Below are 57671 nucleotides of genomic sequence, written 5' to 3'. Positions count from 1 at the left end.
TGGGCGTCAGCTCCAGCCGGCCGCCGCTGCGCTGCAGATAGCCCTGCCGCTCCAGCTCCCGTTCGATGCGGCGCAGCTCGGCCAGGTCGTCGACGGCCCGGCGGCCCAGCGCCCGGCGGACCGCCTCCTCGTCGATGTCGTCCAGCCGGGCGCCCGGGTAGTCCTGCGCCAGCGCCGCCTCCAGCTCGGCCAGGTCGGCCAGCTCCGCCAGCGCGGCGGTGGCGTCGCCCAGCCCGAGGGGCTCCTCGCCGGTCATCCGCTCCGGCCGGCCCCAGCCCAGATCGGGGCGGCGGGTCCGGAGCGCCTCACCGAGCCGGGCCATCTCCATCGCCAGCCCGGCGTCCTCCATGACCTGCTGCATCAGCGAGGCCAGCTCCTCGCGCTGCTGCGGGCTCAGCGAGGCCAGCAGCCGGTCCATCGCCGCCGCCCGCCGCGCCAGGGAGTCGACCAGCTCCTCCAGGTTCCGCGGGTTCTCGGGGAAGAAATCCCCGTACTCGCGCATGAACTCCGCGAAGTCCTCCGGCGTGTGCTCGCCCCGCTCGTCGGCGGCGAGCATGTCGTTGAGCGCGGCCATCATGTCCTTGACCCGCTGCATCGCCTGCGGGTCCGGATCGGCCAGCGCCTGCCGGATGCCCTGGAACTGGGCGTCCAGCACCTCGCGGCGCAGCAGGTCCTTGAGCTTCTCGAAGGTCGCGCGGGCCGCCTCCGACCGCCAGTCGTAGTCCGACAGCCGCCGGATCGCCTGAGCGGTGTCGCTCGGCAGCGCGTCCAGCTCCGCCTCGCGCAGCCGGGCCTCGTCGCTGGGATCGGGGAACAGCGCGGCGCGCTCCTGCCCGATCGCGGTGTCCAGCAGCGCCCGCGCCTGCTCCAGCGTGCCGTCCAGCCGGCCCCGCTTCTGCAGCTCCCGGCGGCGCTGCCGGACCTGCCGCAGCAGATCCTCCAGGCCGCGGAGGGGCCGCCGGCCGTCCCGCCCGGGCAGCCCGCGGCGCAGCAGCTCGCGCAGCGCCTCGCCGGGACCGGTGCCCTCCAGCACCGACTCGCCCATGGCGTCCAGCGCGGACCGGATGTCGTACGGCGGCTCCAGCGGGTCCGGCCCGCCCTGGTAGCGCCCGTAGCGGTAACGGCTCATGCTGCCCTCCGGTCGCCTGCGGCGCCCCCGGGGACGCCTCGGCTCCCTCCTCGCCCTACAAGCGGTAGGTGGCGGTTCCGCCCTGGCCGTCGGATGCGACGTCCTTGGACAACCGGCGCGTCAGGAACAGGCCCTCCAGCGCGAACTCCACCGCGGCGGCGGCCTGGCCGGGCGACTCGCCGGACATCCCCAGCCGCTGCACGATCTTGCCCAGGCCGGGCACCTGCCCGATCCGGCGCAGCAGCTCGGCGGCCGGGACCAGCTCCCCGGACTCCACGACGGCGCCCTGGTCGAACTTCTCCAGCAGCCCCGACAGGTCGGCGCCGCCCAGCGTGCGGCGGAAGGTCTCGGCGGTGGCCCGGCGCAGGAGGTGCTCCAGCACCTCCTGCTCGCGGCCCTCCTCGCTGACCTCGAACTCGACCTTGCCCATCACCGCCGGCACCACGGCGGGCAGGTCGCACACCCGCGCCACCGCGTCCTGCTCGCCGGTCAGCGCGGCCCGCCGCACCGCGCCCGCCGCGATGGTCTCCGCGCCGGCGATGGCGAACCGGGCCGACACCCCCGACCGGGCGTCGACGGCGTTGGAGTCGCGGACCAGCCGGGTGAACCGGGCCATCACCTCCAGCAGATGGTCGGGCACCTCGGCGTTCAGCTCGGCGACCGCGGCCTCCTGCCGGATCAGCTCCAGCTCGTCCTCCAGCGCCAGCGGGTAGTGGGTGCGGATCTCGGCGCCGAACCGGTCCTTGAGCGGGGTGATGATCCGGCCCCGGTTGGTGTAGTCCTCGGGGTTGGCGCTGGCCACCAGCAGCACGTCCAGCGGCAGCCGCAGCGCATAGCCGCGGATCTGGACGTCCCGCTCCTCCAGCACGTTCAGCAGCGCCACCTGGATCCGCTCGGCCAGGTCGGGCAGCTCGTTGATGGCGAAGATCCCCCGGTTGGTGCGCGGCACCAGCCCGAAGTGCACCGTCTCCGGGTCGCCCAGGGTGCGGCCCTCGGCCACCTTGATCGGGTCCACGTCGCCGATCAGGTCGCCGACGCTGGTGTCCGGGGTGGCCAGCTTCTCGCCGAACCGCTCCTCCCGGTGCCTCCAGGTCACCGGGAGCTCGTCGCCCAGCTCGGCGGCCAGCCGCCGGCAGCGCACGCACACCGGCGCGTACGGGTGGTCGTTGATCTCGCACCCCGCCACCACCGGGGTCCACTCGTCCAGCAGCCCCACCAGGGTGCGGATCAGCCGGGTCTTGCCCTGACCGCGCTCCCCGAGCAGGACCATGTCGTGGCCGGCCAGCAGCGCTCGCTCCACATGCGGCAGCACGGTGTCCTCGAACCCGATCATGCCGGGGAAGCGGGGACGACCGGACCGCAGCAGCTCCAGCAGGTTGTGCCTGATCTCGGCCTTCACCGAACGCTGGACGTGACCGTCGGCGCGCAGCGCGCCGACGGTGGTGTCGGCCGGCGCAGGTTCATTCGTCGTCAAGGACACACGATCGACAGTACGCCGCCGATGGCCGGACTGCACCTGCCCGGACCGAATCCGCGTCCCGGGCCGTGCCTCCCGATGGTTGGGTACCGGACCCGTCGGCGGGGAGAATCGAGGCATGACCCGCATGCAGGGACCGCACGAGGGAGGGGGAGCCGATGGCGCGATTCGGTGATGGCCTGGCTCTCGGACCCGATCTGGTCGGCGCCGCCGAGTCCTCGGTCCGGCAGGCGCTGGCGCCGCTGACCGCTCCCCCCGACCTGGTCTGCGTGTTCGTGGCCGCCGAGGACGTCGGCGCCACGGCGGAGGCCGCCCTGCGGGCCGCGGCGGTGGCCCGGGACGCCGGTGCGCAGGTGGTGGTCGGCTGCAACGGCAGCGGGGTGATCGGCGGCGACCGCGGCGTCGAGGAGGCCAGCGCGGTGAGCGCCTGGGCCGGGTCGCTGCCCGAGGCCCGGCTGGAGGCGTTCCGGCTGGAGACGCTGCGCGCCGAGGATCGCCTGGTGGTGGTCGGGATGCCGGAGGAGCACGACGACGACGTGGTCGGCATGCTGCTGGCCGACCCCTACAGCTTCCCGGTGGACGCGTTCGTCGAGCACTCCTCCGAGGCGCTGCCCGGCCTGCCGCTCGTCGGCGGCCTGGCCGGCGGGCAGGGCGCGGGCCGGACCAGGCTGCTGCTCAACGACGAGGTGTACGACGACGGCGCGGTCGGGGTGGTGCTGGGCGGTCCGGTCACCGCCGCCACCCTGGTCAGCCAGGGGGCCCGGCCGATCGGCCCGGACATGGTGGTGACCAAGGCCGAAGAGAACGTGCTGTATGAGCTGGCCGGCACGCCCGCCCTGGAGAAGCTGGAGCAGATCGTGCTCACCCTCTCCGAGGAGGAGCAGGAGATGGCCGCCCGCGGTCTGCTCATCGGGGTGGCGATGGACGAGTACGCCGAGGAGCACGAGCACGGCGACTTCCTGGTGCGCGGGGTGGTGGGCGCGGACGCCGACACCGGCGCCATCGCGATCGGCGACGTGATCGAGGTGGGACGCACCGTCCGTTTCCAGGTCCGGGACGCCGGCGCCGCCGACGAGGACCTGGCCGAGCTGCTGAACCGCTTCGACCTGTCCCCGGTGGAAGGGGCGCTGCTGTTCTCCTGCAACGGGCGGGGCCGGGCGATGTTCCCCGACTCCGACCACGATGTGAAGCTGCTGCGCCGCACGTTCGGTCCGGCCGGGGTGGGCGGGTTCTTCGCCGCCGGTGAGATCGGCCCGGTCTCCGGCCGCAACCACGTGCACGGCTTCACCGCCTCCATCCTGGCGTTCGGGCCGACGGCCCGGACGTGACCGAGCCGACTCAGGACACAGGCCCGAGACACAGGAGAACACCGTGCCCCACGACGCCCCGCAGGCCGCCGAGCGCGACCCGGCGCGAGGACCCGTGCGAGGATCCGCGCAAGGACCCGCGAGAGAACCGGCGAGAGAGACCGCGCGAGGACCGGCGAGGGAGGCCGAACCGCTCGCGCTGGCGATCGACATCGGGGGGACGAAGCTGGCGGCGGCGCTCGTCGAGCCCGGCGGACGCGTCGCCCACCACGGCCGCACGCGCACGCCCGTCGGGCTGGACGCCGAAGGGCTGTGGCGGAGCCTGCTGGCGCTGCTGGACAAGCTGGTCGCCGACGCGGGCGACCCGCCGCTGGCCGGGGTGGGGGTCGGCTGCGGCGGGCCGATGCGCTGGCCGTCCGGAGAGGTCTCCCCGCTCAACATTCCGGCCTGGCGGGACTTCCCGCTGCGCGACCGGCTCCGCGAGCGCCATCCGGGCCTGCCGGTGCGGGTGCACAACGACGCGATCTGCGTGGCGATCGGCGAGCACTGGCGGGGCGCCGGGCGCGGGCGCGACAACGTGCTGGGCATGGTGGTGTCCACCGGGGTCGGCGGCGGCCTGATCCTGGGCGGCCGTCTGGTCGACGGGGCCAGCGGCAACGCCGGGCACATCGGCCATGTGGTGGTCGACCCGCAGGGACCGCCGTGCAAGTGCGGCGGGCGGGGCTGCCTGGAGGCGATCGCCCGCGGCCCCGGCCTGGTCGCCTGGGCCCAGGAGCAGGGCTGGCGGCCCGGCCGCACCGACGTCACCGGCGTCGAGCTGACCGAGGACGCCCGCCGCGGCCACCCGGTCGCCTCCGCCGCCATGGACCGCGCCGGCCGCGCCCTCGGCGTCGCCATCGCCTCCGCCGCGCATCTGTGCGACCTGGAGGTCGTCTCGATCGGCGGCGGCCTGTCGCAGGCGGGCCCGCTGCTGTTCGACCCGCTGGAGGAGGCGCTGCGCACCCACGCCCGCATGGACTTCGCCCGCCGGGTCCGCGTCGTCCCCGCCGCGCTCGGCCAGACCGCCGGCCTGGTCGGCGCCGCCGCCCTCGTCTTCGCCGCCGACCGCTACTGGAACGCCGATTGAGGGCGGCCCGCGCCCGAGCCGCGGCTCCGCCGAACAGGCGGGGGCTTACACTCGCGGCGTGAGACTCGTCAGCGTCGATGAGGTCCGTGCGGCACGGGAGCTGCTGCGCGGCGTGATCGTGCCGACGCCGCTGCTGCACTCCCGGGTGCTGTCGGAGGCGATCGGCGGTCCGGTCTATCTCAAGTGCGAGAACGTGCAGCGCACCGGGTCGTTCAAGGTGCGCGGGGCGTATGTGCGGATCGCCGGGCTCACCGAGGCGCAACGGGCCACGGGCGTGGTGGCGGCCAGCGCCGGCAACCACGCGCAGGGGGTGGCGCTGGCCGCCTCGCTGCTGGGCTGCAAGGCCACCGTCTTCATGCCGGAGGGCGCCCCGCTGCCCAAGGTCGAGGCGACCCGCTCCTACGGGGCCGAGGTGATCTTCCCCGGGCCGACCGTGGACGAATGCCTGGTCGCCGCCCGGGAGTACGCCGAGGAGCACGGGGCGGTGTTCATCCATCCCTTCGACCACCCGGACGTGGTCGCCGGTCAGGGCACCATCGCGCTGGAGGTCCTGGAGGAGCTGCCCGAGGTCCGCACCATCGTGACCGCGGTGGGCGGCGGCGGGCTGATCTCCGGGGTGGCGGGGGCGGCCAAGGCGCTCAAACCGCAGGTCAAGGTGGTGGGGGTGCAGGCCAAGCGGGCGGCGGCGTTCCCACCCTCGCTGGCGGCGGGCCGGCCGGTGCGGATCGAGCCGCGCCCCACCATGGCCGACGGGATCAGCGTGGGCAGCCCCGGCGAGCTGACCTACACGCTGGTCAGCAAGCTGGTCGACGCGGTGGTCACGGTCACCGAGGAGTCGCTCTCCCAGGCCCTGCTGCTGTGCCTGGAACGGGCCAAACAGGTGGTCGAGCCCGCCGGGGCGGCCGGGGTGGCCGCCTTGCTGGAGCACGCCTACGCGTTCGAGCCGCCGGTGGTGGCGGTGCTGTCCGGCGGCAACATCGATCCGCTGCTGCTGTCGAAGGTGCTGCGGCACGGGCTGACCGGGGCGGGCCGCTACCTGGTGGTGCGGTGCCGCCTCACCGACCGGCCGGGCGCGCTGGTCACGCTGCTCGGCGAGCTGGCCGAGCTGGGCGTGAACGTGCTGGACGTGATGCACGAGCGGATGGCCGCCCGGCTCCACGTGGAGGAGGCCGAGGTGCTGCTGCACCTGGAGACCCGTGGCCCCGACCACTGCCGGGACGTGCTGGCCAGGCTCCGCGACAAGGGCTACACCCTCACGCTGAGCTGAGCGCCGGTCGGGCGCCCCGGGCCGAGGGGACGCCCGACCGGCGGGACGGTCACAGCGCCGGCTTGCCGGTGGTGCCGATCCAGGTGCGCAGCAGCGCCTCCAGCCGCGCCGGATCCCCGTACCGCTTGACGTGGCGGACGAAGTCGGCGGTGGTGACGTTGCCGTCGCGGTTGCGGGCGTACCAGTCGCGGACGAGCGCGAAGAACCTCTCCTCCCCGACCTCCCGGCGCAGCATGTGCAGGGTCATCGCGCCCCGGTCGTAGACCGCCGGGGCGAAGAGGTTGTTGCGTCCGGGGTCGGCGACCTCGACCTGCCACAGCTCGTCGTCGGCGGGCGTGGCGTACAGCCCGTCGAACCTCTCCTGCGCGGTGGCGCCGCCGTGCTGTTCGCCGTGCAGCCACTCGGCGTAGGTGGCGAAGCCCTCGTTCAGCCAGATGTCGCGCCAGTGCCGCGGGGTGACGCTGTCGCCGAACCACTGGTGGGCGATCTCGTGGGCGACCAGTGAGGAACCGGGGTTGATCCCGGGGCGGCCCTTGCGGTCGTACACCGGGCGGCCCTGGGTCTCCAGCGCGTACCCCACCCCGACGGCGTCCACGATGCCGCCGGTCGCGCCGAACGGGTACCTGCCGAACGTGTCGGCCCCCCATTCGGTGATCTCCTCGGTCAGCTCATGGAAGCTCCTGGCCTGCTCGGGGGAGGTGAGGAGGTTCCGGTCGATCGCCGTGACGTTGGGGATCCGGCTCGGGGTGCGCCCGGCGGTGATGTCGTACCTCCCGATGGCGATCATGGCGAGTTCGCTGGCCATCGGCTGCGGCATCCGCCACCGCCAGGTGCTCTGCCCGCCGTGGACGCGGCGGCCGGCGAACTCGCCGTTCGCCAATGCCTGCAGGTCGTTCGGCACGGTCAGCGCGAAGGCGTAGGAGGCCTTGTCGGCGGGGGTGTCGTTCACCGGCGTCCATGTCGCGGCCCCGAACGGCTGGTTGAGCGCCACCGCGCCGTCGTCGGTCGCCACCCATCCGGACACCCCCAGCGCGTCGTCCTCGATGCGCCGGGGGATGCCGGAGTAGGTCACCGTGACCGTGAAGGTCCGGCCCTTGACCAGCCCTCGGCGGGGAGTGATCACCAGTTCCTGCGCCCCGGTCCGCCGGAAGGCGGCGGCGGTGCCGTCGACGGTCACCGAGTGCACGGTGAGGGGACCGAGGAAGTCCAGGTTGAAGCGGGACAGGTGCTGGGTGGCCGTGGCCGTGATCCGGGTCCGGGCGGTGATGCTCCGGTCCTTCCGGTAGGTGAGCGCGATGTCGTAGTGCCGGGCGTCGTATCCGCCGTTGCCCATGTCGGGGAAATAGGGATCCCCGGCGCCGGCGGCGCCGGGGGTGAAGGCCGGGATCGCGTGCGCGGGGGTCGCGGAGAGGACCAGTCCCGCCGCCGCGGTCAGCGCGGCCACGGCCACGGCTCCGGGAGTCGTGTTCACAAGCAGCCTCGCATGGTCGAAGTCGCCATGCGTCCACGCTCCCCGCACGTCAGGGTTTCGCGCAAGGGTGCCTCACCAGCTCTTGGGCTTGCCCTTCTGGTACAGCCAGACCTTGAACAACCGGTCGAGCTGCTTGCCGGACTCCCGTTCGGCCAGCGCGATCAGGTCCTCGGTGCGCGCGTTGCCGTGCCGGTGCAGCTCCGCCCAGGTCCGCATCACCCGGAAGAACGCCTCGTCCCCGATCCGCTGCCGCAGCGCGTGCACGGTCATCGCGCCGCGGATGTAGACCGAGTAGCCGAACATCTCCCGGGCTCCGGGCTTGCCCGGCGGTGGCCGGAAGATCACCGACGTGCCGGGCTGCCGGTAGTAGCGGTTGAAGATCTTCTGCGCGGTGTTCTTGCCCTTGCTGCGGTGCTCCCGCCACAGCCACTCGGTGTAGGTGGCGAAGCCCTCGTTCAGCCAGATGTCCGGCCACCGCGTGAGGCTGACGCTGTTGCCGAACCACTGGTGGGCCATCTCGTGGACGACGAAGTTCATCGCCGGGGCGAACCCGGCGTACACCGGACGCTCCTGGGCCTCCAGGGCGTAGTGCAGCTGCGGGTCGTCGATGATCCCCCCGGCGGTGGGGAAGGGGTAGTGGCCGAGCAGCTCGGTCAGCCAGGTGGTCGCGGTGACGGTGTCACGTTCGAGCTTGGCGGCGTGCTTGGCGTAGGCGGGGTCGACGGCGGTGATCACCGGGATGCCGCCGGCCTGGGATCGCCGCACCTCGAACTTGCCGATGGCGATCATCGCCAGGTAGCTGGCCATCGGCGAGGTGACCTGCCAGACGCGGGTGACGGTCTTGCCGCGCTGGGCGGGCGGCTCCACCGGGGTGCCGTTGGCGAGGGCCTGCAGTCCTTCCGGCACGGTGATCCGGAACGTGTAGGTGGCCTTGTCCAGCGGATGGTCGTTGACCGGCAGCCAGGTGGGGGTGCCGTCCGGCTGGGAGAGGGTGACCGCCCCGTCCTTGGTGGGGATCCACCCGTAGGAGCCCAGCTCGCTGCTGGTGCGGGGATGCGGGCGGCCGGTGTAGCGGACCTCGACGGTGAAGGTCCGGCCGTCCGTCAGCGGCCGGTCCGGGGTGATCACCAGCTCCTGGCCCTTGCGGGAGAAGGCGGCCGGCCGTTCGTTCACCCGGACGCCCACGACCTTGGGGCCCCGGTAGTCGAGTGAGAACGACCCCAGGTCCTGGGTCGCGCGGGCGGTCATCACGCTGGTCGCGGTGATGCTCCGGTCCTCCCGGTAGGTGAGCGTGACGTCGTAGTGCAGGGCGTCGTATCCGCCGTTGCCCGCCTCCGGGAAGTACTCGTCGCCGAGCCCGGCCGATCCCGCCGCGGCGGTCAGCGAACCGAACGGCGACGGCGTCTCGGCGGGCCGGGCGGCCGGCGCCGACGAGCGGGGGGCCGGTGCGGCGGAGTGTGCGCCGGCGTTGTGGTCCGCGGCGTTGCCGCTGCTCGCCGCCAGCGCGAGCGCGGTGGCGGCGGCGGTCACGACGGTGAACCGGAGGGGAGTCCTGCCGGATGGAGCGCGCGTGTTCACGCAGCTCACCCTGCCGGGGCGCGATGATCGTCCTCCCGGTCACCCGCCGTGGCTTTCCCCGCCCCTGACGGGGCGTTCACCTGCGGCAGACCGGACGCTGCCCGCTCCTTTACAGGGCGGGGCGGCCCCGCTTGTACAGCCAGTCCTGGAAGAACCCCTCCAGCCGCTGCCCGGAGACCTCCTCGGCCACCGCGATGAACTGGGCGGTGGTGGCGTTGGAGTGCCGGTACCGCGCCGTCCAGGTCTTGAGGATCTCGAAGAACTTCTGGTCCCCGACCTTGCGGCGCAGCGCGTGCAGCGTCATCGCGCCCCGGGTGTAGACGGCCCCGGAGCTGAACATCTGCTCCGGGCCCGGGTCGCCGGTCGGCACGCCCCACAGGTCGGCGTTGTCCTCCTGCCGGTAGTACCGGTCGAACTGCTGCTGGGGCGTGACGCCGGTGACCCGCTCGGACCAGATCCACTCGGCGTAGGTGGCGAAGCCCTCGTTCAGCCAGATGTCCTTCCAGGAGGCCACGCTGACGCTGTCGCCGAACCACATGTGCGCGAGCTCGTGCGCCACGATGTCGTCGCTGGCGCCGAACGACCCGTACACCGGGCGGGTCTGCGTCTCCAGCGCGAAGCCCACGTGCGCGTTGTCGACCAGCCCGCCGGTCGAGGAGAACGGGTAGGGCCCGAACAGCTTGGCGAACTCCTCGGTGATCTCGGCGTTCTTGGCGTGGAAGGCCTCCAGGTCGGTGCCGACCTGGGGGTCGACGGCGGTGATGTTGGTGATGCCGCTGGGGGTCTTGCCGGTCTTGACGTTGAACCGGCCCACGGTGACGGTCGCCAGGTAGGGCGCCATCGGCTCCTTGACCCGCCAGGTCACCGGGGCCGCCCGGCGGTGCGCGACGGACACCACGCCGCCGTTCCCCCCGTCCGTGCCGACGCCCGGCGTGCCGGGACCGGGCGCGGGGGTCAGGGGGGCGGACGGCTCGCCGTTGGCGATGGCGACCAGGCCCGGGGGGACGGTCACCGTGAACTCGAAGGTGGCCTTGTCGCTGGGGTGGTCGTTGGCCGGGAACCAGGTGTGCGCTCCGCTGGGCTGGCAGGCCACGAACACCCCGTCGGAGGTGCGCACCCATCCGTAGGTGCCCAGCGGGGGCTTGACGGACGGCTTGGGCGTCCCGGCGTACCGCACGGTGACGGTGAACTTCGCGTTCGAGGCCAGCGCCCGCGCCGGAGTGATGATCAGCTCGCTGCCCTGATGCTCCCAGCGCGCGGCGGCGCCGTCCACCGTCACCTGCGAGACCGTCAGCCCGGTCAGGTCCAGGTGGAACTTCTCCAGCCGCTGGACGGCCTTGGCGGTGATCTCGGCGACGCCGGTCAGCTCGGTGGCCTGGCCGGGCTTGATGTCCAGCGTCAGCTTGTAGTGCTGGACGTCGTAGCCGCCGTTGCCGTCGCCCGGCACATACGGGTCGCCCGCGCTGGCCAGCCCCGCCGGGGCGCTGCCGGTGGGCGCGGGCGTACCGGTGGCGTCGGGCCCCGGCCCGCCGTCGTCGAAGGAGATCGCGCACGCCGACAGCGAGGCCGCCATGGCCAGGGCCAGGGCGCCGCGTCCGGCGGCACGGGAGGGTCCGGAGAGAGCGGTGCGGAGTTTGCCGGCCGTCGTCACGGCCCACAGCCTAAACCGCCGGAGCGGTGTCCCGCGGACGCGGCGGCCTCACTCGGCCTTCCGCCGAGGGATCGGTTCAGCGTCCCGCATAGGGGTCGGCGCCGCCGGGGACGATCTTGCGGACCACCGTTCCGGCGACCTTGTCGTGCAGGCACTGCCGCCGTTCGTCCCAGAGGATCCACAATGCGTCCACCAGGCCGATGCACCCGCACAGGCCGCCCAGCACGGTGAAGAACGCCGCCCGCCCGGCCGCCTCCCCCTGGGTGACCGGTCCGCCGTCGGCGGCCCGGACGACCTGGATGCCGAGCACCGTCTTGCCCAGCGTCCGCCCCCATTTGTAGGTCGTCAGCCAGTAGTACAGGAACGCGGCGAGCGCGCCCAGGAGGTTGGCCGCCCACTGTCCGGCCGGGATGAACACCGCGTCCCCGCCGGGCCCCTCCAGCGCCCTGCGGTAGTCCACGAACGGCCAGGTCACCAGGGAGATGACGACGCCCACCAGCAGGAGGTCGAGCAGCGCCGCGCCCAGCCGGGCCCATCGGCTCGCCAGCCCGGCGGTCGGGTCGGGCGGCCCCCAGCCGGGCGGGGGCGGGGGCTGCTGTCCGGGCGGTGGGGACTGGTCCCACGGCGGCCGGTCCTGGGGTCCGGGGCCGCCGGGACCCGGGTCGTGCGGCGGTGGGTTCATACCACCAAGGTGGGCGTTCCCCCACCGCCGCAAACCCCTCCGGCGCGCCATTGAGCCGGGGTTTCGGGAGTGTTGGTCAGAGGTTTGGTCAGAGGTTTCCGCGCCGCGCCTGCTCGCGCTCGATGGCCTCGAACAGCGCCTTGAAGTTGCCCTTGCCGAAGCCCATCGATCCGTGCCGCTCGATCAGCTCGAAGAACACGGTCGGCCGGTCCTGCACGGGCTTGGTGAAGATCTGCAGCAGGTAGCCGTCCTCGTCGCGGTCCACCAGGATGCGGCGCTTTTGCAGCTCCTCGACGGGGACGCGGACCTTGCCGATCCGAGCGCGCAGCTCGGGGTCCTCGTAGTAGGAGTCGGGGGTGTCCAGGAACTCCACCCCGGCCGCCTGCATGGCGTCCACCGCGGCCAGGATGTCGTTGGTGGCCAGCGCGATGTGCTGCACGCCGGGGCCGCCGTAGAACTCCAGGAACTCCTCGATCTGGGACTTGCGCTTGCCCTCGGCCGGCTCGTTGAGGGGGAACTTGACCTTGCGCGTCCCGTCGGCCACCACCTTGGACATCAGCGCCGAGTACTCGGTGGCGATGTCGTCGCCGATGAACTCGGCCATGTCGGTGAAGCCCATGACGCGGTGGTAGAAGTCCACCCACTCGTCCATGCGCTCCACGTTGCCCACGCAGTGGTCGATCGCCTGGAAGAAGCGCTTGGCGGGGGGCTCCACCAGCGGCTCGGCGGGCTGGTACCCGGGCAGGTAGGGGCCGGAGTAGTTGGAGCGGTCGACCAGGGTGTGGCGGGTCTCGCCGTAGGTGGCGATGGCGGCCATCACCACCTTGCCGTGCTCGTCCTCGACCGTGTGCGGGGCCTCCAGGCCGCGCGCACCCTGCGAGACGGCGTACTCGTAGGCGGCCGCGACGTCGGGCACCTCGATGGCCAGGTCCACCACGCCGTCGCCGTGCTCGGCGACGTGACGTCCCAGGTCGGTTCCCGCGCGGACCGGGCCGCGCACCACGAACCGGACCGAGCCCGACTCCAGCACGTGCGCCGCCTCGTCCCGGCAGCCCGTCTCAGGCCCCCGGTACGCCACCCGGCGCATCCCGAAGGCGGTCGAGTAGAAGTGCGCGGCCTGCCTGGCGTTCCCCACGGCGAAGACCACGGCGTCCATGCCCTTGACCGGAAACACGTCACTCATGCGAGAAATGTCTGGCAGACGCTGCAACCTGTGCAATAGTGACTTAGAACACTGGACAATCTGCACAGTGCGCCAGGGGAGACCGCGGGAATTCTGTGCAGTCTGACCACCTGCGAGGGCGGCGATGGCGATCGACGCGTTGGACGGGCGGCTGATCGAGCTGTTCACCGTCGAACCCCGGATCGGGGTGCTGGAAGCGTCGCGACGGCTGGGGGTAGCCCGCGGGACCGTGCAGGCGCGACTGGACCGGTTGTCCCGCGAGGGGGTGATCCGCGGATTCGGGCCCCAGGTCGACCCGGCCGCGCTGGGCTATCCGGTGACCGCGTTCGTCACCCTCCAGATCAGGCAGCCGGGCGGGCACGACCCGGTGGCCGAACGGCTGGCCCGCATCCCCGAGGTGATCGAGGCGCACACCATCACCGGACCGGGGGACATGCTGTGCCGCATCGTCGCGCGCAGCAACGCCGACCTGCAGCGGGTGCTGGACGGAGTGCTGGCGGTGGAGGGGGTGGAGCGCGCGTCCTCGGTGATCTCCCTGGCCACCCAGATCCCCCACCGCACGCTGCCGCTGGTGCACGCCGCCGCGGCGGCCGGGGGACGGCGTCCCCGCGCGGGCGGGTGACCGGGCGGGCGATGCAGACGGCCCGCCGGGGTCGGTGCCGGCGGGCCGGGAAGACCGTGGGATCGAACGTGTGCCGTGCGGGGTGTCAGGCGATCGCGGCGGGAGAGGACCGCCTGACACCGCCTCGGAGTCCGGGGACGTCCCGGAGGCGGATCCCGGAGACAGGCCCCGGAGACGAACGCGTCAGGCTCCGGCGTAGGGGGTGGCGTCCAGGATCTCCACCGTCATGCTGCGCCCGTTGGGCAGCGTGTAGGTGGCCTTCTCGCCGACCTTCTTGCCGTTGATGGCGGCGCCCAGCGGGGACTGGGGAGAGTACACGTCGATGGGGGCGCCGCTTTCCTCGCGGGAGGCCAGCAGGAAGGTGACCTCCTCGTCGTCGTCCTCGAACGCGACGGTGACCGTCATGCCGGGCCCGACCACGCCCTCGGTGCGGGGAGCCTCGCCGACCCTGGAGTTCTCCAGGATGTGCTGAAGCTGGAGGATCCGTCCCTCGATCTTGCCCTGCTCCTCCTTGGCGGCGTGGTAGCCGCCGTTCTCGCGCAGGTCGCCCTCCTCCCGTGCCGCTTCGATCTTCCGCGCGATTTCGATGCGGCCCGGGCCCGACAGATACTCCAGCTCGGCCTTGAGCCGGTCGTACGCCTCCTGGGTGAGCCAGTTGACGTTGTCAGCACGGGTCTCGGTCACGGATGCTCCTCTGTCCACACGTAGCGTTCTTCGGCCCGCCTGCTCACGGACCGACCTTGGCGGGCCGGGCGAAACGTCAAGCCTATCCCGCGTGCGAGAGTAAAGGTTCCCTCCGTCGTTCACCCGCAATCCGCCAGGCGGTCACATCGTGCGACACTCTTTGACCCGCGCGGCGGTGGCGCGCCGGGTCGTCGTCAGCAGGTCGGTGCGGCTCAGCGCGGAGCGGCCCGCCGGGACCACCACCTCGCGCCGGGCGACCACCGCGAAATTCGCGTCGAGGGCGTCCACCACGCACCGCACCGCCCGGTCGGCGGGCTTGGCGACCTGCCAGCGGACCTCGACCGAGGAGTCGTCGATCACCCGGTAGGAGATGGTCTGCTGGTCGATCCCGGGGCTGCGCCCGGCGTTGGCCATGATGATCGCCCAGCCCACGGCGCAGATCGCCACGACGACGCCGATCACCGCGTATCCGAGCGGGCTCCCCTTGCGGCGGTCGGGGGCGGTCGGGCTGGCGCTGGTGCTCATGGCGGGAATCTCCGTGCGGCCGTCAGGTGTTCTCAGGGACAATTGTCATCCGCCGCGGGGGATGACCCGTACCCGAACCCTCGCTGGTCGACGAACAGGGAGACTGCGCAGTGTCCGAGGCACCGATCGGTGGGAGCTCCTGCGACGACGGCCCGCTCCGCCTGATGGCCGTGCACGCCCACCCCGACGACGAGTCGAGCAAGGGCGCGGCGACCATGGCGCGCTACGTCGCCGAAGGCGTCGAGGTGATGGTGGTCACCTGCACCGGCGGAGAGCGCGGCGACATCCTCAACCCGGCGATGGACCGGCCGGAGATCAAGGCGGACATCGCCGCCGTCCGGCAGGAGGAGATGGCCCGGGCCCGCGAGATCCTGGGCGTCCGGCAGGAGTGGCTGGGCTTCGTGGACTCGGGGTTCCCCGAGGGCGACCCGCCGCCCCCGCTGCCGGAGGGGTGCTTCGCGCTGCAGCCGCTGGAGACGGCGGCCGAGCCGCTGGTGCGCATCGTGCGCGAGTTCCGCCCCCACGTGATGCTCACCTACGACGAGCGGGGCGGCTATCCGCACCCGGACCACGTGATGTGCCACCGGGTGTCGGTGGAGGCGTTCGAGGCGGCCGGCGACCCGGACCGCTACGTGGGCACCGGCGATCCCTGGCAGCCGCTCAAGCTCTACTACCACATGACCTTCAACCAGGAGCGGCTCGAGGCGCTGCACGCCGCCATGGAGAAGGCCGGGCTGGAGTCCCCCTACGGCGACTGGCTCAAGCGGTTCGAGGACGCGCCGTCCCCCTGGACGGTGACCACCCGGGTGCCGTGCGCGGACTACTTCGAGATCCGCGACAAGGCGCTGCTGGCGCACGCGACGCAGATCGATCCCAACGGCTTCTGGTTCAAGTGCCCGCTGGACCTGCAGCGCGAGGCCTGGCCCACCGAGGACTACCATTTGGCCAGGTCCCTGGTGGACACCGAACTGCCCGAGGACGACCTGTTCGCGGGCGTCAGGGAGAAGGTATGTCTGTAGCACTGCTGCTCGCCCAGCCGAAGAACGAGCAGTTCCCGCTCAACGATGAGACCGTGAGCCCCGGCTATCTCGGCTTCGCCGTCTTCCTGGCCCTGTGCGTGGCGGTCTACCTGCTGATCCGCTCCATGAACAAGCAGATCGGCAAGATCCAGGTCCCTCGGGAGGCCGACCTGGTGCGGCAGGAGCGCGAGCGGGCCGCGGTCGACGGCGACGAGCAGGACGAGGAGCGGAACGAGGCCCGCGGCGCGGCGAAGGCCGAGAACGCCGGCGGCGCGACCGGGTCGAAGCGGAGCTGATCGTCACCGGGGCGGGCCGGGCGCCGAGCCGGTCCGCCTTTTCCCTCTGCGCCTCCTCCGCGCTTCCTCTGCGCTTTCTTGCGCTTCTTCTCGTGCCTCCTTGTGTGCTCACGCTCCCGGGCCCGCTCGGGGACGCCGGAAAGTGCGCGGGAGGCCGGCGGACCGTTGACCTGACGCCTTGATCGACGGAACATGAGGGCTGCTCGCGTTCCTGGGAGGCGGAATGAGGGTCCGGGGTCTGCTCGCGGCGACGGCGATGGTGCTGGGACTGGTCTCGATCCCCCAGACGACGGCCTCGGCCGCCGTGGTGAAGCGCGGCTGCGACCCGATCGATCCGGCGGCCTGCCTGCTGCCGTTCCCCAACGACTGGCACACCGTGCCGGACTCCTCCACCGACACCGGGCGGCGGGTGGCGTTCCCGGCCTCGGCGATGCCGCGGAACGCGCTCGGCAAGGCCATCGACCCCGCCGAGTGGAACCGCTCGGACGGGTTCTCGCCCGGCTCGCCGTTGCTGACCCGGGTGCCGGGGATCGACCTGGCCCGGACCGGCGCCGCGCCGATCACCGACATCGGCCGGTCGCTGGACCCCGAGTCCCCCATCGTGATCATCGACGCCGCGACCGGCGAGCGGTGGCCGCACTGGGCCGAGCTGGACGCGCAGGCCACCCGCCCGGACCGGCAGGCGCTGATCATCCGCCCGGCCCGCAACTTCCTGGCCGGGCACCGGTACGTGGTGGCGCTGCGCCGGCTCAAGGACTCCCGGGGCGCGACCATCCCGGCGGGGGAGACGTTCCGCAGGATCATCGGCGCCGACCTGCCCGAGGGCCATCCGCTGCACCGGCGGCAGCGGCACGCCCGGCGGGTGCTCGACGACCTGGCCCGGCACGGGATCGGGACCGACGAGCTGTATCTGGCGTGGGACTTCACCGTCGCCAGCAGACGGAGCCTGACCGAGCGGATGCTGCACATCCGCGACGACTCGTTCCGGAGGCTGGGCGGCAAGGCGCCCCGGTTCGTCGTCACCGAGGTCGCCGACGCCCCGCCGGAGGAGCAGACGGCCCGCGTCGTCAAGGGGATGCTCTTCGTCCCCAGCTACCTGAACCTGCCGGGCGGGATCCCCGGCGCCCGGTTCCACTACGGACGCGACGGGCTGCCCGCCCGCCTGCCGGGCAACACCCAGATCGCGACCTTCCAGTGCACGATCCCGCGCGCCGCGTTCGCCTCGCCCGCCCGTCCCGCCCTGTACGGGCACGGGCTGCTGGGCAGTGAGAGCGAGGTCGGCGCGGGCAACGTGCGGGCCATGGCCGAGGAGCACGGGTTCGTGTTCTGCGCGACCAAGTGGGCCGGGATGTCGCAGGACGACATCGTCAACGTGGTGACCGTGCTCGGCGATCTGAGCCGCTTCGCCACCATCGCCGACCGGCTCCAGCAGGGGATGCTCAACATGCTCTGGCTGGGACGCGCGATGGTGCACCCGGACGGGCTGGTCTCGCACAAGGCGTTCCGCACGCCGGACGGGCGGCCGCTCATCGACACCGCCGCCGGCCTGGTCTTCGACGGCAACAGCCAGGGCGGCATCATGGGCGGCGCGCTCACCGCCGTGTCCACCGACATCCGGCGGGCGGTGCTGGGCGTCCCGGGGATGAACTACAGCACGCTGCTCAACCGCAGCGTCGACTTCGACCGGTTCGCCGTCGTCATGAACGCGGCCTACCCCGACAAGCTCGACCAGCAGCTGTGCTTCGCGCTGATCCAGATGCTGTGGGACCGTGGGGAGGCCGACGGGTACGCCGAGTGGATGACCGACCGGCCGCTGCCGGGCACCCCCGACCATCGGGTGCTCCTGCACGTGGCGTTCGGCGACCACCAGGTGTCCCCGACCGCCGCCGAGGTGGAGGCCCGCACCATCGGGGCCCGCATCCACACCCCGGCCCTCGCCCCCGGGCGCAGCCCGGACCGCGTCCCGTATTGGGGCATCCCGCCGATCGAGGCGTACCCGTACCCGGGCTCGGCGATCGTCGTCTGGGACAGCGGCACGCCGCACCCGCCGCTGACCAACCTGCCGCCGCGCGGCGAGGAGTACGGACGCGACCCGCACTCCGACCCGCGCAACGATCCCGACGCCCGGCGGCAGAAGGCCGTGTTCCTCACCACCGGGGAGGTCGTCGACGTCTGCGGCGGAGCGCCCTGCACCGCCGGACCGCTTCCGGCCACATCCGGCAGGTCGTGATCCGCCGGATCTGCCGGCTTTCCGTGACATGATCCTCGCGTGAGCGAGGCCCCTGGCGTCCTGAGGATCCGCGACGGGAACGGCACCCGGGTCGGCTTCTTCGAGCTGTTCTTCGACCTGGTGTTCGTCTTCGCGTGCACCAGGCTCTCGCACCGGCTGCTGGACCATCTGACCTGGGCGGGGGCGGCCGAAGCGCTGCTGTTGCTGCTGGCGGTCTGGTGGGCGTGGATGTACACCTGCTGGACCACCAACTGGTTCGACCCCGACCATCCGTCCGTCCGGCTGATGCTGGCCGCGGTCATGCTGGCGGCGATGTTCATGGCGGCGGCGATCCCGGAGGCGTTCGAGGCGCGCGGGCTGTGGTTCGCCTGCGGCTATGTGACCGTCCAGGTGGGCCGGACCGTCTTCGTGGTGCTGACCACCCTGCGGCACGAGCTGGGGCCCAACTTCCAGCGGGTGCTGGCGTGGATGCTGCCCGCCGCCGCGTTGTGGATCGCCGGCGGGCTGGTCCACGACGCGGCCCGCCTGGCGCTGTGGGCGGCGGCCGTCGCGGTGGAGTACACCGCCCCCTGGGTCGGCTACGCCACCCCGGGGCTGGGCCGCTCCAGCACCTCCGACTGGACGATCGACGCCCGGCACATGGCCGAGCGCTGCCAGTTGTTCGTGATCATCGCGCTGGGCGAGTCGATGCTGGTCATGGGGGCCACGTTGAGCGGCCTGTCGCCCGCGTCGCCGGGCGCCGTGGCGGCCTTCGCGGTCGCCTTCGCCGGCAGCGTGGCGTTCTGGTGGGTCTACTTCGGCCGCACCGCCGAGGCCGCCGCCGAGCGGGTCGCCGCCTCGCCCGACCCCGGGCGGCTGGGCCGGTCGGCCTACACGGTCATCCACATCGTCATGGTGGCGGGCATCGTGGTCGCCGCGGTCGGCGACGAGCTGGTCATCACCCACCCCGGCGGGCATGTGGAGGGGGGCGTGCTCGCCACCGTGCTGGGCGGCCCGGCCCTGTTCGTCCTGGGGCACGCCCTGTTCGAGAAGGTCGTCTTCGGGCGCCTCGCCCTCGCCCACCTCGTCGTGTCGACGCTGCTGGGCGCGTTGGCCCTGGTGGCGTGGGCGACCCGCCTGTTCACCCCGCTGGCCTCGGCCGTCGCAGCCCTGGCGGTCCTGATCGTCCTCGCCGTCTGGGACGCCGCCGGCCTCCGGACGCAGGCCGCCGCGGAGGCCTGAGGGATGGACTCAGAGCTTGCGATGGTCCCAGCTGGTGATGTGCTCCGGCTCCAGGACCACCACGACCCGCTTGGCGAGGGCCTTCTCGATGCCCTCGGCGACGGCGGGGTCGAGGGGCTCGCCCGGCCGGGGAATCGGCAGCCCGGCCATCCGGCAGCCCACGACCCGCCCGACCAGGGAGCGGGTCTCGGGGTCCTCGATGATGCGGCCGGTGCCCTTGAGCTTGACCCCGCGCAGCTCGCCGTACTCCAGGCCGTCCTCCACCAGGCAGGTCATCGCCGGGTTGCGGCGCAGGTTGACCACCTTCTGCGAACGTGCGTAGGTGGTGAAGGCGATCTTCCCGTCCAGCAGGGTGTAGAACATCGTGACCAGGTGCGGGGCGCCGTCGCGGTCCACGGTGGCGACCTGCACCTTGAACCGGCTCGCCAGGAACTCCTGGATCTCGTCCGGGGTCATCTTGATCTGCTCGCGCTTGTTGCCCACTGCTCCTCCTCGTCGGCGGCCGTCCCCGGACGGTGCGATCGCGAACAGAATAACGTTCGGTATTCAGAATGGAAGGCATGTCCACCCGCGATCTCCTGGTCCTCGGCACCGCCAGCGCCGTGCCCACCAAGACCCGCAACCACAACGGCTACCTCGTGCGCTGGGACGGGCAGGGCCTGCTGTTCGATCCCGGGGAGGGGACCCAGCGGCAGATGATCCGCGCCGGGGTCGCCGCGCACGACATCAACTGGATCTTCCTCACCCATTTCCACGGCGACCACTGCCTCGGCCTGCCCGGCGTCATCCAGCGCATCGCCCGCGACGGGGTCGAACACCCGGTGCGCGCGGTGTTCCCCGCCTCCGGGCGGGAGTACTGGGAACGCCTGCGGCACGCCTCGGTGTTCGTCGACACCAGGGTCGTCGAGGAGCATCCGATCGGCGGCGCCCGGGTCGAGATCGACACCGGCGGGGCGCCGTTCACGCTGACGGCGCGGCGCCTGCAGCACCCGGTGGAGGCGTACGGGTACCGGCTGGAGGAGCCGGACGGCATCACGATGCTCCCCGAGCGGCTCGCCGAGCACGGCATCGCCGGCCCGCTGGTCGGTCAGTTGCAGCGGGAGGGCCGCCTCACCGCCCCGGACGGCCGCATCGTCACGCTCGAGGAGTGCAGCGTCCCCAGGCCGGGCCAGAAACTGGCGTTCGTCATGGACACCCGGATCTGCGACGCGGTGTTCGAGCTGGCCGAGGGCGTCGACATGTTGATCGTGGAGTCGACGTTCCTGGCCGAGGACGAGCCGCTGGCCCGCCGGTACGCGCACCTGACCGCGCGGCAGGCGGGCCAGGTCGCGGCGGCGTGCCGGGTGCGGCGGCTGGTGCTGACCCACTTCTCCGAGCGGTACACCGCCGAGGACTTCCCGCGCTTCACCGAGCAGGCCACCGAGTTCTATCACGGGGACGTGGTGCTCGCCCGCGATCTGGAACAGGTCCCCGTCCCGCCCCGCCGCCGGCCGGTCCGGGTGCAGCGACGCGCCACGTGAGGTCGGTTCCTGGCGGCTCTGGGTGATTACCGGCGCTTTTTAACGGTTTCCGGCGGTCGGACCGGTTCTCGGCGGAGAGCGACGGGTAGGACGCCCCCATGGCTGCCGAAGAGGCCGACGTCATCGTCGTCGGCATGGGACCGGGCGGGGAGCATGCGGCGGGCCGGTTGGCGCAGGCGGGCCTGGAGGTGATCGCGGTCGAGGCCCGGCTGGTCGGCGGAGAGTGCCCGTACTGGGGATGCGTCCCCACCAAGATGATGGTCCGCGCCGCCGACCTGCTGGCCGAGGGCCGCCGCATCCCGGGGATGGCCGGCGACGCCACGGTGACCGCCGACTGGAGCCAGGTCGCCCGGCGGATCCGCGAGGAGGCCACCGACTCCTGGGACGACCGGGCCGCCGTCGAACGGTTCACCCGGACCGGCGGGCGGCTGATCCGCGGATACGGCCGGATCACCGCGCCCGGAGAGGTCACCGTGGACGGCCGGGTGCTCCGCGCCCGCCGCGGCATCCTGATCAACACCGGCACCGAGCCGAACATCCCCCCGATCGACGGCCTGGCGGGCACCCCGATGTGGACCAACCGGGAGGCGGTGGAGGCCAAGGCCGCGCCCGGCTCGCTGGTGGTGCTGGGCGGCGGGGCGATCGGCACCGAGATGGCGCAGGCGTTCGTCCGCTTCCGGACCCAGGTCACCGTGGTGGAGTCCCGCGACCGGCTGCTGGCGGTGGAGGAGCCCGAGGCCTGCGACCTGCTGCGGACGGTGCTGGAGCGCGAGGGCGTCACCGTGCGCACCGGGGCCCGCGCGGTCGCCGTCCGCCACGACGAGACGCACGGCTTCACCGTGGAGCTGGAGGGCGGCGAGCGGGTGCACGGCGAGGCGCTGCTGGTGGCGGTCGGCCGCCGCACCCGGCTGCGGGACCTGGGCGTCGGCGCGATCGGGCTGGACGAGGACGCCCGTTTCATCGAGACCGACCCGTGGATGCGCGCCGCCGACGGGGTGTGGGCGATCGGCGACGTGACCGGCAAGGGCGCCTTCACCCACGTGTCGATGTACCAGGCCGACGTGGCCGTCCGCGACATCCTCGGGCAGGGCGGCCCGCCCGCCGACTACCGGGCGGTGCCGCGAGTGACGTTCACCGACCCCGAGATCGGGGCGGTCGGGCTGACCGAGGCGCAGGCCCGCGAACGGGGGATCACCGTCCGCACCGGCATGACCCGCATCCCCGACTCCTCGCGCGGCTGGATCCACGGCCCGGGCAACGAGGGCTTCATCAAGCTGATCGAGGACGCCGACCGCGGGGTCCTGGTCGGCGCGACCTCGGCCGGGCCCAGCGGCGGCGAGGTGCTCGGCGCCCTGGCGGTCGCCGTCCACGGCGAGGTCCCGGTCGACCGGCTGCACCACATGATCTACGCCTATCCGACGTTCCACCGGGCCGTGCAGAGCGCCGTGGCGGACCTGCGGTCCTGAGCCCCCCGATCCGCCGCGGCCCGGCCCCGGGCGCCCGTCCCGCAGGGGTGAGCCGAGGGCCATGGGGCAGGATCATCGGCATGAACCGCCTCAAAGACGCGACCAGCCCGTACCTGCTGCAGCACGCCGACAACCCGGTCGACTGGTGGGAGTGGTGCGACGAGGCGTTCGCCGAGGCCCGGCGGCGCGACGTGCCCGTCCTGCTCAGCGTCGGGTACGCGGCCTGCCACTGGTGCCATGTGATGGCGCACGAGTCGTTCGAGGACCCGCAGACCGCCCGCCTGATGAACGAGCTGTTCGTCAACGTCAAGGTGGACCGGGAGGAGCGGCCCGACGTGGACGCCGTCTACATGGAGGCGACCCAGGCCATGACCGGTCAGGGCGGGTGGCCGATGACGGTGTTCATGACGCCGGACGGCGCGCCGTTCTACTGCGGCACCTACTACCCCCGCGCCCAGTTCCGCGCCCTGCTGGAGGCGGTGGCACGGGCCTGGCGGGAGCGGCGCGAGGAGGTGGTGGGCCAGGGACGGCAGGTGGTGGAGGCGCTGACCTCCCACGCCGGCCTGCCGGAGGGGGTGCGGCCGCCGTCGCCGGACGGGCTCGCCCGAGCGGTCGCGTCGCTGGCGGCCTCCTATGACGCCGAGCGGGGCGGTTTCGGCGGCGCGCCCAAGTTCCCGCCGTCGATGGTGCTGGAGTTCCTGCTGCGCCACCACGCCCGCACCCGGGACCCGCGGGCGCTGGAGATGGCCTCCCGCACCCTGGAGGCGATGGCCCGCGGCGGCATCTACGACCAGCTCGGCGGAGGGTTCGCCCGCTACTCGGTGGACGAGTCCTGGGTGGTCCCGCACTTCGAGAAGATGCTGTACGACAACGCGCTGCTGGCCCGGGTGTACGCGCACTGGTACCGGCTGACCGGCAGCCCGCTGGCCCGGCGGATCGCGCTGGAGACCTGCGACTGGATGCTGCACGACCTGCGCACCCCCGAGGGCGGGCTGGCCTCGGCGCTGGACGCCGACAGCGAGGGCGAGGAGGGCAGGTACTACGTGTGGACGCCCGCCCAGCTCCGCGAGGCCCTCGGCACCGCCGAGGGGGCGGAGGCGGCGGCGATGTTCGCGGTGACCGAGCAGGGGACGTTCGAGCGCGGCGCCTCGGTGCTGCGGCTGCCCGTCGACCCCCCGGACCGGGAGCGGTATGAGCGGATCAAGAGCCGGCTGCTGGCGATGCGGTCCCGGCGGGTGCCGCCGGCGCGCGACGACAAGGTGGTCACCGCCTGGAACGGCCTGGCGATCGCCGCGCTGGCCGACTGCGGGGCGCTGCTGGGGCGGCCGGACCTGGTGGTGGCCGCCGAGCAGATCGTCCATCTGCTCCGGGAGGTGCATCTGAGCGGTGACGGGCGGCTGGTGCGGACCTCCCGGGGCGGGACGCCGGGCACGAACGCCGGCGTGCTGGAGGACTACGCCGACCTGGCCGAGGGCCTGCTGGCGCTGCACGCCGTCACCGGCGATCCGGCGCACGTGCGGCTGGCCGGGATGCTGCTGGACGTGGTGCTGGAGCGTTTCCCCGACGGCAGGGGCGGGTTCTACGACACCGCCGACGACGCCGAACGGCTGTTCCGCCGCCCGCAGGACCCCACCGACAACGCCGCCCCCTCCGGCCAGTCGGCGGCGGCGGGGGCGCTGCTGTCGTACGCGGCGCTGACCGGCTCGACCCGGCACCGGGAGGCGGCCGTCGCGGCGTTGGCGCCGGCGTCGCTGCTGGCCGACGAGCACGCCCGGTTCGCCGGCTGGAGCCTGGCGGTGGCCGAGGCGCTGGCGGCGGGGCCGCTGGAGATCGCGATCGTGGGAGACCCGGCCGATGAGCGGACCCGGGCGCTGCACCGCGCGGCCCTCGGCGCGACCTCGCCCGGCGCGGTGATCACCGTCGGCGAGGCGGGCTCCGCCGACGTGCCGTTGCTGGCGGGGCGCGGCCTGGTCGACGGTGAGCCGGCGGCCTATGTGTGCCGCGACTTCGCCTGCCGGCTGCCGGTGACCACTCCCGCCGCCCTGAAGGCCGAGATCGCCGGGGCCTGAGGAGGCCGGGAACTTTTCCGACATCGGCCGCGTCAGGTCGATTCGACGGGAGGGTGACCTTGATCTCGTTGCGTCTTAGTGTTACCACTGGGTAACGCACGTGCGGCTGATGTGACGTCGCCCTTACGGTCGGGGTGGCGGGGTTCGGTCCGGGTATTTCCGGACCCGAGAGGCCGCGCCGGTGGGGGAGCAGAGCCCTGGCAAGGGGGGCGCGATGAGGGAGTGGTGCCGTGCCTAAGCCGAGCCGCCGCGTGCTGCCGACGGTCATCGGTGTGGGCATCGTGACGACCCTCGCCGTGGACGGGGCGGTCCTCGTCTCCTGGCGGCAGGCCGACGATCGGGCCGAGCGGCCCGTCGGCGTTCAGCGCTACGTCGCCGCGTCCACCGGGACCGACGCCGCCGCGGTCCAGGTGGCGCCGCTGCGCGGCCGGGTCACCCCGCATCTGCTGATCGCCGCGCCCACCACCCTCCCGCCCCAGGTCGTCGAACGGGTCCGCACGACCAAGGGCGTCAAGCGGGTGGAGGTCGTGGACGCCGCCCAGGCCATGGTCGGCGGCAAGCGCGTCGGCCTGCTCGGGGTGGAGCCCTCCACGTTCCGGGCGTTCACCCCCAAGCCCACCGCCGAGTCCGATGCGCTGTGGCGCAACATCGCCGGCGGCGACATCGCCATCTCCTTCACGATGGGCAACGACGGGGGCGTCACGCTCGGCAGCCAGATCCCGGTCGGCGGCCGGACCCGTCAGTCGCAGCTGCGCGTCGGCGCCTACGCCACCATGGGCCTGTCCGACGTCGACGCGGTCGTCTCCCGCAGCGTCGCGCGCGCCCTGGGCGTTCCCACCGGGAACGCGCTGCTGGTCAGCGCCTCCAAGCGCAACGCCGGCGCGATCGCCAAGGCATTGCGCAAGAAGCTGCCCAAGGGGGCCAAGACCGTCGAGGTCAGCCCCGAGCTCGACATCCCGGCGCCCGGCGGGCAGGTGCCCGCCGCCAAGGGCGAGGTCATGACCGCCGAGCAGGTCCGGATCGTGATCCGGGCCGCCTACAGCCGTCTCGGCTGGCCGTACGTGTGGGGCGGCGAGTCCGAGGTCGAGGGCGGGTACGACTGCTCGGGCCTGATGCAGTACGCCTTCGCCCAGGCCGGCATCCGGCTGCCGCGCGTGGCCGCCGACCAGGCCCGCGCCGGCTGGATCATCCCCTACTCCAAGGCCCGTCCCGGCGACATGCTGATCTGGGCCAACGACCCGACCGCCCCGGGCTACATCTCCCACATCGCCCTGTACATCGGCGACGGCAAGATGATCGCCGCGCCTCGCCGGGGCACCGTCGTGCAGGTCCAGCGGGTCTACACCCGCAACCTCAAGGGCGCCGTCCGGGTCAACCCCCGTCTGGCCGCCCGCCTGGCGGCCTCGGGACTGTAGCCTCCCGGTCCCTCCCGTCGCGCGCTCCGCGCGTTCCCGCCCTTCCCGCGTCCTTCCGGCCCGGCTGGCCTTTGCCCCATTGTCTTGTAATACTGATTACATGAGTGCAAGTGAAATAGAGGAGAAGCTGCGCGGCTGGTTCACCGGGCGGCTGCCGGAGGACTGGTTCGAGGGTCCGCCGGAGGTCGTGGTGGACCGGGAGGAGGCCAGCGTGGTGGGGCGGCTGACCCCGCCCGAGCTGCCCGAGGGCGTCTCGGACGTCGAGCGGGACTCCGCGCTGGCCGGGCACATCGCGCGGTTCCGGGAGGAGACCCGGGAGCGGCGCATCGCGATCGCGCGGGAGGCCGAGCACCGGTTCGGGCACAAGGTCTCCTGGGGGGTCGAGTGCGGCGGCCGGCGGGAGATGTTCACCAATCTCTCGGTCCCGGTGATGACCCGGCTGCGCCAACCCGAGCGGCGGGTGCTGGACACCCTGGTGGAGGCCGGGGTGGCGCGCAGCCGCAGCGATGCGCTGGCCTGGTGCGTGCGGCTGGTGGGGCAGCACGCCGACGCGTGGCTGAGCGAGCTGCGGGAGGCGCTGCGCCATGTGGAGCGGGCCCGGGCGGCCGGCCCCAAGGTGTGACGGCCCCGCCGTGACCAATGCCGCGTCGCCGTCGTTGAACGAGGCGAGTCCGACGGCCCGACGCCCGCGACGAGCCCGCGCCCCGGCGGGGGGCGGAGCGGTGCGGAGGCGGCGGGCGAGATTGCCGAAGATTGCCGGAGATCGCCTCTCCGCTCGCAAAACGGGCCATAATGAGGCGTCGTTTCGACGGGGGACGCTCGCGGAGGTAAGCCCATGGCGGTTCGGCGAGGAAGGCTGACCGCGGCGATCAGGCGCAGCCCGGCGTACGCCGCGCTGCGCGATTCCATTTACCGGATCTATGAACGCCGTCTGGAGTCCTCGCTGCCCACCGACAAGGTGCCCCGCCATGTCGGCGTGATCCTGGACGGCAACCGCCGATGGGCGCGCTCCATGGGCCTGAGCGATGTGAGCACCGGCCACCGTCGCGGCGCAGACAAGATCAGCGAGCTGCTCCAGTGGTGCACCGAGGCGCGGGTCGAGGTGGTCACGCTGTGGATGCTGTCCACCGACAACCTCAACCGCCCCGCCAAGGAGCTGAACCCGCTGCTGGAGATCATCGAGAACACGGTGGCCAAGCTGGCCGCCGACGGCTGGCACGTCAAGCCGGTCGGGGCGATGGACCTGCTGCCCGACTCGACCGCGCGTGTGCTCAAGGACGCCGAGGAAGCCACATCCGACCGCCCGGGGCTGATTGTGAACGTCGCGGTTGGGTATGGAGGAAGGCGTGAGATCGCTGATGCGGTGCGCTCCCTGCTCCTGGAGCAGGCGGGTAAGGGCACCAGCATCGAGGAGCTCGCCGAGATCCTCGACGCGGAGCACATCGCTGAGCATCTCTACACGCGCGGCCAACCCGACCCCGACCTGGTCATCCGCACCTCGGGGGAGCAGCGGCTTTCCGGCTTCCTGCTCTGGCAGAGCGCCCACTCGGAGTTCTACTTCTGCGAGGTTCACTGGCCGGACTTCCGCAAGGTCGACTTCCTGCGGGCGCTGCGCTCCTACGCCGCGCGGCACCGGCGCTTCGGCTCCTGACCCGCTCTGCGGAGGGCGGCCCTGCCCGCCGCGGGCGAGCGGGCCGGGACGGGGCGCCCCCTCCCGCACGTCGCGGCCGTCCCGCTCCGGCTCGGCCGACGGCGCGTCGCGGACGACCCGGCGGGCGCGCGGCGGACGGGAGGCATGGAGGGACGACCCTCCGCTGCAGAAGCCGACCTGGGGGACGCCCCCACACCACACCAAGGGATGCCCGTCCACGGACGCGCGTCGCCGCATCCGGTGGCGGGGCCCGAAGGAGAGCCAGTGGCCACAACCTCCCGGCGCCGTCAGATTCAGCAGCCCCAGCGGCGTACCTACGTCCTCGACACCAGTGTCCTGCTCGCCGACCCGGGGGCGATGACCCGGTTCGCCGAGCATGAGGTCGTGCTTCCGATCGTCGTCATCACCGAGCTCGAGGCCAAGCGGCACCACCCGGAGCTGGGCTACTTCGCCCGTCAGGCGCTGCGCCTGCTGGACGACCTGCGGGTGGAGCACGGCCGTCTCGACGAGGCCGTTCCGCTCGGCGACCAGGGCGGCTCGTTGCGCGTCGAGCTCAACCACGCCGATCCCGGGGTGCTCCCGGACGGGTTCCGGCTCGGCGACAACGACACCCGCATCCTGTCGGTGGCGGCCTGGCTGGCGCGCGAGGGCAGGGACGTCGTGCTGGTCTCCAAGGATCTGCCGCTGCGGGTGAAGGCCTCGGCGGTGGGGTTGACCGCCGAGGAGTACCGGGCCGAGATGGTGGTGGAGTCCGGCTGGACCGGCATGCGCGAGCTGGAGGCGACCGCCGCCCAGATCGAGGAGCTGTACGAGGTCGGGACGCTGGAGCTGGAGGCGGCCCGCGAGCTGCCCTGCCACACCGGGCTGCGGCTGCTGTCGGAGCGCAGCTCGGCGCTGGGCCGGGTGCAGCCGGACAAGTCGGTGCGGCTGGTGCGCGGCGACCGTGAGGTGTTCGGGCTGCGCGGCCGGTCCGCCGAGCAGCGCATCGCCCTCGACCTGCTGATGGACGAGGACATCGGCATCGTGTCGCTGGGCGGCCGGGCCGGCACCGGCAAGTCGGCGCTGGCGTTGTGCGCGGGCCTGGAGGCGGTGCTGGAGCGCCGCCGGCACCGCAAGGTGGTGGTGTTCCGCCCGCTGTACGCGGTCGGCGGCCAGGAGCTGGGCTATCTGCCCGGCTCCGAGGGCGAGAAGATGTCGCCCTGGGCGCAGGCGGTCTACGACACCCTGTCGGCGGTGACCGCCCCGGAGGTCATCGAGGAGGTTTTGGACCGCGACATGCTCGAGGTCCTGCCCCTCACCCACATCCGCGGCCGGTCCCTGCACGACGCGTTCGTGATCGTCGACGAGGCCCAGTCGCTGGAGCGCGGGGTGCTGCTGACCGTGCTGTCGCGGATCGGCACCGGGTCGCGGGTGGTGCTGACCCACGACGTGGCGCAGCGCGACAACCTGCGGGTCGGCCGGCACGACGGGGTGGCCGCCGTGGTGGAGCGGCTCAAGGGGCATCCGCTGTTCGCGCATGTGACGCTGACCCGCTCGGAGCGGTCCCCGATCGCCGCTTTGGTGACCGATCTGCTCGGCGACGTCGGACTCTGACGAGGAGGCCGGTCCCGGCCGGCCGGCGCGTCCGCCTCGGAGCCGCCCCCGCGGGCGGCTCCGAGGCCGTTCGCCGGGGCCGCGCCGGGGCGCGGGCCGATGCCGAACGCGACGGTGCGACGTCGTTCCGTCATGCTGTGGCAAAGCTCACACAAGACGTGGCAAATTCCCTAAATCCCAGCTCTATGGGGCGTTCCGGGGTCAGGGTCGTCGAGTTGACATCACGGGCAGCCGTCTCAAATGTTGCGTTTTGGTTGCGAACCACCCCCTGACCTCAGGCATTGTGTGCGGCCGTAAGCACCTCCGAGCGGTGCGGACCGGCCGACGGTCCCCGCCCGGCCGCGCGCCGGGGCACCGCTCCGGGCCGGGCCCGAGGAGATGATCGCCACGGTCCGCGGCCAGGAGGTGGACGCCTTCGTACGCGTGCCCATGCGCGTGCGACCGTCGGAAGGGCCGCCTTGTACGGAGACCGATCTGGGTCCCCTGGTAGGCGAGACGATCGCAACGAGGAATGGGAACCGCGGACCGGCCCGGCGGGGCCGGGACGGCGGACGTTCGCGCCCCCGCCCTCTCCCGGGGACGTTCGGGTCGCCGGCGCCTCGTTCGGCGAGACCGACCGGGACGCGCAGCAGGCGCAGCGGACCGAGACGTCGCGGTCGCCGGCGCCCGGGACCGGCCGTGACCGCAAGAGCCGCGCAGGGCGCATGCCGCTGCGGATCGCGGCGGTGGCCGGAGCCGCCGTCGCGCTGGTCGGCGCGGGCGCCGTCGCGGCCTTCGCGACGTCCGGCGGCGGGGAGACCGCCACCGTCAAGCCGACGCCGCCGGCCGAGGCGCCCAGGCAGCCCGATCCCCGGCAGCTGGCGGAGCAGCAGCGGCTGCTGGATCTGCGGCGGGCCGACGAGGCCGCCCGCAAGGACGCCCGCAGGCGGCCGGTGTTGGAACTCAAGGGCCGCACGCCCACTCCCACGCCGACCGCGACCCCCGAGGCGTACGCCGGGAACCCCGTCCCGGTCGGCGAGGCGCAGCAGATCGCCAAGGCGATGCTGCCGAGCTTCGGGTTCGACCCCGACACCCAGTTCGGCTGCCTGGTGAAGCTGTGGGACAAGGAGAGCGGCTGGCGGACCACCGCGCAGAACCCGACCAGCGGTGCGTACGGCATTCCGCAGGCGCTGCCCGGCTCCAAGATGGCCAGCGCCGGCGCCGACTGGCGGACCAACCCGCGCACCCAGATCAAATGGGGCCTGGGCTACATCAAGGACCGCTACGGCACTCCGTGCGCGGCGTGGGCGCACTCCCAGCGCGTCGGCTGGTACTGATCCCGCTCCCTCGGCCCGCGGAAAGGACGGCCGCCCGTCCTTTCCGCGGGCCGAACGCATGACGCCGTCGAAAGGTCGGTAAAACGGCGGCAGAGATTTTCCGCCGCGACGATTCAGCGGTTCGCCGTCGTCGCACGTTCCTGACGTGCCACGACGACGCGACGGTGAATGCAGCATGCGAAGAAAACGCACCGGAACCGTGCTGACGGCGTTGGCGGTCGCCTTCGGCCCGCTGCCGGCGGCCGACGCCCACGCCGTCGGGAAGACCGCCGACCGTCCCGGACGCGACCGGGTCGCCCACCGCCTCCACAAGGCCGGGCGGCCGTCGGTGCGGCCGTCGGCGCGCCGCCTGGCGGCGCACCGCCCGGTCGCGCGCCGGCCGGTCCGGCGTCCGGGCCGCGACCACCGCGACGGCGGCCACCACGACGAGGTGGCCGAGGAGAACCGGATGCTCGGCCTGACGCTGGCCGAGCGGAACTGGCCCGAGCCGCGCCAGCTCCGCTGTCTGGACCGGCTGTGGACCCGCGAGAGCGGCTGGAATCACTTGAGCAGGAATCCGCACTCGGGCGCGTACGGCATTCCGCAGGCGCTGCCCCCGACCAAGATGGCCGACGCCGGCGACGACTGGGAGACCAATCCGCGCACCCAGATCATCTGGGGCCTGCGCTATATCGCTCGGCGATACGGCACTCCGTGCCGGGCCTGGAAGCATTTCAAAAAGAAGGGCTGGTACTGATCCGCAGCCTCTTCGCCGCAGGCCGCCGGCGTTCTTCCGGGGCCTGCGGAGCACGGCTCAGCGGCCGGGCGCCGGCCGGCCGGTCATCGCCAGCACGTCGAGGGCGGCGTCGAGCTCCTCCAGGGTGATCTTTCCCTGCTCGACGTGACCGCGCTCCAGCACCACCTGCCGGATCGTCTTGCGCTCCGCCAGCGCCTGCTTGGCGACGGCGGCGGCCTCCTCGTACCCCAGATACCGGTTGAGCGGGGTGACGATCGACGGCGAGGACTCGGCGTAGACGCGGCAGCGTTCCACGTCGGCGTCGATGCCGTCCACGCACCGGTCGGCCAGCAGCCGGGAGGCGCCGGCCAGCAGCCGGATGGACTCCAGGATGTTGCGGGCCATCATCGGCAGCATCACGTTCAGCTCGAAGTTGCCGGCCGCCCCGCCGAACGCCACCGCCGCGTCGTTGCCCACCACCTGCGCGACCACCTGGAGCACCGCCTCGCAGATCACCGGGTTGACCTTGCCGGGCATGATCGAGGAGCCCGGCTGCAGGTCCGGCAGCCGGATCTCGGCCAGCCCGGCGGTCGGCCCCGACCCCATCCACCGCAGGTCGTTGGCGATCTTGTTGAGCCCGACCGCGATGGTGCGCAGCGCCCCGCTGGTCTCCACCAGCGCGTCCCGGGCCCCCTGCGCCTCGAAGTGGTCGCGGGCCTCGGTCAGCGGCAGCCCGGTCTCGGCGGCGATCCTCGCGATCACCTTGGCGGCGAACCCGGGCGGGGTGTTGATCCCGGTGCCCACCGCGGTCCCGCCCAGCGGCAGCTCCGCCAGCCGCGGCAGCACCGCCTCCAGCCGCTCCACCCCGTACCGCATCTGCGCCGCGTAACCGCCGAACTCCTGGCCGAGCGTGACCGGGGTGGCGTCCATCAAGTGGGTGCGGCCGGCCTTGACCACATGGGCGAAGTCGGCGGCCTTGCGCTCCAGCGACGCCGTCAGACGCCGCAGCGCGGGGATCAGCTCGCCCACCACGGCCTCGGTCGCCGCGATGTGGATGGAGGAGGGGAAGACGTCGTTGGAGGACTGGGAGGCGTTCACATGGTCGTTGGGGTGCACCGGGCGGCCCAGCCGCTCGGTCGCCAACGTGGCGATCACCTCGTTGGCGTTCATGTTGGACGAGGTGCCCGATCCGGTCTGGAACACATCGACCGGGAACTGGTCGTGCCAGCGGCCCGCCGCGATCTCCTCGGCCGCCTCCCGGATCGCCTCCGCCATGTCCGGCTCCAGCACGCCCAGCTCGGCGTTGACCGCGGCGGCCGCCGCCTTGATCNCGGCCGCCTCCCGGATCGCCTCCGCCATGTCCGGCTCCAGCACGCCCAGCTCGGCGTTGACCGCGGCGGCCGCCGCCTTGATCCGGGCCAGCGCGACGATCTGCGCCGACTCGAGTCCGCGCCCGGAGATCGGGAAGTTCTCCACCGCCCGCTGGGTCTGCGCCCGCCACTTGGCCGCGGCGGGGACGCGCACCTCGCCCATCGAGTCCCGCTCGACCCGGTAGCCCTGCTCGGTCATCGTCGGCACCTCCGGTCCCTGGACACCCTTCCGTCAGGGTGCAGCCTTGCCCGTGGCGTCGACATTCCCGGGCGGCGGGTCATTTCTCGATCAAGTAGTCCTTCCGCGTGCCGGGGGCGCCCATCGGCTGCTTGCGGCCGTTGACCCACACCTCGCAGGCGGCGCTGTCGTAGATCACCGCCGACAGCCGGGGCTTGTCGAAGACCCGCTCCTCGCCGCGCGCCATCGTGCCGCGGAACTCCAGGTTGAGCGATCCGGCCTCGGCGACGAAGATCCGGCAGGTGTCGCCGACCGCCCGGATCACCAGCGGGTTGAGCGCGGCGGCGGGCGGGGCGGTGGCGGGTTCGGAGGCGGTGCCGCGCCCGTCGTCGGCCACCGCCTGCCCGGGGCTCTCCCGGGTCATCCCGACGATCAGCGCCCCCACGCCCACGCCGCAGGACGCCACCGTCGCGGCGACCAGCCCCGCCACCACCGCCAGCCGGTACCGGGGGGTGGCCTGGCGGCGCGCCGTGCGGGGCGCCGACATGGCGCGCTCCAGACGGTCCACCGCGCGGGCGTGGCTGAGCCGCCGCACCGGGTTCTTCTGCAGCAGCCCGTCGAGCACCGGGGCCAGCGGCCCGGCGTTCTGCGCGGGCGGCGGGTCCTCGTTGGCCAGCGCGCTGAGCGTGGCCATCACGTTGCCGCGCTCGAACGGCGGATGCCCCTCCAGCGCGGCGTACAGGGTGGCGCCCAGCGACCACAGGTCCGCCTGCGGGGTGGGCCGCTCGCCGGCGGCGACCTCCGGGGCCACGTACGCCGGGGAGCCCATGAAATGCCCCGTCTTGGTCAGGCTGGTCGCGCTCGAGGAGAAGGCCAGCCCGAAGTCGGTGAGGACCACCCGGTCCCCGTCCAGCAGCACGTTGGACGGCTTGAGGTCGCGGTGGATGATCCCCGAGCGGTGGGCCACCGCCAGCGCGTCCAGCAGCTGGCGGCCGATGTGGGCGACCCGCTCGGGCGGCAGCGGGCCCTCCCGTTCGATGATCTGTTCCAGGCTGGGAGCCTCGATCAGCTCCATCACGATCCACGGCCGGCCCTGCTCGATCACCACGTCGTAGACCTCGACGATCGAGGGGGTGCGCAGCTGGGCCGGGGCGCGGGCCTCGCGGAGGGTCCGGCGGTAGAAGATCACCCGCTCTTCTTCGCTGAGGTCCTCCGGCAGTCTCAGTTCTTTGATCGCCACCGCGCGGTCGAGGAGGTCGTCGTGCCCCCGCCACACCGTGCCATTGGCACCCTGGCCGATTTCGGAGATCAGCCGATAGCGCGTCGCCAGCACGAGGCGCTCAGACTGAGACATGGCGGAAAAGATACCGGAGTGGGTTCATGCGGCACGGCGGGATCGCCGGAGGTGTACCGAATTATTCACCCTTATCCGATTCTTGGGTGAAGGGTTCGTCACGGAACGGTACGGGCTCCGAAAGGCGCCGTTGCGGAAGGACCGCTCGCAAGGCGCGCTCGCGATGGGGCGGCGGGCGCGTCCGGCGGCCGGGGCCGGAGAAGACGACGGCGACCGGACGCCGTCGCGTCCGGTCGCCGAGCGCCTTCACGGCGCCTTCCGGGGCCGGCGTCAGGGGCTCCCGCGGGCGCCGCTCGAGACGTCTCCGGACCGTCCCCGGAGTTCTCCCGCCGTCCTCCCGAGCCGCGGCGCCTTGCAAGCGCCTGCCGAGGCCGCCGGGAGGAACGCCGTCCCGCGCCTCCCCGCGGTGAGGGGACCGCCGCGGGACGGCCGGCGGCGGCCCTCCGCCCGTTCCGGGACGGGGACGACGCGCCGGGCTCAGCGCCGGCCGATGGTCAGCAGCGGCCCGGTGGTGTCGGCGAAGAAGTCGTTGCCCTTGTCGTCCACCACGATGAAGGCGGGGAAGTCCTCCACCTCGATCTTCCAGACCGCCTCCATGCCCAGCTCCGGATACTCCAGGACCTCGACCTTCTTGATGCAGTCCTGGGCCAGCCGGGCGGCCGGGCCGCCGATGGAGCCCAGGTAGAAGCCGCCGTGCTTCTTGCAGGCCTCGGTGACCTGCCGGGAGCGGTTGCCCTTGGCCAGCATCACCAGCGAGCCGCCGGCCGCCTGGAACTGCTCCACATAGGAGTCCATCCGGCCCGCGGTGGTGGGGCCGAAGGAGCCGCTGGCGTAGCCCTCGGGGGTCTTGGCCGGACCGGCGTAGTAGACGGCGTGGTCGCGCAGGTACTGCGGCATCGGCTCGCCGGCGTCCAGCCGCTCCTTGATCTTGGCGTGCGCGATGTCGCGGGCCACCACCAGCGGCCCGGTCAGCGACAGCCGGGTCTTGACCGGGTACTTGGACAGCTCGGCGCGGATCTCCTCCATCGGCCGGTTGAGGTCGATCCGCACCACGTCGCCGCCCAGCTCCTCGTCGGTGGTGTCGGGCAGGAAACGGGCCGGGTCGGTCTCCAGCCGCTCCAGGAAGATCCCCTCACGGGTGATCTTGGCGACGGCCTGCCGGTCGGCGCTGCAGGACACCGCGATGGCCACCGGGCAGGACGCGCCGTGCCGGGGCAGCCGGATCACCCGCACGTCGTGGCAGAAGTACTTGCCGCCGAACTGCGCGCCGATCCCCAGCCGCCGGGTCAGCTCCAGCACCTCCTCCTCCAGCTCCAGGTCCCGGAACCCGTGGCCGGTCATGGAGCCGGAGGTCGGCAGCGTGTCCAGGTAGCGGGCCGAGGCGTACTTGGCGGTCTTGAGGGCGTACTCGGCGCTGGTGCCGCCCACCACGATCGCCAGGTGGTAGGGCGGGCAGGCGGCGGTGCCCAGGGAGCGGATCTTCTCCTCCAGGAACGCCATCATCCGCTTGGGGTTCAAGACCGCCTTGGTCTCCTGGTAGAGGAACGACTTGTTGGCGCTGCCGCCGCCCTTGGCCATGAACAGGAACTTGTAGGCGTCCCCGTCGGTGGCGTACAGCTCGATCTGCGCGGGCAGGTTGTTGCCGGTGTTCTTCTCCTCCCACATGGTCAGCGGGGCCATCTGGGAGTAGCGCAGGTTGAGCTTGGTGTAGGCGTCGTACACCCCGCGCGAGAGGTGCTCCTCGTCGCGGCCGTCGGTGAGCACGTGCTGGCCGCGCTTGCCCATCACGATGGCGGTGCCGGTGTCCTGGCACATCGGCAGCACTCCGCCGGCGGCGATGCAGGCGTTCTTGAGCAGGTCCAGCGCCACGAACCGGTCGTTGGGGGAGGCCTCGGGGTCGTCGAGGATCTTGCGGAGCTGGGCCAGGTGCGAGGGCCGCAGCAGGTGGGAGATGTCGCGGAACGCCGTCTCCGACAACAGCCGCAGCGCCTCCGGCTCGACCTGCAGGAACGTACGGCCTCCCGCCTCGAGCACGGACACGCCGTCGGCGGTGAGCAACCGGTACTCGGTCTCGTCTGGACCGAGCGGCAACAGGTCGGTGTAGGAGAACTCAGGCATCTCACGTTCCTCGCGTCGCCAGGGGCAGGGGGCCGCACTCAGATTACGACGCCCCGAAGCGGCCCGGACGCGGGGCTCGGCTGGTGGAGCGGCTCGCGCGCATGCCACCCTGGTCGTGATCATCGGCCTTGGAGGGCCCCGTGACGGATCTGTACCTGCCTTTGGACCGCACGGCGGGACGGCTGTCGGCACAGATCGCCGCCGGGCTGCGCGCCGCCGTCCGGGAGGGCCGGCTGACCGCCGGCACCCGGTTGCCCTCCAGCCGCGACCTGGCCCGCGACCTGGAGGTCTCGCGCGGCGTGGTGGTGGCGGCCTACGAGCAGCTGGTGGCCGAGGGATTCCTGGTGGCACGGCGCGGCGACGGCACCCGGGTGGCGCCGCTGGCCCGTCCGGACGAGCCGCTGCGCTCCGCGCCGGTGTGGCGGCACGAGGAGCCCGCCAGCGAGCTGGGCTCCGGACCGAGCCCGATCGACCTGCGCCCCGGACCGGACCTGGCGGCGTTCCCCCGTGAGCTGTGGGCGTCGGCGCTCCGCACCGCGCTGCGCACGCTGCCGAGCGAGGCGCTGTCGTACCCGGATCCGGGCGGGGCCGCCGAGCTGCGCGCCGAGCTGGCCGGATATCTGGGCCGGGTGCGGGCGGCGCACGCCGCCCCGGAGCGGATCGTGGTGATGAACGGGGTGGCGCACGTGGTGTCCACGCTGGTCCGGCTGCTGGCCGCCGACGGGCACACCGTGCTGGCGGTCGAGGACCCGGCCGGGCACCGGCAGATCCCCTGGCTGCGGGCGGGCGGGCTGGAGCCGGTGCGGATCAGGGTGGACTCGGCGGGCATCGACGTGGCGGCGCTGGCCGCCTCCCCGGCCCGCGCGGTGCTGATCACCCCGGCGCACCAGTTCCCGACCGGGGTGGTGCTGGCGCCGAAGCGGCGCGCCGAGCTGATCGAGTGGGCCCGGTCGGTGGACGGCCTGGTGATCGAGGACGACTACGACGCCGAGTTCCGCTACGACCGGGAGCCGGTGGGCTGCCTGCAGGGCCTGGACCCCGACCGGGTGGTGCTGGCCGGGTCGGTGAGCAAGTCGCTGGCCCCGGCGCTCCGGTTGGGCTGGGCGGTCGCCCCGGACCGGCTGGCGCGGCGGCTGCGCCGGCACCGGACCGACACCGACATCGCCGGGCCGCTGCTGGAACAGCACGCGCTGGCCCATCTGCTGGCGACCGGCTCTTATGACCGGCATCTGCGGGCGCTGCGGCGTCGCTACCGCGCCCGGCGGGACGCCCTGGTGGAGGCGCTGCACCGCCGGCTGCCCCGGGCGCGGGTGCAGGGGGTGGCGGCGGGGCTGCACGTGTACGTGGAGCTGCCCCCCGGCTGCGACGAGGCCACGGTGATCGCCAAGGCCGCCGAACGCGGCGTGGTCCTCCAGGGGGCGGCGCCGATGTGGTCCCGCCCCGCCCCTCCCGCCCTGGTCATCGGCTACGGGCGCGCCAACGAGGCCCGTCTGACGGCCGCGGTGGAGGTGCTGGGGCAGGTGGTCGAGGAGACGACGGGCGGGTGAGCGCGTCGTCGCCGGCGGCGCCCCGTCGACCGGCCGCTGGGCCGGTCGCTCAACCGGTCGCTCGACCGGCCGCCGGGGCGGCCCGGGCGGCGTCCGGTTGCGTCCGGAAGCCCCCCGCCGTCAGCACGATCACCGCGACCAGCAGGGCGGGCGCGGTGAACGCCAGGCGCAGCCCGTCGTCCGCGCCGAGCGGCGCGATCGCCCCCACGATCGCCGCGCCCAGCACGAACCCCACGTAGTTGAAGACGTTCAGCCGGGCCACCGCCACCCCCAGGCCGGTCGGGTCGACCCGCCCCGCCGCCGAGAACGCCACCGGGGCCACCACCGCCAGCCCCAGCCCCGCCACCGCGAACGCCGCGACGGCGACGGGGGCGGCCGGGGCGGCCACCACGCCGAGCATCCCCGCCAGCCCGACGAGTCCGCCGGCCCGGACCACGGCGACGCCGCCGCAGCGCCGCACGCCCAGATCGGCCGCCGCCCGGCTGGCCACCATCGCCACCTGGTAGGCCACATAGCCGAGCGGGCCGACCGTCCCGCCCGCGCCCAGCTCGTCCTCCAGGTATTTCGTGCTGTAGTTGGCGATGGCCGCGTCGGTCAGATAGAACACGCCCAGTCCCGCGCCGACCACCAGCACCGGACGCCAGGGCACCCGCAGAGCCGCCGCCCGCATCTCCTCGGCGGACGGGCCGGTGCCCTCCTCGGCCCTGCGGAGCAGCCGGGGGCCGGTGGCCAGCGAGATCGCCGTGCCGACCGCGGCCGGGAGGAGGAACCCCGTCGCCAGCGACAGCTCCAGCCGGTTGGCCAGCGCCGCCCACAGTCCGCCGCCGATCCCGGCCACGCTCCACACCGCGTAGAAGCCGGTGAGCAGGCTGACGCCGTACCGGCGCTCGACCGCCACCGCCTGGGCGTTCATCGCCGCGTCCACCGCGCCCACGCTCAGGCCGAACAGCGCCACCGCCGCGCACAGGACGGGGATCCCGCCGCCGGTCAGGCCGAACAGCACCACCGCCAGGCACACCGTCGGCTGCGCCGCCCGCAGCACCGGCGCGCTGCCCCGGCGGGCGAACAGCGCGCCCGCCGCCACGCTGCCCGCCCCGGCGATCAGCGGCACGAGCAGCAGCACCAGCGCCAGCGCCCCGTCGCTCATGCCGTGCGCGTCCTGCACCCGCGGCACCCGGGTCACCAGCGTCGCGAAGCACAGGCCCTGCACGGCGAACGCCGCGTACGCCGCCAGCCGCGCCTGACGGTCCCGAACGGCCCGACGGTCCCGAACGGTCATGGGCGCCCCCGCGACAGGGTCAACGTGAAGAAGATTCACGTCAGCGTAGGGCTCCGGGCGGTTATCGTCTAGATGTGGACCTCACCAAGAGCCAGACGTCGGCCCGGCCGGTGACGAGCGTGCGCGACCTGCGCGCCTCCGACGCCGACCGGGAACGCGTGATCGCGGTGCTCGGCGAGGCCCTGGCCGACGGGCGGCTCACCGCCGACGAGCACGCCGAGCGCGCCGAGCGCGCCTGGCGGGCGCGGACGCTCGGCGAGTTGACCGGCCTCACCACCGACCTCAGTCCGCCCGAGGCGCAGCCCATCCTGGTCGACGACCGCCCCCTGCAGGCCACCTTCGGCACGGTGCGCCGCGGCGGCCGCTGGGTGCTGCCGGTGAGGCTGCCGCTGCTGGCGCTGTTCGGCACCGTCGAGCTCGACCTGCGCGAGGCCGTCCTGCAGCGTCGTCATGTGGTGCTGGACGCGCTGGTGCTGTGCGGGCGCGTCCGGCTGCTCGTGCCCGACGGCGTGGCGGTGAACGTCACCGGCCGCACCGTCCTCAGCACCCAGGACGTGCGGGTGCGGCCCGCGGGCGAGGGGCCCGTGGTCGAGATCGGCGGGCGGATGCTGCTGGGGTCGGTGCGCGCCCGCGCACCCAAGCGCACCTGGCGCGACCGGGTGCGCGGGCGGCTGCGCATCCGCAAGGGGCGCTGACGGCGGCTCAGACCGCCTGGTCGAAGTTGATCGCGCTGTAGGCGCGCAGCTTGGCCAGCTGGTGCTCGCTCTCCACCCGGCGGATGGTGCCGCTGCGCGCCCGCATCACCAGCGAGTTGGTGATGGCCCGGCCCCTGCGGTACCGCACCCCGTTGAGCAGCTCGCCGTCGGTGATCCCGGTGGCGGCGAAGAACACGTCGTCGGAGGCCACCAGGTCGTCGGTGGTCAGCACCCGGTCCAGGTCGTGCCCGGCGGCGGCCGCCCGGCTGCGCTCGGCGTCGTCGCGGGGCCACAGCCTGCCCTGGATCACCCCGCCCATCGCCTTGACCGCGCAGGCGGCGATGATGCCCTCGGGGGTGCCGCCGATGCCCAGCAGCAGGTCCACCCCGGTGCCCTCGCGGGCCGCCATGATCGCGCCGGCCACGTCGCCGTCGGTGATGAACTTGATCCGGGCGCCCGCCTCGCGGACCTCCTTGACGATGTTCTCGTGCCGCGGCCGGTCCAGGATCACCACGGTGACGTCCTCCACCGAGGACCCCTTGGCCTTGGCCACCGCCCGCAGGTTGTCGGCGACCGGACGTTCGATGTCCACCACGTCGGCCGCCTCCGGTCCGGTGACCAGCTTCTCCATGTAGAACACCGCGGACGGGTCGTACATCGAGCCGCGGGCGGCCACCGCGATCACCGCGATCGCGTTCGGCATGCCCATCGCGGTCAACCGGGTGCCGTCGATCGGGTCCACCGCGACGTCGCACTCGGCGCCGCTGCCGTCCCCGACCTGCTCACCGTTGTAGAGCATCGGCGCGTTGTCCTTCTCGCCCTCGCCGATCACCACCGTGCCGCGCATCGACACCGTGTTGATCAGCTGGCGCATGGCGTTCACCGCCGCCCCGTCGGCGCCGTTCTTGTCGCCCCGGCCCACCCAGCGGGCCGCCGCCATCGCCGCGGCCTCGGTCACGCGGACCAGCTCCAAGGCCAGGTTGCGGTCGGGGGCTGTGGGCTCCGTGGTGAGCGGAGAGGCGACGGACGAGGAAGCGGACCCGGCTTCGAACCCAGCGGAGATGGCAGACATCGCGATACAGCCCTTTCGGTCGGCGATGGCGGTCATTGTCCGTTTCTTGCAGCCCGGCTCACAAATTGGACCAGACCAGCGAACCGGCGCAGGTGATGCGGTTTCCTACCCCGACCGGCGGGTGTTCTCCCCTGATTCCTCCCGGACCGTCCGGTGACGCTGGGTTGCGATCTGGTGACCAGGCGGTGGAAGGAATCGTGAGCGCCTCCATGGAGGGCGTAATCTCTGCACTCATGAGCAGCGACATCCATGCGCCGTCCGATGAGACCGCCGCGGACGGCGCGCCCCCGGCGAGCACCGCCCCCCGTTCCCCCGCATCGCCGACCAAGGGGAAGGGCGAGTCGTCGGCCCGGGTGTCGGACCGGGGCGCGGCCACCCGCAGCGCCCTGCTGGCCGCGGCGCGGGACGTGTTCGCCGAGTCCGGGTTCGCCCAGGCCGCGGTCACCGAGATCGTGGCGCGCGCGGGCGCCAGCGTCGGCAGCCTCTACCACCACTTCAGCGGCAAGGCCGACCTGTACCTGACGCTGTGGGAGGACTTCCAGAACCGCCAGCAGGAGCGCACGCGCCAGGCCGTCCACGCGGCGCGGGCCGCCGGGGTCACCGACCCCATGCAGCTGTTCATCGCGGGCGCCACCGCCTATCTGGACGGCTGTCTGGCCGACCGGCGGATCTCCCGGCTGTTCATCCAGGGCGACGGCCCGCCCGGTTTCGACCGGGTGATGAACAAGCGGCTGCGCAAGTGGGCCCGCCGCAACGCCGCGCTGTTCCACACGCCCGACGGAGAGGTGGACGAGCCGCTGGTCACCGTGCTCACCGGCGCGATGGCGGCGGCCGTGACGGAGATCTCGCTGACCGAGGACGAGGACGCCGCCCGCAAGATGGCCGCCGACATCATGGCCGTCATCGCCACCATCCGCAGTCCCCGTGCGGAGCAGTCCTGAGCGTGCGCGATCCTGTCAGGGTGACCGACCAGACCTCCCGCACCGACGAAGCGCCGTCCGCCTCCGCGCCGGCCCCCGCCGCCGAGGGGCCGTACGAGGTGACGCCCGGGGTCTACAAACGGCTGACCACCGGGCTGGGCGGCTATGCCATGGCGATGCTGGCCTGCCTGCTGATGGTCGGCGTGGTGGTGCTGCTGACGCCCAGGGACGAGACCGAGACCCTGCCGACCGTCGACTACGGCGGGCATCTGCTCGCGCTGCGCGACGACGCCCCCTACACCCCGTACGCCCCCGAGAGCCTGCCGGCGGGGTGGCGGGTCACCAGCTCGCGGCTCACCGGGCTGGGGGAGCGGGACGAGCCGGTCGCCTGGCATCTGGGCATGCTCACCTCGTCCGAGGAGTACGCGGCGCTGGAGCAGAGCAACGAGCGTCCGGTGAGCGAGTACCTGTGGCGGATGACCAACTCGCGCGAGCCGGTCGGCGTGCAGCAGGTCGCCGGACAGACCTGGCAGCGCTACTACCGCCGGGACAAGGATCAGCGCTCGCTGGTCCGCACCCTGCCCGACGTCACCCTGGTCGTCACCGGCACCGCCTCCTATGAGGAGCTGGGCGTGCTGGCCGCCTCGCTGCGCCCGCAGCCCCGCGACGCCTCTCCGTCGGCCTCTCCCGGCACCCCCGGCGCGACCCTGCGGAACACGCCCTCCGGCGACTAGCCCGCTCGGCGGGATCCGGCCGGGTCCGGTCAAGGACGACCGGATGTGGTCGTGTTCGACCAGAACCGGTCGCATCCGATCAGATCCGCCCGAATGCCCCCGCTTGTGGCCGGAGCCGGTCAGAACGGCGCGGCGGGGGCGTCGGGGGAGTCCGGCCGGGATTCGGCCATCGCGGCGGCCAGGCGGGCCCGGGCTCCCTCCAGCCACTCCTCGCAGATCTCGGCCAGCTTCTCGCCGCGCTCCCAGAGGGTCAGCGACTCCTCCAGGGTGAGCCCGCCCGCCTCCAATCGCCGAACGACCTCGGCGAGCTCGTCGCGGGCCTGCTCGTATGAGGGCCTCGGTGCGTCCGTCACGGCGCCCAGCCTAGTCCGCCGGGCCGTCGGCGACGGCCCGCACCCGGCCGTCGGCCAGCCGGATCACCAGCTCCTCGCCCTTGTCGACCTCCTCCGCCGAGCGCAGCACCGTCCCGTCCGGGCGCTGCACGATCGCATACCCCCGGTCCAGGGTGGCGGCGGGGGAGAGCGCCCGCAGCCGCGCCCGGGTGTGGGCCAGGTGGTCGCCGGCCCGGTCCAGGGCGGCCGACAGGCAGCGGCGGGCCCGGTCGCGCAGGGCCAGGAGCTGCTCGTGCTGGCGTTCGATCTCGCGGACCGGGTCGGCCAGCGCGGGACGGGAGCGCATGGCCTCCAGCCACGCCAGCTCGCGCTCCACCCGGCCCGCCATGCAGCGCCGCCCCCGGTCCCGCAGCTGCCGCACCCGCTGGAGCTCCTCGCGCACGTCCGGGACGACCTTCTTGGCCGCGTCGGTGGGGGTGGAGGCCCGCACGTCGGCCACCAGGTCCAGGATCGGGCTGTCCTGCTCGTGCCCGATGGCGCTGACCACCGGGGTGCGGGCGGCGGCCACCGCGCGCACCAGCGCCTCGTCGGAGAACGGCAGCAGGTCCTCCATCGCCCCGCCGCCCCGGGCGATGACGATCACGTCGATCTCCGGGTCGGCGTCCAGCCTGCGCAGCGCGGCCATGATCTCGCCCACCGCGTGCGGGCCCTGCACCGCGGTGTTCTCCACCGTGAACCGCACCGCCGGCCAGCGCCGCCGGGCGTTGTTCAGCACGTCGTGCTCGGCGTCGGAGTCCCGCCCGCAGATCAGCCCGATGCGGCGGGGCAGGAACGGCAGCGGCCGCTTGCGCTCGGGCCGGAACAGGCCCTCGGCGGCCAGCACCTGCTTGAGCCGTTCCAGCCGGGCCAGCAGCTCGCCCGTCCCCACCGGGCGGACCTCCAGGGCCGCCAGCGAGAACGTCCCGCGGTTGACCCAGAAGTCGGGCTTGGCGTGCACGACCACCCGGGCGCCGTCGGCCACCGCCGGCCCGGCCGCCTCGAACACCGAGCGCGGCCCGGCCACCCGGACCGACATGGCGGCCACTGGGTCGCGCAGCGTCAGGTAGACGGTGCCCCCGCGCCGGTTCAGCTCGGTGATCTGGCCCTCGACCCAGATGCGGCCGAGCCGGCCGATCCAGCCGGCCACCGCGTTCAGCACGGTGCGGACCGGGACCGGGGACTCGGGGGAGGTCTCCATCGCCATGCCCGGCAGCCTAGCCCCGGTGGCCGACCCCACGCCGAAAGTTAGCGAGGCTAAGTTATTCTCAGAAAGTTAGTCTTGCTAACCATTTGTGCGGCCGTCCGCCGCACGGCCTCGCGTCCCTCGGGAGGTTTCCGGACTTGACTTCCTCCCCTCCCTGAAGGGAGGGGATTCCAACCGTCGCCGGTTGGGTTTCCTGCTTCACTGCCAGTCGCCCGCCCGAGAGGACTCTCGTTGAGGTCTTACACCAGCTCCACAGGCGTTTTACCTCTCCGCCAGCCCGGCGGCGAGGATGTTACGTGCGGCGTTGACGTCCCGGTCGTGCACTGCGCCGCAGGGGCACTGCCATGTCCGGACGTTCAGCGGCATCGCCTCTTGCAGGGTCCCGCACGCCGAGCACAGCTTGCTGCTGGGAAACCACCGGTCCACCGCCACCAGGGTGCGCCCGTACCACTGCGCTTTGTACTCCAACATCGAGCGGAATTCCCGCCAGCTCGCGTCCGAGATGGCGCGGGCCAGGGAGTGGTTGCGGAGCATGGTGCGGACGGTCAGGTCCTCGATCACGACCGTTTGGTTCTCACGGACGAGCCGAGTGGTCAGCTTGTGCAGGAAGTCGCGGCGGCGATCGGTGATCCGGGCGTGGATGCGGGCGACCTTGAGCCGGGCCTTTTCGCGGTTCGCCGAGCCCTTGGCTTTGCGGGCGAGCGCCCGCTGCGCCTTGGCGAGCTTGCGCCGGTCGCGGCGTTCGTGCCCGGGGTTGGTGATCTTCTCCCCGGTGGAGAGGGTGGCCAGGGCGGTGATCCCAGCGTCCACCCCGACCTTGCTCCCGGTCGGCGGCAGCGGAGCGATCGTTTCCTCCACCAGGATCGACACGAACCACCGCCCGGCCGCGTCCCGCGACACCGTCACGGTGGACGGCTGCGCACCCTCGGGGAGGGGGCGCGACCAGCGGATGTTCAGCGGGCCGTCCATCTTCGCCAGGAACAGTCGCCCGTCTTTCCAGCGGAACGCGCTGCGGGTGTATTCGGCCGACGCCCGGGACTTCTTCTTGCTCTTGAACGTGGGGTACTTGGCCCGCTTGGCGAAGAAGTTCGCGAACGCCGCCTGCAGGTGCCGCAGCGCCTGCTGCAACGGGACCGAGGACACCTCGTTCAAGAACGCCAGCTCGGGGGTCTTCTTCCACCGGGTGAGCGCGGCCGAGGACTCCACGTAGGAGACGCGGCGGCCCTCTTGGGTGTAGGCGCGGGTCCGCTCCTCCAGGGCCTTGTTGTAGACGAGGCGGACGCAGCCGAACGTCCGAAGCAGTTCTTCGGCCTGCTCGGGGGTCGGGTAGAAGCGGTACTTGTACGCCCGCTTCACAAGCTGCGGCATATCTCACATTCTAGCGCACGATCAGTTAAGGATCGCGCGTGTGTTCGAGACGCCGTTTCGCCTGGCGGCGAACCGGCTACCCCCGTCCTGCTCCGCAGGGGTCCGATTCCTCCCCCGCCTGAAGGCGGGGGTCTCCTCGGAGGTTTTCGATGACGCAGCGCACGTCCGATCACGCCGCTTCCCCGGACTCGGGCGGCGGCATCCTCCGGCAGCCCATGTCGGTGTGGGCCACCGCCTTCGCCGCGGTGGTCGCCTTCATGGGCATCGGCCTGGTCGACCCGATCCTGCCCGCCATCGCCGAAGGACTGAACGCCTCACCCAGCCAGGTGTCGCTGCTGTTCACCAGCTACTTCCTGATCACCGCCCTGGCGATGCTGCTGACCGGCTGGGTGTCCGGCCGGATCGGCGGCAAGCGCACCCTGCTGCTCGGGCTGGCGCTGGTGGTGGTGTTCGCCACCCTCTCGGGCACCTCGCACACCGTCGGCCAGCTGGTGGGCTTCCGGGCCGGCTGGGGACTGGGCAACGCGATGTTCGTGGCCACCGCGCTGGCCGTCATCGTCGGCGCCGCCAGCGGCGGCGTGGAGAAGGCGATCGTCCTGTACGAGGCGGCGCTGGGGCTGGGCATCTCCACCGGCCCGCTGGTGGGCGCGGCGCTGGGCGACCGGCACTGGCGCTACCCGTTCTTCGGCACCGCCGCGTTGATGGCGGTGGGCTTCGTGCTGATCGCCGTGCTGCTCAAGCCCACCCCCCGGCCCGCCGCCCGGATCCGGCTGGCGGATCCGCTGCGGGCGCTGACCCACGGCGGGCTGGCGACCATGGCGCTCACCGCGCTGTGCTACAACTTCGCGTTCTTCACCATCGTCGCCTTCACCCCGTTCGTGCTGGAGATGTCGGCGCACGGCATCGGGTTGGTGTTCTTCGGCTGGGGCGTGCTGGTGGCGCTGTCGTCGGTGTTCCTCGCCCCCGTTCTGCAACGCCGTATTGGAACGGTGCAGGTGATGTGGCTCGCGCTGGGCGTCCTGCTGGCGCTCCAGCTGGGCATCGCCCTGGCGCCGCGCGCCGGGATCATCGTCCTGGTCATCCTGACGGGCGTCCCGCTGGGGCTGAACAACACCGCGTTCACCGAGGCCGCCATGGAGGTCTCCGAGGCGCCGCGGCCGGTCGCCTCGGCGGGCTACAACACCGTCCGCTGGCTGGGCGGGGCGCTGGCCCCCTACCTCGTCACCAAGGCGGCCGAGCACACCGGCGACGACGTGCCGTACTACATCGGGGCGGCGGCCTGCCTGGCGGCCATCGGGATCCTGGCGGTGCGCCGGGGGCACCTGCGGACGCTCCGCGCGGCGCACGCCGACCCCGCGCTCGCCGACGCGACGGCGGGCTGACCCGCGCCCCGGCGACCCGACCCCGAGGGGCGGGCCCCGCCCGTCAGCGCCCGCCCTGGCCGCGGAGCTTGGCGATGCGGTTGTCGTACATGCGCAGGATCTCGGGTCGGGCGGCGTGCTGCCGCTCGTACTCGCGCAGCAGCTCGACCTGCTCGACGGTCAGCCCGCGCAGCCGGGCGCGCAGCTGGGGCAGGGAGGCCTCGTCGTAGTTCGGCACCGGCAGGTCGGCCTCCCGGAGGACGGGCCCGCTCCCGCCCCGCTCCGCCGGGGCCTTGCCCCCTTCGCCCGCCTCGTCCGCCCGGCCGGCCGCCTCGGCCCGCTCGGCGGAGGAGCCGGTGACGGTCTGCACGCCGGACGCCGAGCCCGCCGGCTCGGCGTCCGGAGCGGGCCGGGCGGCGGGCTTCGGAGCGGGCTTGCCGACCGCGATCTCCGCCACCGACCTGGGCCGGGGCCGCGGACGGTGCCCGGGCGGGGTCGCGACCGGGGTCTGCACGTCGGTCCGCGGCTCGCTCTCCTCCCCGCGCACCAGGGTCGCCACCTTCTCGGCGACCTTCCCGACGGTCTGCTCCGCGGCCTGCTTGGCGTCCTCGCCGAGCCGGCCCAGCACCGGACCGACCCCCTTCTCCCGCATCTCCTTGTAGTCCCTGGTCACCCGATCGCTCAGCAGCAGCGCCCGGCCGACCCCGAACATCGCCAGCCGGACGGCGTGCAGCGGAAGGTCACGGACCTGCTCGCTCACGGCGTCCCGGACATGCTGAGTGAGGCGGCGCGGCGACTTGGTCATCGTCCTCGTCTCCCTGCTGGTCCCTGATGGATGGTCTGGAGCGGTCCGAGCGCGCTTGCCACACGGCCGGCTCGCATCTCACTGTGCCGCATCGCTGCCGGACGGTCACGCCGGGGGACGCGTTCGCCGGGTCCGCGTCGCCCCGGGTCATGCCCACCCGGGGTCTACCCGGGGCCCGCCCGCCGCACTCGCCGCGGCGCCGGCCGCCCGGGCGGTTCGTACAATTGCCGCATGACCTCCACCAGTGAGCGCCGTGTCCTGCTCGCCAAACCCCGCGGCTACTGCGCGGGCGTCGATCGTGCCGTGCAGACGGTGGAGATCGCGCTGGAGAAGTACGGGGCGCCGATCTACGTCCGGAAGCAGATCGTGCACAACGTGCACGTGGTCAAGACCCTCGAGGAACGAGGGGCGATCTTCGTCGACGAGACCGAGGAGGTGCCCGAGGGCGCCATCGTCATCTTCTCCGCGCACGGGGTGGCCCCGGTGGTGCACGAGGAGGCCGCGAAGCGGAACCTGCGCACCATCGACGCGACCTGCCCGCTGGTGACCAAGGTCCACAAGGAGGCCCGGCGGTTCGCCGCCGAGGACTACGACATCCTGCTCATCGGGCACGAGGGGCACGAGGAGGTCATCGGCACCGCCGGCGAGGCCCCCGAGCGCATCCAGCTGGTCGACGGTCCGGACGACGTGGAGAACGTCCAGGTCCGCGACCCCGAGAAGGTGGCCTGGCTGTCGCAGACGACCCTGTCGGTCGACGAGACCATGGCCACCGTCGCCAAGCTCCGCGAGCGCTTCCCCAAGCTGGTCGACCCGCCGTCCGACGACATCTGCTACGCCACCCAGAACCGCCAGGCCGCGGTCAAGCGGATCGCCGCCGAGGCCCAGCTGGTCATCGTGGTCGGCTCCACCAACTCCTCCAACTCGGTCCGCCTGGTCGAGGTCGCCAAGGAGCACGGCGCCGACGCCGCCCACCTGGTGGACTACGCCGACCAGATCGACCCCGCCTGGCTGGAGGGCGTCACCACCGTCGGCGTCACCAGCGGCGCCTCGGTCCCCGAGATCCTGGTGCGCGGCGTGCTGGACTGGCTCGCTGAGCGCGGCTACGACCGCGTCGAGGAGGTCGAGGTCGTTCCCGAGCGCATGCGCTTCGGCCTGCCCCAGGAGCTTCGCAAGGACCTGCGCGCCGCCTCCCCCGCCTGACCCGGCGTCCCCGCACCGGGGCGCCGCCGCGTGTCCGCGGACGCCCCGGACGCGCCCGGCCGACGCCCGCCCGGGGGCGCCGACGGTCCGGTTGGGCCCTTGGTCGGCCCCGCTCCCGGCCGGCCTTTCAGTCGGCCTCGTCGGTCGTTCTCGCCGTCAATCGGCCTCGCCGCGGCGCGGCCGCGGGGTCTCCTCCCAGCGGACGGGGTCCTGCTCCTCGTCCTCCTGGAGGATCCGGCTGCCGGCCAGGCGCTCGCGAAGATCGCGGACGGCGGCCGGCAGGCCGCGGGGGACGGCGACGACCACCGTCAGGGCCGTGCCCAGGAACAGCCAGGGGGCGACGGCGGACAGCGTGGTGAACAGGCCCACCAGCACCACCCGAGCCATCGCGTCCCTGCCCAGCGAGGTCAGCACCTGAGCGGTCACCGCGGCCAGCAGGAACACCAGCGGCGGGCTCACCACCAGGGTGAGCAGGTCGGTCCGGCGGGTGGTCAGCGCGGCCAGCACGCAGCCGGCCACGAACCCGAGCCCGGCCGCCGTCGAGAGGTCCATCCACTGCGCCGCCAGCGCGCCCACGAGGCTCAGCGCGAACAGGATCACCACGCCGCCGCGGCCGGTGACCGTCCCCTTCGCCCCGTCCGCCCGCCGGGGCGCGGGGGAGGGGGTGCCCCGGCTCCGGGCGCCCTCGGACTGCTTGCGGGACTGCTTGCGCGCTGCGGTCGGGGTCATCTCGGCTCCTCCTCACCGGTGGGGCCCGCGCCGTTGCCGGACACGGCACGGCCGGCGACGTGCGGTCCGGCGTCCACGGCGCCCGGCGGCCGGAACCGGCCGTCGAACTCCGCGGCGGACGGGCTGCGGGGACTGTCGGTCACCGGCTGCGGACCGTCCAGCGCGCCGTCCACCAGCCCCAGGTCCTTCATCCTGCGTGCGCTCACCAGCACCCGGCTCTCCAGCGATCCCACCGTACGGTTGTAGGCGCGGACCGCGGCCGACAGCGACCGGCTCAGATCCTCCAGGTGCCCGCCCATGGTGCCCAGCCGCTCGTACAGCTCCCGGCCCGTCTCGAACACCGCCCGCGCGTTCTGCGACAGCGCCGCCTGCTGCCAGGCGTAGGCGGCGGTGCGCAGCATCGACACCAGCGTGGTCGGGGTGGCGATGTGCACCCGGCGGGAGAGCGCGTACTCCAGCAGTTCGGGGGAGCGTTCGAGGGCCGGCGCCAGGAACGCCTCCCCGGGGATGAACAGCACCACGAACTCCGGCGACGGGGTGAACGCCTTCCAGTACTCCTTGGCGGCCAGCCGGTCCACATGGTCGCGCAGATGCCTGGCGTGGGCGTCCAGGCGGTCGGCGCGCTCTGCGGGGTCGTCGGTCGCGGCGGCCTCCAGGTAGGCGGTCAGCGGCACCTTGGCGTCCACCACGATGGTCTTGCCGCCGACCAGCCGCACCACCATGTCCGGCCGCTGCCGGCCGTCGTCGGTGTGCGCCGAGGCCTGCTCCTCGAAGTCGCAGTGCCGGGTCATCCCGGCCAGCTCCACCGCCCGGCGCAGCTGCAGCTCGCCCCAGCGGCCGCGGGCGTCGGGCCGCTGCAGCGCCCGCACCAGCGCCTGGGTCTCCGCCCGCAGCTCCTCGGAGCTGCGCCGGACGAACTCGACCTGCTTGGCCAGCATCGCGTGCGACTCCCGGCGCCCGGTCTCCACCTCGCGGAGCTGCTCCTCGACCTTGGCCAGCGTCTCGCGCAGCGGGGCGACCAGGTGCTCCACGGCCTGCTTGCGGCGCTCCAGCTCTCCGGCGGCCTCCGCCCCGGCCGCCTTCAGCCGCGCGTCGGCCAGCTCCAGGAACCGCCGGTTGCTGGCGTCCAGGGCCTGCGCCGACAGCCGTTCGAACTGCGCGGCCAGCCGCTCCTCCAGGCGGGCGGTCTGCTCCTCGGCGGCCCGGGCGCGCGCGACCAGGGCGGCCGACCGGGTGGCGGCCAGCGCGTATCCGGCCATCGACCCCAGCGCCAGACCGAGGGCCAGGCCGAGCAGCAGCGCGAGATTCATGACGGGAATCGTGACATCGCAGTGTGAACGAGCCGAAGCGACGCGCCGGGGCCCGTGGTCGTGGCGCTCGGACTCGCCGTTCCTACAGTGGTGCTCGACATCTGCCCTTTCGTGGATGAGCTGCGCGGACGCACAGGAGGCCGAATTGTCGGACGCGACCCCCCACGACCTGCCCATCCGGCCGACCACACGCGCGCAGCGGCGCGTCGCGTCGGTGCTGGCGCTGGAGCCCGAGGACGCCCCCACCCCGCAGGCGCGCCTCGCCGGCCGGTTCATCCGGATCTTCGGCCGCTCCGCCTGGGAGAACGCCCCCGACGGCGACGCCGGGCTGATCCGCATCCGGCGGGTCACCGACCGGCTCGCCCGGCTGCAGCGGACGCCGGGCGGGGTGACGATCGTCCCCGAGCGCATCGGCCGCTCCGGAGAGAGCGAATGGGTGCGGGCCGGCCTGCCCGACGAGCGCAAGGTCCTGCTCTACCTGCACGGCGGCGGCTACTTCTTCGGCAGCCCGCGGCTGTATCGGCCGTTCACCTGGCGGCTGTCGGCGGCGACCGGACGCCCGGTGCTGGCCCTGGACTACCGGCTGGCGCCCGACCACACGCCCGCCGACGCCCTGGAGGACGCGCTGGACGCCTACGGGCACCTGCTCAAGCGCGGCTACCGGGGCCGGGACATCGTGGTCGGCGGCGATTCGGCGGGCGGCCACCTGACACTGGCGCTGCTGCACTCCCTCAAGGAGCGGGGCCAGCCGCTGCCGCGGGCGGCCGTCTGCCTGTCGCCGTGGGTGGACCTGATGTGCGAGGCCGACTCGCACCGGCTGAACGAGCGCAGCGACGTCCTCATCCCGGCGCGCAAGCTCGCCGCGCTGGGCCGCCGCTTCTGCGCGGGCAAGCCGCAGGACGATCCGCTGTTCGCGCCGGTGCGCGGCGATCTGACCGGGCACCCGCCGATGATGCTGATGGCCAGCGGCACCGAGATCCTCCGCGACGACGTGCGGAACCTGGCCGACCGCGCCCGCGCCGCCGGCGTGGAGGTGACCTACCAGGAGTGGGACGGGCTGGTGCACGTCTTCCCGGTGTTCGCCGACTTCATCCCCGAGGGCAAGGCGGCGTTCCGGCACATCGCCGAGTTCCTGCGCCGGGCGGAGGGCCGACCGGCCGCCGCGGCCGAAGGGCCCTCGAGCAGCCAATAGACTCGCCTGACGTGAGCCTGTCCATCGGAATCGTCGGGCTGCCCAACGTCGGCAAGTCCACGCTGTTCAACGCGCTGACCAAGAACGACGCGCTGGCCGCCAACTACCCCTTCGCCACGATCGAGCCCAACGTGGGCGTGGTGGGGGTGCCCGATCCGCGGCTGGAGAAGCTGGCGGAGCTCTTCGGCTCCGCCAAGATCGTTCCGGCGACCGTCGAGTTCGTGGACATCGCCGGGCTGGTGCGCGGCGCCTACGAGGGGCAGGGGCTGGGCAACAAGTTCCTGGCCAACATCCGCGAGACCAACGCGATCTGCCAGGTGATCCGGGTCTTCAACGACCCCGACGTGACGCATGTGGACGGCTCGGTGGAGCCGCTGCGCGACATCGAGACCATCAACACCGAGCTGATCCTGGCCGACCTGCAGACCATCGACAAGGCCCTGCCGCGGCTGGAGAAGGAGGCGCGGACCAAGAAGGACCGGGACAGGCTCGCGATGGTCGACGCCGTCACCGCCGCGCGCAAGGTGCTGGACGGCGGCACCACCCTGTTCGCCGGCGCCGCGGAGGCCGGGATCGACCTGTCCCTGCTGCGCGAGCTGCAGCTGCTGACCGCCAAGCCGTTCCTGTACGTGTTCAACCTCGACGAGGAGGAGCTCGGCAACGAGGAGCTGCGCGCCCGGCTGAGCAAGATGGTCGCTCCCGCCGAGGCCATCTTCCTGGACGCCAAGATCGAGTCGGAGCTGATCGAGCTGCCCGACGACGAGGCGCTGGAGCTGCTGCAGGGGATGGGGCAGCAGGAGTCGGGCCTGTCGCAGCTCGTCCGCGTGGGGTTCGACATCCTCGGCCTGCAGACCTTCCTGACCGCCGGCCCCAAGGAGGCCCGCGCCTGGACCATCCGCAAGGGCGCCACCGCGCCCGAGGCCGCCGGGGTCATCCACAGCGACTTCCAGCGCGGCTTCATCAAGGCCGAGGTGATCTCCTACGACGAGCTGATCGAGGCCGGCTCGATGACCGCCGCCCGCAACGCGGGCAAGGTCCGCATCGAGGGCAAGGACTACGTCATGCAGGACGGCGACGTGGTGGAGTTCCGCTTCAACGTGTAGTCGCGTTCGTCCGGCTCCTTCGGCGCGGCGCCCCGCCGGTCCTACCGATCGGCGGGGCGCTCGTCGTCTTCGCCCCGGGCCAGCTCCGACAGGTCCTCAACCTCGGCCACCTTCGGGTTCACGAACGTTCCCTTGCCCACGACCGTCAGGATCAGCCCGCGAGAGCGGAGTTCCCTCATCGCCCGGCGCACCGTCAGATAGGCGACGCCGTACTCCTCGGCCTGCTCGCGTTCCGGACGGAGCCGCTGCCCGGGCTTCAGATCGCCGGCTTTGATCCGCTCGGTGATGTGGTCGGCCAGCTGGACGTAGACGTACGTCGGCGACTCATGGTCGGGCTCGAATGGCGGCACGTCGCTCATGGGGGCAACGTACGACCACTGTGACCTGCATAAACGCTAGGAAGGCCATGCATAGTTCCACTAAGGCTATACAAGGGCATGCATAGCAACGTATGTTGTTGATGGGCGATGAGGCCCGTGCAAACGAAAGCGGCCCGGGCCGACGTGGCGGCGTCGGTGCTCCCGGGCCTGACCACGGAAGGAGCCCGTGGCTGTGCAAGAGCGTATCCGGCCCGTCGACGGCGACAAGATCGCCCGCGACCTCCAGGCGCAGACCCATGGACGATGGGTCATCTGGTTCGGACATCACACGCGAAGCTTCTGGGCGATCACCCGAGGCGACCACTGGAGCGGTCACATCGAGGCTCGTACCCCTCGCGAACTGATCGCGCGGCTCGCCGAGGTCGATGCCTGGTTCGGCTTCGGCAGGCCGAGCATCCGCACCAGGAGCGGGGCATGGGCGCTGACATGACCGCCCTCGGAGCCGATGCGGCCCCGCCCGGTGTGATGTGCGATGCGGCGATCCACGGCGACAACCCTCAGCCCGCGGCCGTCGTCACCTCGGACGAGACCGCGTGGTGCCTGATGCACTGGTGGGCGATCGCACACGAGATGCGACAGGACGGCCACGAGATCGTCTATACGGCCGCCGCACGGCTCAGGCTCGGTGCGCCCTGACCGGAGGGGAAGGCGACATGGTCGTGGGGGTGTCGGCTTTCGGGCCGACGCCCCTGCGACCGCTCCTCGGACCTGGACACGGGGCGGCTTTCCGGAGGCCCGGGACGCGGCCATGGGCCGTCTGGATCCACGAAAGGCGTGGATCGGCGTCGACCGGTCGTGAAGCCCGGGGCGGCGGGGCGAGCGCCCCGCCGCCCCGTGCACGACGGGATGCCTTCGAGGGGCGCCGCGGGTGACCGATAGCGGTCACCGTCCGCGATCATCGCCGTACGGATGCGGGCCGGTCGGCGACCGGCCGGTGCGGGACTCGCACCGACGGGCGGCCGCGTCGGCGACGGCGTCGCCGTCGGGGACGGCGGCCGGCCGCGGTGGGATCGCTCGGCCTCCGCGGCTTCCCGGTGACCGCCCGTGCGTCGAGGTCGAACGGTCGCACTCGGTCGTCGACCGCTGTTACGGCGGGGTGCGGGTCGCAGGGGCACGTCGTGCTCGTTTTCACTCATCAACTCGCGCGGAAACGCCGGGGACGCCCGTTCCTGCGCCGCGGTCGTCCGCGGCGCGGAGGGCGTGACCACGGCCTTCGAAGGCCCGCCCGCGCCGTGCCGCGCCGGGGCGTGTTCGGGGGGCGTGGGATTCTCGCCACAGCGGTGTTGTCGCAGGTCAGCGGCCGACAACCGGGTCGGCCGCCATTGTGGACGGCTGACCTGGGCAATTGTCCCGGTCCGGGATACCGGAACCTCACTGTTTGGACATCTCCCCTGTTCCGGCATCCTGCGCTTTCGGTTATCCACAGCCGCGTGCCGGGGTGTGTTCGCCCATCGGCCACTGGAACAATTGACTTCCGTGGTTAGGCTGGGCCGAGGTTAGGCTGAGCGGCCCTTGACCGCCCATGTCCCGACCAAGACAAGTGCAGGCAGGACGACCGCGCCGATCGGGTGGCAGGCGCGAGCGGAGGCGCGATGGCTCGGCGAGCGTTGGCGCGGGAGCATGCCGTGACGCACGGCGGGGACGCGGCTGTCCACGACGACGCGATGAGCGGATTCGCCACCGGCGCCCCGGCCGTGCCGGAGGCTCCCGACGACGGGTCCCGTAAGGGCCGGCGAGGCCGCCGGTCCGGTTCCGGCGGAGGCCGCTGGGCGGGTTCCGGCGGCCGCTGGTGGGTGTGGGTCGGCCGCGCCCTGCTGTGGATGCTGATCATCGTGATCGTGGTGAACGGCGTGCGCGCCCCGTTCGAGCGGTTCACCTCGGACACCGGTCCGGCCCCCACTGCGACCGCCTCGCCCGCCAGCCGCTTCCCCGTCGCCGCGGCGTCGGCGTTCGCGGTGCAGTTCGGCGAGGTCTATCTCAACTACGACGAGCAGAACCTCGCCGACTGGGAGAACCGGTTGCGGGCGTTCCTGCCCGAGGGCACGGTCGGCCAGTTCGGCTGGAACGGCCTCGGCTCGCTGCGGGTGGAGTCGACTCAGGTCGCCGGGGTCGAAGTGCGCGACGAGCACCACGCCGTGGTGACCCTGCTGGCCCGGGCCCAGGACCGTTGGCTGTCGCTGGCCGTCCCGGTGTACGCCGACAAGGGCGCCATGGTCGTCTCCGGGCTGCCCGCGCTGCTGCCGCCCCCGCCGCGCGCGACCCTCCCGCAGCGCGGGGCCGGTGAGCGGGACACGGCCCTGGAGAACGAACTGCGCTCCGTCGTGTTCACCAAGAGCTTCTTCGACGCGTATGCGGCCGGCGACACCGGCGCGCTGTCCCGGTTCACCGACGGCGCGCCGATCACCGGTCTGGGAGGATCGGTCACCTTCGTCCGGCTGGGGGAGGTGGTCGCACCCCGTGGCGCGGCCGACCGGCGCACCGTCACGGTGAAGGTCGTCTGGCGGCTGCCGTCCCAGGGGAACGCCGCGGCCGCCGAGCTGGAGCAGGCCTACGAATGCACCGTGGTGAAGAAAGGCAACACCTGGTACGTCAGAGACATTCGCGGCGCCAGCCGCACCATCGGATCATAGATCGGTTGCGAGACATGATCGGTTTCGACATCGGCCGCGTGCGCCGAACCCCCCGCGACCTCCGGACCCCCCGCGACCCCGACCCGCCCGTCGAAGCAGAGAGGTAGTCAGTCGATGCTGCTGCACACCATGGCGTCGATCTCCGACCTGATTCTGGCTTCGCCGGACGATTTGCGGACCGACCAGCTGGCCGACTGGCTGCGTCAGATCTTCGGCCCGCTGTTCCTCGTCATCGTGTCCATCGTGGCGATCTTCTTCCTGTTCACCCGCGAGATCACCCGTTTCGTGCAATTCATCGTCCTGGCGATCGGAATCGGAATCATCTTCTATGTGCCGAACATCATCGAGACCACGGCCAAAGCCATCGCCCGTGCATTGGGAGTCGACCTGAGCTGACCGGTACGCCGTCTGGGCGAGCACCGGTGCGGGGCCCGCGACGCGCCTGTGCTCGTCCCCGTTAGGGGAGTAAGGGCGTGGACCTGCCCACGTACACGAACATCTGGCGCATCGAGAGGCGGTTGTACAAGCTGTACGACCTGCGTCTGCCGATGCCGCTGCCGTTGGTGCAGATCGGCGTCTTCGTCGGCGTGTTCGTTCCCTGGGTGCTGCTGCTGATGCTGGTCGGCGCCCCTCTCAAGCCGCCCTGGCACGTGCTGTACCTGGTCCCGCCCGGGGTGGTGACCTGGCTGGCCACCCGTCCGGTCATCGAGGGCAAGCGGCTCACCGAGCTGCTGCTCTCCCAGGTCCGCTACCTGTTCGAACCTCGCACCTGGTGCCGCCTGACCCCCATCCGGGAGCCCCGTGAGGTCGTCGTCGTCGCCCGCGTGTGGCGCCGCCGCGACGACCGTCCCGCCGCGGCCGCCGTCGCCCCGGCGCGCGCCGCCGTCCGCGCCCAGCGCAAGGCCCGCCCCGCCGCCCAGGGCCGCCCCGCCGCCCAGGGCCATCCCGCGGTGGTCCCCGTCCACCACGCCCAGCCGCAGCCCGCCACGGCGACCGCCTCGGCCGGTGACGTCACGCCGGCCGGCGACGTCAAGGTCGCCGGCCGGCCGGCCGCTCCCACGCCCGCCGCCCGCGCCGTCAAGTCCTGGCGGCGCACCATGCCCCGCAACATCTCCCACGAGTCCGACGCCCCGCCTCTCCTGACGCCCGCCTCCCCTCCTCCCGCCGCCCCGGTCGACCCCGCCGCCGTGGAACGTCCTCCGGCCACCCCGCGCCTGGAGACGCCGCCCGCCCGGCCCGCCGGCTCAGGCAAGCGCGCCCTGGCCTCCGGCATCAAGCGCCCCGGCGAGGCCACCGAGGTCTGGCAGGCCGTGGACCCCGCCGCCCCGGCCGAGCCCCCGGACATCCCGCCGGCCCAGCCGGCGACCCCTCCGGCCGCCGACGCGGCGGCCGCGCATCCGTCGGCGGCCCGTCCCGCCGCCCCGGACGTCCCGCAGCGTCCCGAGCAGACGCGACGCACCGGGCCCGCCGATGCGGACACGGCGCCGACCGGGGACGCCGTGGCGCCGCGGTCCGGCGACGATCCCGCCCGGACCGGC

General features: G+C 72.9%; 51 protein-coding genes and 1 pseudogene (1 of these 52 running past the window's edge). 30 read left to right on the top strand and 22 right to left on the bottom strand.

The features are described 5' to 3' along the window. Together EIO00_RS18650 and EIO00_RS18645 are read right to left on the bottom strand one after the other, a co-directional pair. Positions 1-1129 carry the 5' portion of a VWA domain-containing protein gene (locus EIO00_RS18650; protein ID WP_140180716.1) on the bottom strand. The gene continues 845 nt to the left of window position 1, outside the view, so the window shows 1129 of its 1974 coding nt (coding positions 1-1129); its start codon is at positions 1127-1129; its stop codon lies beyond the left edge, outside the window. Positions 1130-1184: 55 nt separating this feature from the next. Then, the gene (locus EIO00_RS18645; RefSeq protein ID WP_140180714.1) at positions 1185-2603 is read right to left on the bottom strand and encodes a sigma 54-interacting transcriptional regulator; all 1419 of its coding nucleotides are present in this window, start codon (positions 2601-2603) and stop codon (positions 1185-1187) included. Positions 2604-2764: 161 nt separating this feature from the next. Here EIO00_RS18645 and EIO00_RS18640 point away from each other — a divergent pair, with 161 nt between their 5' ends. From EIO00_RS18640 to ilvA, 3 genes are all read left to right on the top strand, one after another. After that, positions 2765-3934: an FIST signal transduction protein gene (locus EIO00_RS18640; protein ID WP_140180712.1), complete on the top strand. Its 1170-nt coding sequence runs from the start codon at positions 2765-2767 to the stop codon at positions 3932-3934. 178 nt (positions 3935-4112) lie between these two features. Then, a complete protein-coding gene (locus EIO00_RS18635) occupies positions 4113-5039 on the top strand; it encodes an ROK family protein (RefSeq protein WP_140180744.1) in 927 nt (308 codons plus the stop codon). 58 nt (positions 5040-5097) lie between these two features. Further along, positions 5098-6306, top strand: coding sequence for a threonine ammonia-lyase (gene ilvA / locus EIO00_RS18630; protein ID WP_140180709.1), 1209 nt, complete (start codon positions 5098-5100; stop codon positions 6304-6306). A gap of 49 nt (positions 6307-6355) precedes the next feature. Here the strand turns inward: ilvA and EIO00_RS18625 are convergent, their stop codons facing one another. The 5 genes from EIO00_RS18625 to hppD form a co-directional block, all read right to left on the bottom strand. Next, a complete protein-coding gene (locus EIO00_RS18625; RefSeq protein WP_241661456.1) occupies positions 6356-7777 on the bottom strand; it encodes a M1 family metallopeptidase in 1422 nt (473 codons plus the stop codon). 72 nt (positions 7778-7849) lie between these two features. Beyond that, complete coding sequence (locus EIO00_RS18620; protein ID WP_241661455.1) at positions 7850-9355, bottom strand: M1 family metallopeptidase; 1506 nt, start codon at positions 9353-9355, stop codon at positions 7850-7852. 109 nt (positions 9356-9464) lie between these two features. Further along, entirely contained in the window at positions 9465-11006 is a 1542-nt protein-coding gene (locus tag EIO00_RS18615; RefSeq protein WP_338325942.1) for a M1 family metallopeptidase, read from the bottom strand. A gap of 76 nt (positions 11007-11082) precedes the next feature. Continuing rightward, complete coding sequence (locus tag EIO00_RS18610; protein ID WP_161602752.1) at positions 11083-11688, bottom strand: RDD family protein; 606 nt, start codon at positions 11686-11688, stop codon at positions 11083-11085. Between the two features lie 88 nt (positions 11689-11776). Further along, positions 11777-12871, bottom strand: coding sequence for a 4-hydroxyphenylpyruvate dioxygenase (hppD, locus tag EIO00_RS18605; RefSeq protein WP_140180705.1), 1095 nt, complete (start codon positions 12869-12871; stop codon positions 11777-11779). A 124-nt stretch (positions 12872-12995) separates the two neighbouring features. Here hppD and EIO00_RS18600 point away from each other — a divergent pair, with 124 nt between their 5' ends. Next, positions 12996-13493, top strand: coding sequence for an Lrp/AsnC family transcriptional regulator (locus EIO00_RS18600; protein ID WP_140180703.1), 498 nt, complete (start codon positions 12996-12998; stop codon positions 13491-13493). 183 nt (positions 13494-13676) lie between these two features. Here the strand turns inward: EIO00_RS18600 and greA are convergent, their stop codons facing one another. After that, complete coding sequence (gene greA, locus EIO00_RS18595) at positions 13677-14177, bottom strand: transcription elongation factor GreA (RefSeq protein ID WP_140180700.1); 501 nt, start codon at positions 14175-14177, stop codon at positions 13677-13679. 141 nt (positions 14178-14318) lie between these two features. Continuing rightward, complete coding sequence (locus tag EIO00_RS18590) at positions 14319-14702, bottom strand: DUF4307 domain-containing protein (protein ID WP_140180698.1); 384 nt, start codon at positions 14700-14702, stop codon at positions 14319-14321. Positions 14703-14866: 164 nt separating this feature from the next. On the opposite strand from EIO00_RS18590, the gene mca reads away from it, so the two are divergent. The 4 genes from mca (at position 14867) to EIO00_RS18570 (ending at position 19468) form a co-directional block, all read left to right on the top strand. Continuing rightward, positions 14867-15721: a mycothiol conjugate amidase Mca gene (mca, locus tag EIO00_RS18585; protein ID WP_140180736.1), complete on the top strand. Its 855-nt coding sequence runs from the start codon at positions 14867-14869 to the stop codon at positions 15719-15721. Further along, complete coding sequence (locus EIO00_RS18580; protein ID WP_140180696.1) at positions 15712-16017, top strand: hypothetical protein; 306 nt, start codon at positions 15712-15714, stop codon at positions 16015-16017. The genes mca and EIO00_RS18580 overlap by 10 nt, the downstream gene beginning before the upstream one ends. Positions 16018-16240: 223 nt before the next feature. Then, positions 16241-18247 (top strand): hypothetical protein, encoded by a 2007-nt coding sequence (locus EIO00_RS18575; protein ID WP_140180694.1) that lies wholly within the window; start codon positions 16241-16243, stop codon positions 18245-18247. A 39-nt stretch (positions 18248-18286) separates the two neighbouring features. After that, entirely contained in the window at positions 18287-19468 is a 1182-nt protein-coding gene (locus tag EIO00_RS18570) for a low temperature requirement protein A (protein WP_140180692.1), read from the top strand. A 9-nt stretch (positions 19469-19477) separates the two neighbouring features. Here the strand turns inward: EIO00_RS18570 and EIO00_RS18565 are convergent, their stop codons facing one another. Then, a complete protein-coding gene (locus tag EIO00_RS18565) occupies positions 19478-19951 on the bottom strand; it encodes a pyridoxamine 5'-phosphate oxidase family protein (protein WP_241661454.1) in 474 nt (157 codons plus the stop codon). 77 nt (positions 19952-20028) lie between these two features. Between EIO00_RS18565 and EIO00_RS18560 the strand changes: the two genes are divergently transcribed. The 9 genes from EIO00_RS18560 to EIO00_RS25365 all read left to right on the top strand — a co-directional run bounded on the left by EIO00_RS18560 (position 20029) and on the right by EIO00_RS25365 (position 31234). Further along, positions 20029-20988, top strand: coding sequence for a ribonuclease Z (locus EIO00_RS18560; RefSeq protein WP_140180690.1), 960 nt, complete (start codon positions 20029-20031; stop codon positions 20986-20988). A gap of 98 nt (positions 20989-21086) precedes the next feature. After that, positions 21087-22454 (top strand): dihydrolipoyl dehydrogenase family protein, encoded by a 1368-nt coding sequence (locus EIO00_RS18555; protein ID WP_140180688.1) that lies wholly within the window; start codon positions 21087-21089, stop codon positions 22452-22454. A gap of 80 nt (positions 22455-22534) precedes the next feature. Continuing rightward, positions 22535-24523 (top strand): thioredoxin domain-containing protein, encoded by a 1989-nt coding sequence (locus EIO00_RS18550; protein ID WP_140180686.1) that lies wholly within the window; start codon positions 22535-22537, stop codon positions 24521-24523. Positions 24524-24753: 230 nt separating this feature from the next. After that, positions 24754-25938 carry a C40 family peptidase gene (locus EIO00_RS18545; protein ID WP_140180684.1) on the top strand — a complete coding sequence of 395 codons (1185 nt, stop codon included), beginning with the start codon at positions 24754-24756 and terminating at the stop codon, positions 25936-25938. Positions 25939-26038: 100 nt separating this feature from the next. Continuing rightward, complete coding sequence (locus EIO00_RS18540) at positions 26039-26560, top strand: hypothetical protein (RefSeq protein ID WP_140180682.1); 522 nt, start codon at positions 26039-26041, stop codon at positions 26558-26560. 213 nt (positions 26561-26773) lie between these two features. Further along, on the top strand, positions 26774-27589 hold the full coding sequence (locus tag EIO00_RS18535; RefSeq protein ID WP_140180680.1) for an isoprenyl transferase: 816 nt from the start codon (positions 26774-26776) through the stop codon (positions 27587-27589). 264 nt (positions 27590-27853) lie between these two features. Further along, entirely contained in the window at positions 27854-29182 is a 1329-nt protein-coding gene (locus EIO00_RS18530; protein WP_140180678.1) for a PhoH family protein, read from the top strand. Between the two features lie 704 nt (positions 29183-29886). After that, complete coding sequence (locus EIO00_RS18525; protein ID WP_140180676.1) at positions 29887-30498, top strand: aggregation-promoting factor C-terminal-like domain-containing protein; 612 nt, start codon at positions 29887-29889, stop codon at positions 30496-30498. Positions 30499-30673: 175 nt separating this feature from the next. After that, the gene (locus EIO00_RS25365; RefSeq protein WP_241661453.1) at positions 30674-31234 is read left to right on the top strand and encodes an aggregation-promoting factor C-terminal-like domain-containing protein; all 561 of its coding nucleotides are present in this window, start codon (positions 30674-30676) and stop codon (positions 31232-31234) included. Positions 31235-31291: 57 nt separating this feature from the next. On the opposite strand, the gene EIO00_RS18515 is transcribed toward EIO00_RS25365, so the two are convergent. The 3 genes from EIO00_RS18515 to EIO00_RS18505 all read right to left on the bottom strand — a co-directional run bounded on the left by EIO00_RS18515 (position 31292) and on the right by EIO00_RS18505 (position 36233). Beyond that, entirely contained in the window at positions 31292-32782 is a 1491-nt protein-coding gene (locus tag EIO00_RS18515) for a class II fumarate hydratase (protein WP_140180674.1), read from the bottom strand. A gap of 79 nt (positions 32783-32861) precedes the next feature. Beyond that, entirely contained in the window at positions 32862-34115 is a 1254-nt protein-coding gene (locus tag EIO00_RS18510; RefSeq protein ID WP_140180672.1) for a serine/threonine-protein kinase, read from the bottom strand. Between the two features lie 477 nt (positions 34116-34592). After that, positions 34593-36233, bottom strand: a complete 1641-nt coding sequence (locus EIO00_RS18505; protein WP_140180670.1) for a fumarate hydratase — start codon at positions 36231-36233, stop codon at positions 34593-34595. Between the two features lie 140 nt (positions 36234-36373). Between EIO00_RS18505 and pdxR the strand changes: the two genes are divergently transcribed. Beyond that, positions 36374-37780: a MocR-like pyridoxine biosynthesis transcription factor PdxR gene (gene pdxR, locus EIO00_RS18500; RefSeq protein ID WP_140180668.1), complete on the top strand. Its 1407-nt coding sequence runs from the start codon at positions 36374-36376 to the stop codon at positions 37778-37780. A 49-nt stretch (positions 37781-37829) separates the two neighbouring features. Here pdxR and EIO00_RS18495 read toward each other — a convergent pair whose 3' ends face one another. Then, on the bottom strand, positions 37830-39059 hold the full coding sequence (locus EIO00_RS18495; protein WP_140180666.1) for an MFS transporter: 1230 nt from the start codon (positions 39057-39059) through the stop codon (positions 37830-37832). 74 nt (positions 39060-39133) lie between these two features. On the opposite strand from EIO00_RS18495, the gene EIO00_RS18490 reads away from it, so the two are divergent. Further along, positions 39134-39754, top strand: a complete 621-nt coding sequence (locus tag EIO00_RS18490; RefSeq protein ID WP_140180664.1) for a DUF1707 SHOCT-like domain-containing protein — start codon at positions 39134-39136, stop codon at positions 39752-39754. A 7-nt stretch (positions 39755-39761) separates the two neighbouring features. Here EIO00_RS18490 and glpX read toward each other — a convergent pair whose 3' ends face one another. Then, entirely contained in the window at positions 39762-40826 is a 1065-nt protein-coding gene (gene glpX, locus EIO00_RS18485) for a class II fructose-bisphosphatase (RefSeq protein ID WP_140180662.1), read from the bottom strand. 233 nt (positions 40827-41059) lie between these two features. Here glpX and EIO00_RS18480 point away from each other — a divergent pair, with 233 nt between their 5' ends. Together EIO00_RS18480 and EIO00_RS18475 are read left to right on the top strand one after the other, a co-directional pair. Beyond that, a complete protein-coding gene (locus EIO00_RS18480; RefSeq protein WP_140180660.1) occupies positions 41060-41767 on the top strand; it encodes a TetR/AcrR family transcriptional regulator in 708 nt (235 codons plus the stop codon). Positions 41768-41787: 20 nt separating this feature from the next. Next, positions 41788-42480, top strand: a complete 693-nt coding sequence (locus tag EIO00_RS18475) for a DUF4245 domain-containing protein (RefSeq protein ID WP_241661452.1) — start codon at positions 41788-41790, stop codon at positions 42478-42480. A gap of 119 nt (positions 42481-42599) precedes the next feature. Here EIO00_RS18475 and EIO00_RS18470 read toward each other — a convergent pair whose 3' ends face one another. The 3 genes and pseudogenes from EIO00_RS18470 to EIO00_RS18460 form a co-directional block, all read right to left on the bottom strand. Continuing rightward, positions 42600-42842, bottom strand: coding sequence for an exodeoxyribonuclease VII small subunit (locus EIO00_RS18470; RefSeq protein ID WP_140180658.1), 243 nt, complete (start codon positions 42840-42842; stop codon positions 42600-42602). A 1-nt stretch (position 42843) separates the two neighbouring features. Beyond that, positions 42844-44055 (bottom strand): exodeoxyribonuclease VII large subunit, encoded by a 1212-nt coding sequence (xseA, locus tag EIO00_RS18465; protein WP_140180656.1) that lies wholly within the window; start codon positions 44053-44055, stop codon positions 42844-42846. A 175-nt stretch (positions 44056-44230) separates the two neighbouring features. Beyond that, positions 44231-45423 (bottom strand): annotated as a pseudogene (locus EIO00_RS18460) (RNA-guided endonuclease InsQ/TnpB family protein); the annotation flags it as partial. Between the two features lie 149 nt (positions 45424-45572). On the opposite strand from EIO00_RS18460, the gene EIO00_RS18455 reads away from it, so the two are divergent. After that, on the top strand, positions 45573-46805 hold the full coding sequence (locus tag EIO00_RS18455) for an MFS transporter (protein ID WP_140180652.1): 1233 nt from the start codon (positions 45573-45575) through the stop codon (positions 46803-46805). A 43-nt stretch (positions 46806-46848) separates the two neighbouring features. On the opposite strand, the gene EIO00_RS24600 is transcribed toward EIO00_RS18455, so the two are convergent. Beyond that, positions 46849-47589, bottom strand: coding sequence for a DUF8129 domain-containing protein (locus EIO00_RS24600; RefSeq protein ID WP_175596272.1), 741 nt, complete (start codon positions 47587-47589; stop codon positions 46849-46851). A 231-nt stretch (positions 47590-47820) separates the two neighbouring features. On the opposite strand from EIO00_RS24600, the gene EIO00_RS18445 reads away from it, so the two are divergent. Further along, on the top strand, positions 47821-48789 hold the full coding sequence (locus EIO00_RS18445; RefSeq protein WP_140180650.1) for a 4-hydroxy-3-methylbut-2-enyl diphosphate reductase: 969 nt from the start codon (positions 47821-47823) through the stop codon (positions 48787-48789). 156 nt (positions 48790-48945) lie between these two features. Here the strand turns inward: EIO00_RS18445 and EIO00_RS18440 are convergent, their stop codons facing one another. Both EIO00_RS18440 and EIO00_RS18435 read right to left on the bottom strand, forming a co-directional pair. After that, positions 48946-49518, bottom strand: a complete 573-nt coding sequence (locus EIO00_RS18440) for a DUF6542 domain-containing protein (protein ID WP_175596271.1) — start codon at positions 49516-49518, stop codon at positions 48946-48948. Further along, positions 49515-50828, bottom strand: coding sequence for a DNA recombination protein RmuC (locus EIO00_RS18435; RefSeq protein ID WP_140180648.1), 1314 nt, complete (start codon positions 50826-50828; stop codon positions 49515-49517). Before EIO00_RS18435 ends, EIO00_RS18440 begins: the two co-directional genes overlap by 4 nt. Before the next feature lie 115 nt (positions 50829-50943). Here EIO00_RS18435 and EIO00_RS18430 point away from each other — a divergent pair, with 115 nt between their 5' ends. Both EIO00_RS18430 and ychF read left to right on the top strand, forming a co-directional pair. Further along, the gene (locus EIO00_RS18430) at positions 50944-52020 is read left to right on the top strand and encodes an alpha/beta hydrolase (protein ID WP_140180646.1); all 1077 of its coding nucleotides are present in this window, start codon (positions 50944-50946) and stop codon (positions 52018-52020) included. 11 nt (positions 52021-52031) lie between these two features. After that, the gene (ychF, locus tag EIO00_RS18425; protein WP_140180644.1) at positions 52032-53123 is read left to right on the top strand and encodes a redox-regulated ATPase YchF; all 1092 of its coding nucleotides are present in this window, start codon (positions 52032-52034) and stop codon (positions 53121-53123) included. A gap of 41 nt (positions 53124-53164) precedes the next feature. Here the strand turns inward: ychF and EIO00_RS18420 are convergent, their stop codons facing one another. Continuing rightward, the gene (locus tag EIO00_RS18420) at positions 53165-53482 is read right to left on the bottom strand and encodes a winged helix-turn-helix domain-containing protein (RefSeq protein WP_140180641.1); all 318 of its coding nucleotides are present in this window, start codon (positions 53480-53482) and stop codon (positions 53165-53167) included. 187 nt (positions 53483-53669) lie between these two features. Between EIO00_RS18420 and EIO00_RS18415 the strand changes: the two genes are divergently transcribed. From EIO00_RS18415 to EIO00_RS25360, 5 genes are all read left to right on the top strand, one after another. Beyond that, the gene (locus EIO00_RS18415) at positions 53670-53933 is read left to right on the top strand and encodes a hypothetical protein (RefSeq protein ID WP_140180639.1); all 264 of its coding nucleotides are present in this window, start codon (positions 53670-53672) and stop codon (positions 53931-53933) included. Further along, positions 53918-54139, top strand: coding sequence for a hypothetical protein (locus EIO00_RS18410; RefSeq protein ID WP_140180636.1), 222 nt, complete (start codon positions 53918-53920; stop codon positions 54137-54139). The genes EIO00_RS18415 and EIO00_RS18410 overlap by 16 nt, the downstream gene beginning before the upstream one ends. Before the next feature lie 989 nt (positions 54140-55128). Beyond that, positions 55129-56133: a conjugal transfer protein gene (locus EIO00_RS18405; RefSeq protein WP_241661451.1), complete on the top strand. Its 1005-nt coding sequence runs from the start codon at positions 55129-55131 to the stop codon at positions 56131-56133. Between the two features lie 114 nt (positions 56134-56247). Beyond that, the gene (locus EIO00_RS18400; RefSeq protein ID WP_140180632.1) at positions 56248-56529 is read left to right on the top strand and encodes a hypothetical protein; all 282 of its coding nucleotides are present in this window, start codon (positions 56248-56250) and stop codon (positions 56527-56529) included. Positions 56530-56606: 77 nt separating this feature from the next. Then, the coding region (locus tag EIO00_RS25360; RefSeq protein WP_241661450.1) for a conjugal transfer protein at positions 56607-57671 on the top strand (1065 nt) is incomplete at its 3' end.

Source organism: Thermomonospora catenispora (genome assembly GCF_006363815.1).
Taxonomy (GTDB): Bacteria; Actinomycetota; Actinomycetes; order Streptosporangiales; family Streptosporangiaceae; genus Thermomonospora; species Thermomonospora catenispora.
Note: the sequence above shows the minus strand (reverse complement) of the source record. Positions and strands in the feature narration are given on the sequence as shown.

Excerpts from the sequence above, each read along its gene's own strand:
- glpX (WP_140180662.1), bottom strand. The coding sequence starts at position 40,826 with ATGTCTGCCATCTCCGCTGGGTTCGAAGCCGGGTCCGCTTCCTCGTCC.
- EIO00_RS24600 (WP_175596272.1), bottom strand. The coding sequence starts at position 47,589 with ATGACCAAGTCGCCGCGCCGCCTCACTCAGCATGTCCGGGACGCCGTG.
- EIO00_RS18400 (WP_140180632.1), top strand. The coding sequence starts at position 56,248 with ATGCTGCTGCACACCATGGCGTCGATCTCCGACCTGATTCTGGCTTCG.
- EIO00_RS18540 (WP_140180682.1), top strand. The coding sequence starts at position 26,039 with ATGAGTGCAAGTGAAATAGAGGAGAAGCTGCGCGGCTGGTTCACCGGG.
- EIO00_RS18495 (WP_140180666.1), bottom strand. The coding sequence starts at position 39,059 with ATGACCGTTCGGGACCGTCGGGCCGTTCGGGACCGTCAGGCGCGGCTG.
- EIO00_RS18550 (WP_140180686.1), top strand. The coding sequence starts at position 22,535 with ATGAACCGCCTCAAAGACGCGACCAGCCCGTACCTGCTGCAGCACGCC.
- EIO00_RS18480 (WP_140180660.1), top strand. The coding sequence starts at position 41,060 with ATGAGCAGCGACATCCATGCGCCGTCCGATGAGACCGCCGCGGACGGC.
- EIO00_RS18640 (WP_140180712.1), top strand. The coding sequence starts at position 2,765 with ATGGCGCGATTCGGTGATGGCCTGGCTCTCGGACCCGATCTGGTCGGC.
- EIO00_RS18435 (WP_140180648.1), bottom strand. The coding sequence starts at position 50,828 with ATGAATCTCGCGCTGCTGCTCGGCCTGGCCCTCGGTCTGGCGCTGGGG.
- EIO00_RS18555 (WP_140180688.1), top strand. The coding sequence starts at position 21,087 with ATGGCTGCCGAAGAGGCCGACGTCATCGTCGTCGGCATGGGACCGGGC.
- EIO00_RS18510 (WP_140180672.1), bottom strand. The coding sequence starts at position 34,115 with ATGTCTCAGTCTGAGCGCCTCGTGCTGGCGACGCGCTATCGGCTGATC.
- EIO00_RS18600 (WP_140180703.1), top strand. The coding sequence starts at position 12,996 with ATGGCGATCGACGCGTTGGACGGGCGGCTGATCGAGCTGTTCACCGTC.
- EIO00_RS18575 (WP_140180694.1), top strand. The coding sequence starts at position 16,241 with ATGAGGGTCCGGGGTCTGCTCGCGGCGACGGCGATGGTGCTGGGACTG.
- EIO00_RS18410 (WP_140180636.1), top strand. The coding sequence starts at position 53,918 with ATGGGCGCTGACATGACCGCCCTCGGAGCCGATGCGGCCCCGCCCGGT.
- mca (WP_140180736.1), top strand. The coding sequence starts at position 14,867 with ATGGCCGTGCACGCCCACCCCGACGACGAGTCGAGCAAGGGCGCGGCG.
- hppD (WP_140180705.1), bottom strand. The coding sequence starts at position 12,871 with ATGAGTGACGTGTTTCCGGTCAAGGGCATGGACGCCGTGGTCTTCGCC.
- EIO00_RS25365 (WP_241661453.1), top strand. The coding sequence starts at position 30,674 with ATGCGAAGAAAACGCACCGGAACCGTGCTGACGGCGTTGGCGGTCGCC.
- EIO00_RS18445 (WP_140180650.1), top strand. The coding sequence starts at position 47,821 with ATGACCTCCACCAGTGAGCGCCGTGTCCTGCTCGCCAAACCCCGCGGC.
- EIO00_RS18580 (WP_140180696.1), top strand. The coding sequence starts at position 15,712 with ATGTCTGTAGCACTGCTGCTCGCCCAGCCGAAGAACGAGCAGTTCCCG.
- EIO00_RS18420 (WP_140180641.1), bottom strand. The coding sequence starts at position 53,482 with ATGAGCGACGTGCCGCCATTCGAGCCCGACCATGAGTCGCCGACGTAC.
- EIO00_RS18525 (WP_140180676.1), top strand. The coding sequence starts at position 29,887 with ATGCCGCTGCGGATCGCGGCGGTGGCCGGAGCCGCCGTCGCGCTGGTC.
- EIO00_RS18535 (WP_140180680.1), top strand. The coding sequence starts at position 26,774 with ATGGCGGTTCGGCGAGGAAGGCTGACCGCGGCGATCAGGCGCAGCCCG.
- EIO00_RS18505 (WP_140180670.1), bottom strand. The coding sequence starts at position 36,233 with ATGCCTGAGTTCTCCTACACCGACCTGTTGCCGCTCGGTCCAGACGAG.
- EIO00_RS18610 (WP_161602752.1), bottom strand. The coding sequence starts at position 11,688 with ATGAACCCACCGCCGCACGACCCGGGTCCCGGCGGCCCCGGACCCCAG.
- EIO00_RS18440 (WP_175596271.1), bottom strand. The coding sequence starts at position 49,518 with ATGACCCCGACCGCAGCGCGCAAGCAGTCCCGCAAGCAGTCCGAGGGC.
- EIO00_RS18590 (WP_140180698.1), bottom strand. The coding sequence starts at position 14,702 with ATGAGCACCAGCGCCAGCCCGACCGCCCCCGACCGCCGCAAGGGGAGC.
- EIO00_RS18560 (WP_140180690.1), top strand. The coding sequence starts at position 20,029 with ATGTCCACCCGCGATCTCCTGGTCCTCGGCACCGCCAGCGCCGTGCCC.
- xseA (WP_140180656.1), bottom strand. The coding sequence starts at position 44,055 with ATGGCGATGGAGACCTCCCCCGAGTCCCCGGTCCCGGTCCGCACCGTG.
- EIO00_RS18455 (WP_140180652.1), top strand. The coding sequence starts at position 45,573 with ATGACGCAGCGCACGTCCGATCACGCCGCTTCCCCGGACTCGGGCGGC.
- EIO00_RS18430 (WP_140180646.1), top strand. The coding sequence starts at position 50,944 with ATGAGCTGCGCGGACGCACAGGAGGCCGAATTGTCGGACGCGACCCCC.